General features: G+C 39.6%; 44 protein-coding genes and 5 tRNA genes (1 of these 49 running past the window's edge). 19 read left to right on the forward strand and 30 right to left on the reverse strand.

The genetic code is table 11. The annotated features are described in order from the left end of the window. On the reverse strand, positions 1-516 hold the 5' portion of the coding sequence (rpsB, locus tag H5122_RS13975; protein WP_002958321.1) for a 30S ribosomal protein S2. 213 nt of this gene lie to the left of the window's left edge; 516 of the gene's 729 nt are visible here — the first part of the coding sequence; it begins with the start codon at positions 514-516; its stop codon lies beyond the left edge, outside the window. A gap of 271 nt (positions 517-787) precedes the next feature. Here rpsB and map point away from each other — a divergent pair, with 271 nt between their 5' ends. From map to dapD, 3 genes are read left to right on the forward strand one after another with little or no spacing between them, the layout of a single operon-like run. Next, complete coding sequence (gene map / locus H5122_RS13980; RefSeq protein ID WP_002958322.1) at positions 788-1,573, forward strand: type I methionyl aminopeptidase; 786 nt, start codon at positions 788-790, stop codon at positions 1,571-1,573. 30 nt (positions 1,574-1,603) lie between these two features. Then, a complete protein-coding gene (gene glnD, locus H5122_RS13985) occupies positions 1,604-4,222 on the forward strand; it encodes a [protein-PII] uridylyltransferase (RefSeq protein WP_182682333.1) in 2,619 nt (872 codons plus the stop codon). 9 nt (positions 4,223-4,231) lie between these two features. Next, positions 4,232-5,059, forward strand: a complete 828-nt coding sequence (gene dapD / locus H5122_RS13990; RefSeq protein ID WP_002958324.1) for a 2,3,4,5-tetrahydropyridine-2,6-dicarboxylate N-succinyltransferase — start codon at positions 4,232-4,234, stop codon at positions 5,057-5,059. Between the two features lie 112 nt (positions 5,060-5,171). Here dapD and H5122_RS13995 read toward each other — a convergent pair whose 3' ends face one another. After that, positions 5,172-6,170, reverse strand: a complete 999-nt coding sequence (locus H5122_RS13995; RefSeq protein WP_182682334.1) for a DUF2971 domain-containing protein — start codon at positions 6,168-6,170, stop codon at positions 5,172-5,174. 499 nt (positions 6,171-6,669) lie between these two features. Here H5122_RS13995 and H5122_RS14000 point away from each other — a divergent pair, with 499 nt between their 5' ends. Genes H5122_RS14000 through H5122_RS14015 form a run of 4 tightly spaced genes read left to right on the forward strand, consistent with a single transcriptional unit; the run spans position 6,670 to position 11,420 of the window. Beyond that, positions 6,670-7,908 carry an efflux RND transporter periplasmic adaptor subunit gene (locus H5122_RS14000; RefSeq protein ID WP_182682335.1) on the forward strand — a complete coding sequence of 413 codons (1,239 nt, stop codon included), beginning with the start codon at positions 6,670-6,672 and terminating at the stop codon, positions 7,906-7,908. A gap of 13 nt (positions 7,909-7,921) precedes the next feature. Then, positions 7,922-8,602, forward strand: coding sequence for an ABC transporter ATP-binding protein (locus H5122_RS14005; RefSeq protein WP_182682336.1), 681 nt, complete (start codon positions 7,922-7,924; stop codon positions 8,600-8,602). Next, positions 8,602-10,962: a hypothetical protein gene (locus tag H5122_RS14010; RefSeq protein ID WP_182682337.1), complete on the forward strand. Its 2,361-nt coding sequence runs from the start codon at positions 8,602-8,604 to the stop codon at positions 10,960-10,962. Before H5122_RS14005 ends, H5122_RS14010 begins: the two co-directional genes overlap by 1 nt. A gap of 8 nt (positions 10,963-10,970) precedes the next feature. Beyond that, positions 10,971-11,420: a hypothetical protein gene (locus H5122_RS14015; protein ID WP_182682338.1), complete on the forward strand. Its 450-nt coding sequence runs from the start codon at positions 10,971-10,973 to the stop codon at positions 11,418-11,420. Positions 11,421-11,467: 47 nt separating this feature from the next. On the opposite strand, the gene H5122_RS14020 is transcribed toward H5122_RS14015, so the two are convergent. From H5122_RS14020 to pspA, 8 genes are all read right to left on the reverse strand, one after another. Further along, entirely contained in the window at positions 11,468-11,812 is a 345-nt protein-coding gene (locus tag H5122_RS14020; protein ID WP_002958326.1) for a 4a-hydroxytetrahydrobiopterin dehydratase, read from the reverse strand. 37 nt (positions 11,813-11,849) lie between these two features. Then, complete coding sequence (gene phhA, locus H5122_RS14025; protein WP_008134775.1) at positions 11,850-12,647, reverse strand: phenylalanine 4-monooxygenase; 798 nt, start codon at positions 12,645-12,647, stop codon at positions 11,850-11,852. A 237-nt stretch (positions 12,648-12,884) separates the two neighbouring features. Next, positions 12,885-14,066: a methionine gamma-lyase gene (megL, locus tag H5122_RS14030; protein WP_007580969.1), complete on the reverse strand. Its 1,182-nt coding sequence runs from the start codon at positions 14,064-14,066 to the stop codon at positions 12,885-12,887. Positions 14,067-14,481: 415 nt separating this feature from the next. Further along, complete coding sequence (locus H5122_RS14035; protein WP_008134762.1) at positions 14,482-15,507, reverse strand: TIGR01620 family protein; 1,026 nt, start codon at positions 15,505-15,507, stop codon at positions 14,482-14,484. Then, a complete protein-coding gene (locus H5122_RS14040; protein WP_182682339.1) occupies positions 15,504-16,922 on the reverse strand; it encodes a YcjX family protein in 1,419 nt (472 codons plus the stop codon). Before H5122_RS14040 ends, H5122_RS14035 begins: the two co-directional genes overlap by 4 nt. Positions 16,923-16,985: 63 nt before the next feature. Beyond that, positions 16,986-17,387 carry an envelope stress response membrane protein PspC gene (gene pspC / locus H5122_RS14045; protein WP_024596503.1) on the reverse strand — a complete coding sequence of 134 codons (402 nt, stop codon included), beginning with the start codon at positions 17,385-17,387 and terminating at the stop codon, positions 16,986-16,988. Continuing rightward, positions 17,384-17,617, reverse strand: coding sequence for an envelope stress response membrane protein PspB (pspB, locus tag H5122_RS14050; protein ID WP_024596504.1), 234 nt, complete (start codon positions 17,615-17,617; stop codon positions 17,384-17,386). The genes pspC and pspB overlap by 4 nt, the downstream gene beginning before the upstream one ends. Positions 17,618-17,691: 74 nt before the next feature. Further along, complete coding sequence (gene pspA, locus H5122_RS14055) at positions 17,692-18,351, reverse strand: phage shock protein PspA (RefSeq protein ID WP_182672008.1); 660 nt, start codon at positions 18,349-18,351, stop codon at positions 17,692-17,694. A 186-nt stretch (positions 18,352-18,537) separates the two neighbouring features. On the opposite strand from pspA, the gene pspF reads away from it, so the two are divergent. From pspF to H5122_RS14090, 7 genes are all read left to right on the forward strand, one after another. Continuing rightward, positions 18,538-19,602 (forward strand): phage shock protein operon transcriptional activator, encoded by a 1,065-nt coding sequence (gene pspF / locus H5122_RS14060; protein WP_182682340.1) that lies wholly within the window; start codon positions 18,538-18,540, stop codon positions 19,600-19,602. A 15-nt stretch (positions 19,603-19,617) separates the two neighbouring features. Then, a complete protein-coding gene (locus tag H5122_RS14065; RefSeq protein ID WP_024596506.1) occupies positions 19,618-21,225 on the forward strand; it encodes an ABC transporter substrate-binding protein in 1,608 nt (535 codons plus the stop codon). Then, a complete protein-coding gene (locus H5122_RS14070; RefSeq protein ID WP_002958336.1) occupies positions 21,225-22,259 on the forward strand; it encodes an ABC transporter permease subunit in 1,035 nt (344 codons plus the stop codon). Before H5122_RS14065 ends, H5122_RS14070 begins: the two co-directional genes overlap by 1 nt. Next, a complete protein-coding gene (locus H5122_RS14075) occupies positions 22,246-23,139 on the forward strand; it encodes an ABC transporter permease subunit (RefSeq protein ID WP_002958337.1) in 894 nt (297 codons plus the stop codon). Before H5122_RS14070 ends, H5122_RS14075 begins: the two co-directional genes overlap by 14 nt. Further along, positions 23,140-24,132 carry an oligopeptide/dipeptide ABC transporter ATP-binding protein gene (locus H5122_RS14080; protein ID WP_002958338.1) on the forward strand — a complete coding sequence of 331 codons (993 nt, stop codon included), beginning with the start codon at positions 23,140-23,142 and terminating at the stop codon, positions 24,130-24,132. Then, positions 24,132-24,893, forward strand: a complete 762-nt coding sequence (locus H5122_RS14085; RefSeq protein ID WP_002958339.1) for an ATP-binding cassette domain-containing protein — start codon at positions 24,132-24,134, stop codon at positions 24,891-24,893. Before H5122_RS14080 ends, H5122_RS14085 begins: the two co-directional genes overlap by 1 nt. A gap of 88 nt (positions 24,894-24,981) precedes the next feature. Continuing rightward, positions 24,982-25,452, forward strand: coding sequence for a VOC family protein (locus H5122_RS14090; RefSeq protein ID WP_024597287.1), 471 nt, complete (start codon positions 24,982-24,984; stop codon positions 25,450-25,452). Between the two features lie 53 nt (positions 25,453-25,505). On the opposite strand, the gene H5122_RS14095 is transcribed toward H5122_RS14090, so the two are convergent. From H5122_RS14095 to H5122_RS14145, 11 genes are all read right to left on the reverse strand, one after another. Further along, complete coding sequence (locus H5122_RS14095) at positions 25,506-27,407, reverse strand: SurA N-terminal domain-containing protein (RefSeq protein ID WP_182682341.1); 1,902 nt, start codon at positions 27,405-27,407, stop codon at positions 25,506-25,508. A gap of 171 nt (positions 27,408-27,578) precedes the next feature. Continuing rightward, positions 27,579-27,869, reverse strand: a complete 291-nt coding sequence (locus tag H5122_RS14100; protein WP_158000827.1) for an HU family DNA-binding protein — start codon at positions 27,867-27,869, stop codon at positions 27,579-27,581. Positions 27,870-28,052: 183 nt separating this feature from the next. Then, the gene (lon, locus tag H5122_RS14105; protein ID WP_149591824.1) at positions 28,053-30,422 is read right to left on the reverse strand and encodes an endopeptidase La; all 2,370 of its coding nucleotides are present in this window, start codon (positions 30,420-30,422) and stop codon (positions 28,053-28,055) included. A gap of 151 nt (positions 30,423-30,573) precedes the next feature. Continuing rightward, positions 30,574-31,857 carry an ATP-dependent protease ATP-binding subunit ClpX gene (clpX, locus tag H5122_RS14110; RefSeq protein WP_182682342.1) on the reverse strand — a complete coding sequence of 428 codons (1,284 nt, stop codon included), beginning with the start codon at positions 31,855-31,857 and terminating at the stop codon, positions 30,574-30,576. A gap of 135 nt (positions 31,858-31,992) precedes the next feature. Next, positions 31,993-32,610, reverse strand: coding sequence for an ATP-dependent Clp endopeptidase proteolytic subunit ClpP (clpP, locus tag H5122_RS14115; protein ID WP_002958346.1), 618 nt, complete (start codon positions 32,608-32,610; stop codon positions 31,993-31,995). 164 nt (positions 32,611-32,774) lie between these two features. Next, positions 32,775-34,079 (reverse strand): trigger factor, encoded by a 1,305-nt coding sequence (tig, locus tag H5122_RS14120; protein WP_002958347.1) that lies wholly within the window; start codon positions 34,077-34,079, stop codon positions 32,775-32,777. Between the two features lie 378 nt (positions 34,080-34,457). Beyond that, positions 34,458-34,534 (reverse strand) — tRNA-Pro (locus tag H5122_RS14125). Between the two features lie 70 nt (positions 34,535-34,604). Further along, positions 34,605-34,681 (reverse strand) — tRNA-Pro (locus H5122_RS14130). A 14-nt stretch (positions 34,682-34,695) separates the two neighbouring features. Further along, a tRNA-His gene (locus tag H5122_RS14135) sits at positions 34,696-34,771 on the reverse strand. 23 nt (positions 34,772-34,794) lie between these two features. Next, positions 34,795-34,871: transfer RNA gene (locus tag H5122_RS14140), tRNA-Arg, on the reverse strand. Between the two features lie 57 nt (positions 34,872-34,928). Further along, positions 34,929-35,005: transfer RNA gene (locus H5122_RS14145), tRNA-Pro, on the reverse strand. Between the two features lie 353 nt (positions 35,006-35,358). Between H5122_RS14145 and folD the strand changes: the two genes are divergently transcribed. Further along, positions 35,359-36,213 (forward strand): bifunctional methylenetetrahydrofolate dehydrogenase/methenyltetrahydrofolate cyclohydrolase FolD, encoded by an 855-nt coding sequence (gene folD, locus H5122_RS14150; RefSeq protein ID WP_002958348.1) that lies wholly within the window; start codon positions 35,359-35,361, stop codon positions 36,211-36,213. 73 nt (positions 36,214-36,286) lie between these two features. On the opposite strand, the gene cysS is transcribed toward folD, so the two are convergent. Then, positions 36,287-37,666, reverse strand: coding sequence for a cysteine--tRNA ligase (gene cysS, locus H5122_RS14155; protein WP_182682343.1), 1,380 nt, complete (start codon positions 37,664-37,666; stop codon positions 36,287-36,289). Positions 37,667-37,821: 155 nt separating this feature from the next. On the opposite strand from cysS, the gene H5122_RS14160 reads away from it, so the two are divergent. The 3 genes from H5122_RS14160 (at position 37,822) to H5122_RS14170 (ending at position 39,986) form a co-directional block, all read left to right on the forward strand. Next, on the forward strand, positions 37,822-38,313 hold the full coding sequence (locus H5122_RS14160; RefSeq protein WP_002958350.1) for a peptidylprolyl isomerase: 492 nt from the start codon (positions 37,822-37,824) through the stop codon (positions 38,311-38,313). 89 nt (positions 38,314-38,402) lie between these two features. Then, positions 38,403-39,146 (forward strand): UDP-2,3-diacylglucosamine diphosphatase, encoded by a 744-nt coding sequence (locus H5122_RS14165; RefSeq protein WP_182682344.1) that lies wholly within the window; start codon positions 38,403-38,405, stop codon positions 39,144-39,146. Positions 39,147-39,200: 54 nt separating this feature from the next. After that, positions 39,201-39,986 carry a transporter substrate-binding domain-containing protein gene (locus H5122_RS14170; protein WP_182682345.1) on the forward strand — a complete coding sequence of 262 codons (786 nt, stop codon included), beginning with the start codon at positions 39,201-39,203 and terminating at the stop codon, positions 39,984-39,986. Here H5122_RS14170 and miaE read toward each other — a convergent pair. Continuing rightward, entirely contained in the window at positions 39,983-40,750 is a 768-nt protein-coding gene (gene miaE, locus H5122_RS14175) for a tRNA isopentenyl-2-thiomethyl-A-37 hydroxylase MiaE (RefSeq protein ID WP_182682346.1), read from the reverse strand. The two genes, H5122_RS14170 and miaE, sit on opposite strands and share 4 nt — an antisense overlap. 206 nt (positions 40,751-40,956) lie before the next feature. Here miaE and H5122_RS14180 point away from each other — a divergent pair, with 206 nt between their 5' ends. Then, the gene (locus H5122_RS14180; RefSeq protein ID WP_007580923.1) at positions 40,957-41,556 is read left to right on the forward strand and encodes a Yip1 family protein; all 600 of its coding nucleotides are present in this window, start codon (positions 40,957-40,959) and stop codon (positions 41,554-41,556) included. Between the two features lie 114 nt (positions 41,557-41,670). On the opposite strand, the gene purF is transcribed toward H5122_RS14180, so the two are convergent. The 7 genes from purF to H5122_RS14215 all read right to left on the reverse strand — a co-directional run. Then, positions 41,671-43,197 (reverse strand): amidophosphoribosyltransferase, encoded by a 1,527-nt coding sequence (gene purF / locus H5122_RS14185; RefSeq protein WP_024596369.1) that lies wholly within the window; start codon positions 43,195-43,197, stop codon positions 41,671-41,673. A gap of 18 nt (positions 43,198-43,215) precedes the next feature. Next, the gene (locus tag H5122_RS14190; RefSeq protein ID WP_002958356.1) at positions 43,216-43,710 is read right to left on the reverse strand and encodes a CvpA family protein; all 495 of its coding nucleotides are present in this window, start codon (positions 43,708-43,710) and stop codon (positions 43,216-43,218) included. Positions 43,711-43,904: 194 nt separating this feature from the next. Further along, complete coding sequence (locus H5122_RS14195; protein ID WP_165742690.1) at positions 43,905-44,546, reverse strand: SPOR domain-containing protein; 642 nt, start codon at positions 44,544-44,546, stop codon at positions 43,905-43,907. Between the two features lie 11 nt (positions 44,547-44,557). Further along, positions 44,558-45,823 (reverse strand): bifunctional tetrahydrofolate synthase/dihydrofolate synthase, encoded by a 1,266-nt coding sequence (gene folC / locus H5122_RS14200; RefSeq protein WP_182682347.1) that lies wholly within the window; start codon positions 45,821-45,823, stop codon positions 44,558-44,560. A gap of 25 nt (positions 45,824-45,848) precedes the next feature. Next, positions 45,849-46,724, reverse strand: coding sequence for an acetyl-CoA carboxylase, carboxyltransferase subunit beta (gene accD / locus H5122_RS14205; RefSeq protein ID WP_007376856.1), 876 nt, complete (start codon positions 46,722-46,724; stop codon positions 45,849-45,851). Between the two features lie 155 nt (positions 46,725-46,879). After that, positions 46,880-47,674, reverse strand: coding sequence for a tRNA pseudouridine(38-40) synthase TruA (gene truA, locus H5122_RS14210; protein ID WP_002958360.1), 795 nt, complete (start codon positions 47,672-47,674; stop codon positions 46,880-46,882). Between the two features lie 277 nt (positions 47,675-47,951). Further along, a partial coding sequence (locus tag H5122_RS14215) for a FimV/HubP family polar landmark protein (RefSeq protein ID WP_310736351.1) occupies positions 47,952-49,497 on the reverse strand: 1,546 nt, incomplete at its 5' end.

The raw sequence follows: 49,497 nt of genomic DNA on the forward strand, positions 1-49,497 counted from the left end.
AGCAATGTGCTCGTGGTCAGCATCGATAACGAAAAGCGCGTCTGGAAGACCGCCCATGTTTTTGATACCACCAAGGCTCTTTTCAAGCTTTTCCATTTCGCGGTTAAGCATTAACGTTTCTTTCTTAGTTAATTTCTCGAAAGTACCGTCTTGGCTTTGTGCTTCAAGGTCTTTAAGACGCTTGATTGATTGACGTACAGTTTTCCAGTTAGTCAACATACCACCTAACCAACGGTGATTTACGAAGAACTGATCGCTTTCTAAAGCAGCTGCTTTAACTGCGTCGCTTGCTGCGCGCTTAGTACCAACGAAAAGAACTTTACCTTTGTTTGCTGCAGCACTTGATAAAAACTTAAGTGCGTCGTTGAACATTGGTACAGTTTGCTCAAGGTTGATGATATGTACACGGTTACGTGTGCCGAAGATGAAAGGCTTCATCTTAGGGTTCCAGTAACGTGCTTGGTGACCAAAGTGAACACCAGCTTGAAGCATATCGCGCATTGAAACGTTTGCCATTTTATAGATCCTCTATAGTTGTTTAGGGTTAGGCCTCCACATATCCCATAGCACCAACACCGAAGTAATTAAACTTCAAATGCACCCAAGTGTATGTGACGATACGTGTGTGTGTTAAAATAAAATTGTGTTTGCCTTAAATACAAAAAATCATTTAAGAATTTATTTGTAAAAAGACGGCGCGCTTTATACCATATTAAAATTAAATACTCAACGTCGCGTGCAAAATTTGTTCGGCGACAAATGTTAGAAACTCAACTTTGGAGCCTCAATGAGCGCTATTATCAAGACCCCTGAAGAAATAGAGAAAATGCGCGTAGCTGGGCGCTTAGCGGCCGATGTACTTGAAATGATCGGCCCTCATGTAGTGCCGGGTGTTACCACCGATGAGCTAAATACACTTTGTCATGATTATATTGTTAATGTGCAACAAGCAATCCCTGCTCCGTTAAATTATCATGGCTTTCCAAAATCAGTTTGTACGTCAGTTAATCATGTTATTTGTCACGGAATTCCAAATGACAAAGCATTAAAAGAAGGCGACAGCGTAAATATTGACGTCACTGTCATTAAAGATGGCTACCACGGCGATACTTCTAAAATGTTCCACGTTGGTACACCAAACATCCAAGCTAAGCGTCTTGCCGAAGTAACACAAGAAAGCTTATACCTTGCTATTAAAATGGTAAAACCTGGTGTGCGCTTAGGTGATATTGGCTCAGCTATTCAAAAATATGCAGAAAGTTTTAATTACTCTATTGTTCGTGAATATTGCGGCCACGGTATTGGCGCAGGATTTCATGAAGAACCACAAGTAATGCATTACGGTAAAGCGGGCACTGGCGAAACTTTAAAAGCGGGCATGTGCTTAACAATTGAGCCAATGGTTAATGCGGGTAAACGCCAATGTAAGCTACTTAAAGATGATTGGACTGTAGTAACTCGCGACCGCAGCTTGTCTGCACAGTGGGAACATACTTTATTAGTGACTGAAAATGGTGTTGAAATTTTAACGCTACGATCAGATGATACTATCGACAGGATCATAGAACACTAATAATAAATAAGAAATTAGGAGCCAGCCCACGTGGCATTACCCAACAAAGTAAAAAAGTTGCTCAGCGATGCAGAGCAACTTAGTGATTATCGCGATTGTTCTAGCTATTTTTATAAATGGTTACATAACGAATTTTCTAAACAACCGGTTGGGAATTTAATTAATGCCCGGGCTGAGTTTATTGACCGCCTACTAATTAAGCTTTTTCATGTTTACGACTTAGCGCGCGAACCTGATTTAGCATTAATAGCAGTAGGCGGATACGGACGTGGCGAGCTACATCCCTACTCCGACATCGACTTTTTATTGCTTGTAACTAAACCGCCAAGCGAAGAAATATGCGAAAAAATAGGCCAGTTTGTCACCATGCTATGGGATCTCAACTTAGAGATTGGTCACAGCGTGCGCACGATAGAACAAGCCATTGATCAAAAACGTGAAGACGTTACTTTTGCCACCAGCTTACTTGAAAGCCGCCTTATTTTTGGTAATCATATTGAGTTTGAAAAACTCAAAACGCATATTCTAGAAACACCCGTATGGCGCTCCGGTGAGTTTTTTACTGCCAAAGTTCAAGAACAAAACTTACGTCACAAAAAGTGCCACGGCACCGCGTATAATCTTGAGCCAAACATTAAAGAAAACCCCGGTGGCCTGCGCGACTTGCAAACCATTATTTGGGTTGCAAAAAAGCACTTTAGAACCGAAACTCTGCAAGAGTTAATAAGTCACGGCTACTTAACCCATGAAGAGTTTCAAGAGCTTTCAGAGTGCCTAGAAAACCTATGGAATATTCGCTTTGCACTGCATCTAGCTGCAGGTCGGGCTGAAAACCGCTTATTGTTTGATCATCAACCACAAGCCGCCGAAATTTTAGGTTTTGGTAGCGACGGTAAAGCCTCTGTTGAGCGTATGATGAAGCGCTTATTTAGAATAATGAGCCGCGTGCGCGAACTTAACCAAATGCTACTTTCATACTTTGAACAAAGTATCATGCCCGAAAGTAGTGAAAAAACAGTGATAGTACTCGACAGAAACTTTGAGCAAGTGGGCCATCAAATACGCGTAAAAGATCCATCTGTATTTTTTAGACGTGACCAACTTTTTGTATTGTTTGAGCACATAGCAGACAACCCTACAATAACGCATATTTACCCAAGCACTATTCGTACAATTCGCCAAGTACGCCGTCGTTTATTGGGGGATTTACAAGATTACGCAGCCTGTCGTGAAGCCTTTTTACGCTTAGTTAAACACCCTAATGGTATGGGCCGCGCATTTACGCTTATGCACAAGCACGGCATGCTTGCCGCCTACTTACCGCAGTGGCGTAATATATTTGGACAAATGCAGTTCGATTTGTTTCACGCCTACACCGTAGATGAGCATACTCACAAATTAATCAAAAATATTTACGAATACTTTGATAAAACAGGCATTAGCGAGTTTCCTATTTGTAGTGAAATAGTCACTCGAATGGACAAACCAGAGCTACTTTATTTAGCCGGTATATTTCACGACATTGCTAAAGGCCGAGGGGGAGATCACTCAGAACTTGGCGCTGTTGATGCTATAGCCTTTGCTAAATTACATGGTTTTTCATCCTCTGATTCGAAATTAGTCGCATGGCTTGTAAGTAACCATTTACTTATGTCGGTTACCGCGCAGCGTAAAGATATTAACGACCCTGCTGTAATAAAAGACTTTGCAACACGTATTAAAACAGAGCGCCAACTCGACTATTTATATTGTTTAACCGTTGCCGACATACGTGCAACTAATGACAACTTATGGAACGATTGGAAAAACACCCTACTGCGTGAATTGTACTTGCACACGCAGCGCGCATTACGCCTAGGGCTTGAAAACCCAATGGATCAGCGCGACCAAATTCGCGATAAAAAACACCAAGCTAAACAACGTCTACTCAACTTAGGTTACCCTGAGAATAAAATTGATTTAATTTGGAGTCGCTTTAAAGCCAACTACTTTACCGCCTTTAGCGAACAACAAATATCGTGGCAAAGTGAGCATTTATTAAGCAGCACCGATTTAAGCCAACCCAGTGTAATTGTATCTAACAAAGCAATGCATGGTGGTACACAAGTATTTGTATACAGCCCTTACTCTGGAGCACTATTTGCAAGATTAGTGAGTGTAATTGGCTCTAAAAAAGCACAAATACAGCACGCGCAAGTACTGACCACAAAAGACGGTTACGTCCTGTTTAGCTTTGTAATACTTGAAGTAAGTGGCGACCCTATAGCGAGCGGTCGAGCGCAATCAATTAAACGCGGGCTTGAGCAAGCACTTAGCGATCCACGTAAAAAAATTCGCTTTAAAAAGAGCCGCTCTCAACGCTTTAAAGATTTTAATATTAAACCTAAAATTGTGTTGCGCCCACATGCACGCAAAGACCGTAGCTTAATAGAAATTCAAGCCGTCGATATACAAGGTTTACTAACCAAAATAGCCGAAGTTTTCCAAGCGCATTTACTACACATTCACGCTGCCCGTATTACAACGGTAGGTGAACGTGCCGAGGATTTCTTTGTTGTATCTAATAACGAATACCAAGCGCTGACTGATGAAGAGCAAGCAAAAATTCATCAGGCATTACGTAAAAAATTCAACGCCGAAACAGAATAGAGGACACACATGTCAGATTTAAAAACGATGATCGAAAACGCATGGGACAACCGCGATAGCATTAGCCCAAGCACAGTATCTAGCGACGTAAAGCAAGCCATTATCGACGCACTTGATTTACTTGATAGCGGCGCAGCACGCGTTGCTGAAAAAATATCGGGTGAATGGGTTGTACACCAGTGGCTTAAAAAAGCCGTTTTACTGTCGTTTCGTATTCGCGACAACCAGCCAATGAACGACGGCGTAAACCAGTTTTATGACAAAGTACCGCTTAAATTTAGCGACTACACGCCAGAGCAATTTCAACAAGGCGGTATGCGCGTAGTACCAAACGCAGTGGCGCGTAAAGGCAGCTTTGTAGGTAAAAACGTTGTACTTATGCCATCGTACGTAAATATTGGCGCATACGTTGACGACGGCACCATGGTTGATACTTGGGCGACTGTAGGCTCGTGTGCACAAATTGGTAAGAACGTACATTTATCAGGTGGCGTTGGCATAGGCGGCGTTTTAGAGCCTCTACAAGCTAACCCAACCATCATTGAAGACAACTGCTTTATTGGCGCACGTTCTGAAATTGTTGAAGGCGTAATTGTTGAAGAAGGCGCAGTAATTTCAATGGGTGTTTACATCAGCCAAAGCACCCGTATTTATGACCGCGAAACCGGCGAAATTCACTACGGCCGCGTACCAGCAGGTGCAGTAGTTGTTCCAGGCGCACTACCGTCAAAAGATGGCACTCACAGCCTTTACGCTGCAATTATCGTGAAGAAAGTAGATAAACAAACACGTGAAAAAGTAGGCATAAACGCCCTACTACGCTCAATTGATGAGTAACACGTAGGTTAAGTTGAGTGAAACGAAACCCAACGATACGTTGAAGTAAAGTGTTTTAGCTAAACTTTAATTGTATATAGAAAAGCTCTAAGCCCTTTGGGTCTAGAGCTTTTTAAATTCTTCTAAATGAAGTTTGAGTCCTGGACACCTCTACATTAAAATTCAATGAACTCAAAAAAGACTTTAAGCCTTTAACAGCTAACTCATTATTTTCTGATGGTCCTATTATAATTTCTTCAATTGAATTTTTAGGAAAAGGTATCGCTCTATATGGGGCTATAATGCCAGACTTTAGGGTTCTGTAGCATAAAGGAAAAAACTCTTTCACTCCATTTTCAAGCTTTATAAAATCAATATTAGAGGAGTCTATAAAATCAAAATAACCCTTTTCAGTATTTTCATTTAATGAGACTAAACCAGGGTAAAAAAGAGTAAAACGATACTCTTCTTCATATTCGAACGCTTGATCTTTTATGCTAGCAATCTTAAAAATCGCTTCATTAAAAATTTCAATTGCAGCAATAGCACATTTTTCATTTAGATCATTTCCATTTAAATTTGGATCTAACACATAACTTAAAACCTCAGGCAGATAGTGTTCTTCAATTAAAGAATGAAGCATTTCCTCAGTTGGTTGGTAATCAACATCATCATAGCCACTCAAAAGTTTTCTTTGCCTAAAGTACTCATCATCAAATAGATTTTCTTTATTAAACTTTATGCAATATGAAGTTTGCTCTGACCCGTAAGTTAGCCAGTGGTTTAGGCTATCACGCTTAGTTGTAAATGAAGTGGTATAAATTTCATCAATGGTATTATTATCAATTATATTCCATAGAAAATTTAAAAAACGATTTGCGAGATGCACGTCCTTACTTCGCATTTCTTTTTCGGTAACATCTAAAGGTATATTATTGTGTTTGGCATAAATTTCTTCGAGTTTGATTTGTGAAAACTCAGACAAACTCCCTCTAAGTGATTTTATTCTATCAATACCTTGCTTTATTTCTCTAAAATCATTTAGATATTCTGCGTTAGTAGCCCATAAACTTTTGCTCTCTAAAATCCCCTTTAAACCCTCTGCAGAAGTGTAGTGATAAACGTATTCCATATTTAAAGCCTTAAATGATTAACCTTCTTCATTCTGAGTCTAACTCTTTAAGAAAAACAATAAAATTGAATATTCTAAGATGTTAAAATGCAAAAAGTTGGGTTTCGTTTCACTCAACCCTTCCTACGTCGATAAAAATTAATCCCGAGTTACTGCTCATTGTTAGCAATACCCCCTAAACCTAAGATCACTTATAAAAATAAGTGCTTTTATGTAGCAACGTAGTAATTACCTTGCCCTGCTTCATGAACAAACAAGATAATCAAACCTTTCTTCCACTAACTTCCATTAAAATAAAATTTACATCGTTAACTTGGTGGTGATATAACTGAATGTGTTTTGGGAACGCAGTTGGTGATAAATCAAACCATTAGCTGCCAGCTAAAAATATTACTCAGCTAGCTTACCCTTACACCCTTTACTTAAGGAAAATAAAAACCCTAACTAAAACAGCGTTTACCACATTTTAAAATAACAAAAGCACAAGTAGGTTGTACTAATGGAAGAGTATTTAATCGTTAAACAAAAAAGTAGATACCCTATCGCTATTGCGGCTTTATTGTTGTTATTGGCTTTGGGTTATTTAATTAAGACACTACTTTTCTCAAATGATATTCCTGAACGTTATTTAAAGCCAATATTAGTCTCTCAAGTATCATTACCCAATGTATTAAAAGGGATTGGTACAATAGAGCCTACACAAAGAGAGCTTTTGTCTGCGCCGCTAAAAGGCAATATCAACACACTTACAATTCGTGAAGGGCAAGCTATAAAAAAAGGCCAAGTATTAGCAAAGCTAACTAACTACGAATTGGAGCAAGATATACATAATGCGAGTTACGAGCAGCTTAATTTAGAATCCCAAGTAGCTATTGATAAAAGCAATTTAGCAATTAAGCTCTCGCAAATTAAAGTCGACTTATCAAAAGCTAAAATGGCATTGCAGCAGCAAGCGCTTGAATTAAATGCTAATAAAGTTTTAATGGAACAAGGTATTATTTCTGCAATTCGCTTTAAACAAAGCGAAATGCTTTATAAGCAAAGTGAACTTGAAGTTAATGCTAAAAATGATGAACTTAGCCTATTTAAAGATGCATTTGATCAGCAATTAATTGCGCTTGATAACAAAGTAAACATCGCAAAAAATAAACTTAGCTATTTACAAAGGCGTCAAGAGCAACTAACACTCACAGCAAACTTTGACGGTACCGTAAGCCAAAACTTAGCTAAATTAGGTCAAGCGGTTACTCAAGGGCAATCGCTGTTTGAGTTAATAGAGACCGACAACTTACTGGCTAAAATACAAGTCCCTCAGTATTCATCCACTCAGTTAAAAATTGGCCAAAAAGCAGACATAGTTACACCCAGTGGCACAATTGCAGCTAAGGTTGATTATATTGATACAGTAATAAGAAATGGCGCTATTAATGTATTTTTAGTATTAGACGCTTCCCCTCCATCATGGCTTAGAAGCAGCCAAGCAATAGAAGCTCATATTTATTTGGAGCAATCTTTAGTAGCTCAAAACATTAAAAAACCGAATGATTTTGATAACTACAGTCTGTGGAAAGTATATGAAATAACGCCCTCCAGCAAAGCTATTCTTACTCATATAAATTACAAAACGACTGAGCAAGACACTTTAAGCTTTGATGAGTCGCTACAAGGTAACTATGTTTTATTACTACCAGCAGCTTATGCCACTCAAAGTTACCTTGATTTGAAAGAAGTATTTTAATGAGGTGTCAGTTATGAGTTATCCGTTAATAGAGTTTAATAATATTTTTTATCAATACCCTAATACCAAAATTGATACCCTCAAAGCTGTAAGTTTTAAAATAAACAGTGGTGACTACATTGCAATAACTGGTACTTCTGGCAGTGGTAAAAGTACCCTACTTTCTATTTTAGGTTTACTAAACTTACCTAGCCAAGGGCAATACACTATTTTAGGCACTAACACAGCAGACTTAACACCCGACTCTATTGCAGCCATTAAAAACAGAGAACTTGGTTTTATATTTCAAAACTTTAATTTATTAAATCATTTAAGCGTATTTGATAACGTGGCTTTGCCACTCAGTTACAACAAATCGGTGCCTAGAAAGGATTACCAAAAAAAAGTAGAAGCTGCGCTTAATAAAGTAAATATGCTTGAATTTATTGATAGAAAGCCAAGCCAATTGTCAGGCGGGCAACAACAAAGAGTTGCTATTGCTAGAGCATTAATAAATGAGCCTTCTATTATTTTAGCCGATGAGCCAACGGGTAATTTAGATTCGAGTAATAGCGAACAAATATATCAGTTACTCAATAAGCTAAACGACGATGGCAAAACAATTTGCTTAATAACACATGATGAAAACCATGCTAAAACAGCAAAAACGCGTTTGTATATTCAAGACGGACAGCTTAGTGCGCAAGGTTTTTGATGCTGAACTTAATTACTGATCTGACCTTAAACTGGCTAAAATATGCTAAGCAAAATACTAAATTATGGCTTAGTTGTTTGTTGCTGAGTATTCCTTTATGTTTAATTTTAAATATAAGTAATATTCATAGTCAGTTTTTATCAGCCGATTACACGGCAATAAATAACATCCATAACATTAAACAAGTTTACTTAAGTGATACTCAAAATGACTTACCCGTTGATGAGTACATTTTTGATGAAATAACCGTATTGCACCAAGATTTAGTCGGTGTTTTTGAACGCTCTATTGATTTATCATTAAAGCTTTCGGTTAATCATGATAGCGAGCCTGTTAAGGTAAGCTTTATATCGGGGGGTTATAAACAATTAGGTATCATTCCTGCCTTAGGCAGCTTTGAGAAGCTAGATTTCCCAAAACAAGGCAGCGCACTAAGTGCCGCCATTAGCTATTCGTTTTGGCATACTCATTTTAAAGGTGTCACTGATATTATTGGCAAACAGCTTGTTGTTAATAATAAAAGCATAAACATTGTTGCTGTAATGCCAAAAGAGTTTAAAAGCTTTAAACGTGCCTATGAACCTAAACTCCTTATTTCTTACTCGCAACTCAAGCGCATTTTGCCTCTAGAAAGTAGCCTGACCCCAGATACATTTACGTATATTTTAGGAAACGTTAAAAATAAAACACTCTTTTTAAGCTTGCTAAATAAGCACTTACAAAACGAAATGTTTATATTTGATAACACCGAACTTAAGTTTAGTGATGGTATTGGCGTTAGCCCTACTCACTTTAATAAAATAATAAAGCGCCTAAACTTATTGCAGTTACTTTATTATATTTTACTCTCATTTAGCTTTATTGCCTTTTGTGCATTTTACTGTGCAGAGTCAATTAAAAAGCAACAAGAAGAAACTATACGCAAACTATGTGGAGCCAATAACACACACATTTTTGTGCAGCAAATTATTGATATTGCACTCACAAGCCTACTACTTATTATTGTAATGTGCGTTTTGTATCCACTGAGCGACCGCATTAGCGCAATTTTATTACCAAGCCTGAATAAGCTAAGCAGCTCTTTTTCATTATTTACGCTGGCGGTATTTTACATAGTTATTATTACTTTTTTATCGGCGCTTAGTTATTTTCAGCGAAGGTGGGTACACAGCAGTATTGGACGCGGCCAAAGTGCAACAACAAGCGAAAAAGTACAAGTGTTCTCATTGCTTTCGTTACTTACTAGCCTTGCTATTACAAGTGTTTATATTAGTAGTTTGGTTATTTACAGCCAGATTAATTTAAATAATAAAAGTATGGGATTTAATGCAGACAGTATTCTAATTGCCAGCTTTAGTTTTCCACAATCACCTAGCGAGGCCTTTAATGCAAATAACTCTGCTCAACAATTAATTCAGCAATTAAATTCACTGCCCATTATTGAAGAAGTATCACTTAGCTCTGCCCCGCCACTATCAGATCGCAGTGGGTTTAGTGCATGGTACACCGTTACCGGACAAGCTATCAGTTCGGGTAAAAGCGCCAGTACCGCAAGCCATAGAGTGAGCCCGCATTACTTTAAAACTATTGGCGCTAAGCTTATTTCTGGGCAAAGTGTGCAATGGCAGCAGTACCAAAACATTGTCGTTAACAGCGCGTTATGGGATCAATACTTTGCAGGCACAGAACTAAGCCAAGCTTATTTATTAGCCCAATTTGATACTGGAAAAGTAAAACATAAAGTAGTTGGCGTTGTTAATGATATTTATAATGAAGGAGCCGACACACCGGTTCAGCCAACTGTATATAATGTAATAAGTGCCCTGACAGGTTTTGAAACAATTATAATTAAAACTCATGCGCCCATCACACAATTTGAAAGTGAACTCCAAACGGCAGTAAGAGCATTAAGTGTTAACTTTAACGATTTATCACTTACCCCCCTTTCGTCTTTAGTAAAAAATGAGCAAGCCCCTAGAAATGCATTACTAATAATTACCGTTGTGTGTTCCTCAATTCTTCTACTCTCTGCGTTTTTATACAACTACAGCAGTATTAAACAGCTTACTACTAAATCATCTACAGAGCTTGCATTAAGACGTGCTATGGGCGCTCGCAGCTACCAAATATGCTATTTATTTTTAAAGCTATTTTTCACTGCATTTGTGATAACCCACATAGTTATTATTGCGCTATTTTTCACCCAACATGAAAAACTACAAACTTTTTTATTTCAACAATCCGTTTTTGACCTAAACACGATACTTACAGTGCATTTAGTCATTTTGTTAGCGGTCATATGTATTATTGCTATAGAGATTAAAAAAACACTTAACAACTCGTGGAATAACTTAACTTAAGGATAAGCATGTACAAATTACTACTAGCTACACTACTTATATACGGCGGAAATACATACGCTGAGCAGTACAGTTTCTCTCATTACCAAATGGTTAAATCGCCCATTAATAATACCGCACCGCAAATGTTTTTATTTAACAGCAAAGGCGAATTGATGCATTACTCTGATAAATATTTACCAAATATTTTATCCATTTTTAAAAATAAACAAAGCCATGCTGATTCTGATTTAATTAAAAGTAATTTAGAGCAGCTATTAACAATATTGCCCGATTTTACCCAGCAAAAGTATACGTTGTTTTACACCTCAATAGATGAAGATGTAGGCCCCTGTCCGCCTTGTAGGCAACAAGAAAAAACTATCGACATGCTTAAAAGTAAGTTTTCAGATAAGCAGCTAAAGGTTCATTCAATTTCTATAAATGCCAGTGACAAGGGTATAAAAAAAACCCGCTAAATAACTTTAGCGGGCTTTTTGTTGCGAAGGTTAAACCTTTAAAAAGTTTACAGCGCGTTAAATACGTCGTCTGTTTTAGCTGCGCAAATAAAGTCGTTTTTATGTAGGCCTTTAATTGAATGGCTCCACCATGTGACGGTTACTTTGCCCCACTCGGTTAATAAACCTGGGTGATGGCCTTCGTCTTCTGCCATGTCACCTACTTTGTTAGTAAATGCGATAGCTTGTTTAAAGTTTTTAAATTTATAAACACGCTCAAGCTGCATAATGCCATCGCGTACTTCTGGTACCCAGTCTGGGATTTTAGTAATTAATTGTGCTAACTCTTCGTCAGATACTTTTGGCGCATCTACATGACAGGCTTCGCATTTTTGTGCACTTAATGAAGACATTCTAAATCCTTACTTTTAGCTTTTTTAGCATTAATGTTTAACTGGCTAATTTTTCTTTTGGTGGAAATTTTGGGTCGTGCAAACCAAGCTCTTTAGCTCGCTCAACCAAAGTCATAATATCCATTTGTGATATATCAAACAGATCATGAATCGAATTTATGGTGTAGTACTGTGGTTGCATAATATCAATACGGTACGGCGTACGCAGTACATCAAGCACATTCATTGGGCTGATTTCTGGCGTATTTGAGTATACGTACTGAGTCTCCCCTGGGCTTGATAAAATACCGCCGCCGTAAATACGCAGACCGTCTTCGGTTTGCATTAAACCAAATTCAACCGTAAACCAGTATATACGCGCAAGGTATACACGGTCCTTTTTCTGCGCTGCGTAACCTAATTGCCCGTACTTATGCGTAAACTCGGCAAAGTCAGGGTTAGTTAGCATGGCGCAATGGCCAAATATTTCATGAAAAATATCAGGCTCTTGTAGGTAATCAAACTCTTCGCGGCTACGAATAAATGTAGCTACCGGAAACTGCTTGTTTGCCAGTAATCTAAAAAACTCATCAAAGTCGATAAGCGCAGGTACTGGCGCAACTTGCCAACCGGTAGTGGCTAGCAACACTTCGTTTAGCTCGCTTAACTGCGGAATACGGTCGTGCGGCAGGTTAATCTTTTTTAACCCTTGCATGTACTCACTGCAGGCTTTGCCTTCAATGCACGCAAGTTGGCGCGCTACAAGCTCAGACCAAATTTTATTTTCTTCATCACTCCAGTGTATAACACCATTTTCGTCTGGTGTTTTGGATGTGTATTTACTTGCTTTAGCCATAAGTACCTTCTTGGGTGTGAGCCCTAAATCGGTGTCAGTGTGATACTCAAACCTATTGAATATCGAATGACCCCATACTATGCAAAAGTGAAGAAAAGTTTAATAGATAGGCTAACATCAGTATTTAGCGTGATCACCTAGATCGTAAAGTTAAAATTACACCTGTGGCACATTAAAAATACAGACCTTTAAATAAAGGCCTGTAGCTTGTTTTTATGTGTATATAATTAAATACACCTAACCAATTTTAGTAAAAGCTTGGTTTAAATCACTAATAATGTCGTTAACATCTTCAAGCCCAACCGAGAGTCTGATCAGCCCATCACTTATTCCAGCGGCGGCTCGCTCCTCTGGCGTATAAGGCGAGTGAGTCATAGATGCAGGATGCTGAATTAGTGTTTCAGCGTCGCCGAGGCTTACTGCAAGTGTACAAAGTTTCATACTATCAATAAATTGTGCGCCATCTTGTAGCGTACCTTTTATTTCAAACGCAATAACACCACCAGCGGCTTTCATTTGGTTACCAATAAACTTATAACCTGGGTGCGATTTAAGCCCCGGGTAATATACGGTGCTTACTTGTGGGTGCGCTTCTAGATATTCGGCTATCGTTTGCGCGCTTTGACAATGGCGCTCTATTCTAATGGCGAGTGTTTTTAGACCTCGATTAATTAGCCATGCGTCGTGCGGGCTTATGGTTGCACCAATGTCTTTTAGTACGGTCATTTTAATGTGTGTTATGTGCTCAAGCGATCCACATACAATACCGGCAACTACGTCTCCGTGGCCGTTTAAGTACTTGGTCGCACTGTGCATTATAATGTCGATACCGTATTTTTTAGGCGATTGCAGTAGCGGTGTTAAAAAGGTGTTGTCGACCACACTAATTAAATTGTGCTCTTTAGCAACTGCGCCAATAAGTGCCAAATCAATAACCGCCATAGTGGGGTTGATTGGCGTTTCTACAAATATCATTTTTGAATTAGGTTTGATGGCAGCGCGTAGTTCGTCCTCGTTGGTCATATCAACAAAAGTGACTTCGATTCCCCAGCGCGGCAACATATGCGAGAAAAACGCAAAGGTACAACCATACAAAGCACTTGAGGCAACAAGGTGATCTCCTTGCGATAAAAAGCTCAGTACTGAGGCAGATACAGCCCCCATACCTGTTGCGGTTGCAGCTGCTGCTTCACAGCTCTCTAGTTGAGCAACTTTTTGCTCAAGCTCTGTGGTTGTGGGGTTTCCTAAACGCGTATAAATATAGCCAGGTTCGTCGCCTGCAAAACGCGCAGCACCTTGTGCGGCATTTTCAAAATGAAAGGTAGAGGTTTGATACAAAGGAGAAGTGAGTGCGCCGTGCGGGTCGTTTGCTTTTTGTGGTCCGTGAATACACTGGGTGTTTATATGATGCTTGCTCATTGTAGGCTCATTTTTTGATTATTATGTTTTTGCGATTCAACAATCAAAACGTATGCGCTTACAAACAGCAAGCATGCCGGATGCTCAGATGGCTATTTGTGTAAAAACCATGCAGCTCATGTTTGTACACAAATATTGCCACTGCTAATCTAGGGTCTGTTGAACTTTGCGGATTAAAATTTGTTCAAACTAAGGGCTATTTAATCGCGGCGCGAGGTTTGTAACCTAGTGGGCTAAGTAAAAATCGAGCAACAAAGAGTAAATAGCCCCTAGGAAGAACCCTTTGGGCAGCGCCTGTTTGGCATTAATGCTACGTTATCGCCTATTTATGGGGAATAACCACATTGCATAGGCTCTGCCTTGCCTAAATACCAAACAGACTGCTGCAAATTTAACCTTGAAAGTTCAACAGACCCTAGTGTGTTGGTTCCGCCTTTTTACGGCTCATAATTTTACCTGCGATGCTTTGCACAGTGCCTTTTAGTAAGCTGCGTTTGTTTTCAAGCCTTGGTAATGGGCGACTAAGCTCCATTGCTTTGTAACCAATACGCGCTGTAAAAATACCAGCACTAACCCCTTGCGCTGCCCGTCCCGAAAGCTTACCTAAAAGCTCAGCACTTAGTGCAGTTGCAGCAAGGTCAGATACAAGCTCTGCACTGCCTACAAACATTACTTGTTTTATCAGCATACGGTACAGTTTTATACGGCTTGCGTAACCAAAACCAATGCCGTAAATTTTACCAATTTGTTCAATTAACTTAGTACCACGCCAAAGCACAGCCATCATATCCACCAGCGCAAGTGGGCTCAGGGCAACTAGCAGTGCGGATTCAGTCGCAAAACGATTTATAAGCTTTTTAGCTTTGGTGTCTTGGGTTATTAATAAACTGTTGGCGTACAGCGTCATTATTTCTTTGTCGCTGTGATGCATCGCTACTTGGTTTTTAAAGGTTTCAAAGTTATCAAGCTCCTGGTGTTTATTGAGCTTTTCGAGCCAAGGTAATGCACCGCCTACTTGCTCGCTGTTTAAAAGCCTGTCGGCTTCAACTCGGTGCAGTTGGTTACGCTTTAAACTGCGCAGCATTCGGTACTCTCGCCACAATAAGCGCCCTATTAGCAACACGCCACTTACAACTGCGGTTAAATAAACACTGCCTAAAATAATTGACTGCTCGAAAGCAAATACTAACGAGTACGCAAACTCTAAAAGCACCAGCACTATAAAACTAATAGCAAAAACACCTTTAAGTGTTTGCCACTTCGACTTTTTATATACAGGCTCTAGATCTATTTCTGGCTCTAGTGCTTCATCTTCAAGTTCTTCGTAATCACTTTGCCCGTGCTGAATAATTTTTGCAGGTGCTAAAACGGGTTCGTTTTGCTCAATGCTTTGCGTATCTATACGACGCCCTGCTTGAAATGGTTGGTTTGACTCACTCATGTTAATTTGTCTCCTAGCAGGTACTGCATGACATGATCTAATCTAATATGTTTTAGTTGTTTATCGGGGCTCGGCATTGGAGAGAACGATAAAAACTCAAATCCCTGTGCTGGCCACTCATTTTTATTAAGCATCCGCGAGGGAGGTTGCGGCGGTAAATACGTAAGCCAATCAGGCTCGTGTAATGGTTTACCGTAAATGCAGTCAAGCGTTTGGCCTTTGTCGGTAATTTGGCGCGGCTGCGTTGCTGTAATTGACGACATAGCCATGGTTTCTATTTTTACACCATCAAACTTTAAGTGATTACTTTGCTCATGCACGAGCGAATCAAGTAGCAGTGCTAAATCTTTATGGTGCTTAGCACTTATATGATCTGACTTATTAGCTGCAAATAATATTTTGTCTATGTTGGGCTTAAATAAACGTTTAAAAAAGCCCGATTCACCATAGTTAAAGTGTGCGAGTAATTGGTTTATTACACTGCTTTGCTCTTGGAGTGTTTCGTGCCCTTCGTTTAACGCACTAAGCACATCTACAAGTACGATTTGGCGATCGAAGTGTCTAAAATGCTCATTATAAAATGGTTTTACAACTTCTTTTATATAGGCGTTAAAGCGCTTAATTAAATGCGCTAAATTAGAACCCGCAACGACATCGTCACTATTTACTTTACCCGATACCGGAAAAAACAATAACAATGGCGCGCCTTGTAAGTCGCCAGGCATTAGCATGCGCCCAGGTTGTAACATGGCAAGTTTGGTGTCTTTTTTAAGCCCGACTAACATGCTTTGATAAAGCTGAGCAATATGGGCAAGTGCGTTTTCATCAACGGGAGCGTTTAAGTCAAGTTGCTCAACGGCCATTAAAAAATCACTTGATGTGTTTACGCGCGAAGGCTGAGTTAATAACGGATATTGCTGCTCGCACCACTGAGCATAGCTTTGCTCAAGCATAGGTAGATCGAGGAGCCACTCACCCGGGTAGTCAATAATATCTAAATAAAGCGTTGATTGCGGTGAAAAATGGCCGCGCAGCCCTGCATTACTTTGATACTTTATTGCTAAGCGTAGCGTATTAATACGCTCGGTAGATGCAGGCCATGTAGGCACCCCATCGCTTGGTAATAATGAATTTAGCGCGCGGGTATAATTAAACGTAGGGACTTTTAACGCCTCTTGCGGCACAACTTTAGTGGCCACATGGCGGTGCTCGCGCATTACATCAAAAAAAGGTAAGTTTTTATCGTCCGCTTGGGTTGTTAAGTGTTTAACAAGCGCGGTAATAAAGGCAGTTTTACCACTACCACTTAGGCCAGTTACGGCAAGCTTTACGTGTTGGTCTAAACTGCGATGAAGGGCTTTTTGTGCTTTGCCTTTAATGCTTTTAAAGGTCTTTTTTGCAAATGATTGGCTCATAAAGTGTCTTGCACCTAATTTGCCGTAATTTATCACGCTGCAAATAAGGTGCTATTAAATCCTTTAAAGTTTGTTAATTTCACGGCTCACCGTAAACTCGCTTGAAGTTACATGGCGCTCCATATCTTGAAGGCGAGTATCTACACGCGTTAAACGCTCTTTTAAGTCTTGCAATGCGCGGCGCGGCGGCTCGCCTTTTTGCCATACTTTAAATTTCACTTCTAGCGGATCGTCAGTTTTAGTTGAGCTTTTTGTTTGCGCTGTTGCGGGCTCTTTTTTATCTAAAATGAACCAGGCTGCAATATACGCTACCACAAATAATGGGCCACCCGTTAGCAGTACCGCACTAACAAATATAATGCGAACTAACCATAACTCCATATTAAAGTAGTCACTTAATCCCGCACATACTCCGGCTATTTTACCGCGTTGTGGGTCTCTTAATAATTCGCGTTTGGCACTCATACTTTGCGTCTCCATTGTGGTGACTCTTGATCAAGCAATGCTTCAAGTGTTTCTAATCGATCAGCCATTTTTTCAGCTTTGTGTGCAAGCTCAAGTAATTGGCGATGTTCGTGCTCACTTAAACCTTGGCTTACTTGTTTCTTGCTACGGTAGTGCAAAATTAGCCACAGCGGAGCAACAAAAATCATAAACAAGATAAATGGTGCAACTAATATCTCTGGATCAAACATAATCCTCTCCTGACAATCCGTTTTGATGTTTTTAAGCAATGGGGCACATGGGCCCCATATATTTTTATATGTAATTATTTATCAGCTAACTTCTTTTTAAGTTCGGCTAGCTCATCATCTATCTTTTCATTTTTTTGTAGGTTAGCAATTTCATCCGCTAACGTCTTTTTACCTAAATCGTACGACTCAATTTGAGATTCTAGTCCATCAATTTTGGTTTCGTAACGTTCAAAGCGGTTAAGTGCTTCTTCTACTTTTGAGCTATCAAGTGTCTTTTTCACTTCAAGGCGCGACTCAGCCGAACGTTGGCGAAGTATAATCGCTTTTTGACGAGATTTAGCATCTGCTAGCTTTTCTTGTAGCGTCGTTACTTCTTGCTGTAATTTCTCAATATGAGACTCTACATGTTCAAGTTCACTAGTTACTGAAGCAACTGCATCTGCCGACTTTTGCTTTTCAAGTAAGGCTGAACGCGCTAAATCGTCGCGGTCTTTACTTAAAGCCAGTTCGGCTTTATCTTGCCAATCACTTACCTGCGCTTTAAGTGTATCTAAGCGGCGTACAATTTCTTTTTTCTCAGCCAATGTTTTAGCTGATGTAGAACGTACTTCAACAAGCGTATCTTCCATTTCTTGAATAATCAGACGAACCATTTTTTCTGGGTCTTCTGCTTTATCTAAAATGGCGTTGATATTAGAATTAACAATATCTGCAAAACGTGAAAAAATTCCCATAACATTTACCTCTGTAATTAAAACTTAGTTAGTCTGCTATAACTAGTATCAATATGCTTGCCAACTTTTTAAAAGTTAAAATACACTTTATTTTCATGACGTTAAACTAAATATACAAATTTCTTTAGTTATCCTTAATTATGAAATACACTAACTGTTAGTAAAAATGACCAAGAGTTAGGAAATATGAGCCAATATCGCCAACAGGATAATTTACTCGGCCAATCAGATAGCTTTCTGTCTGTATTAGATCAGGTATCGCAACTGGCTAATTTAGATAAACCGGTACTTATTATTGGTGAACGCGGCACAGGTAAAGAGCTAATAGCAGCACGCTTACACTTTTTATCAAAACGCTGGGATCAAAACTATGTAAAGCTTAACTGTGCAGCGCTTAACGAAAACCTACTCGAAAGTGAGTTATTTGGCCACGAAAGCGGCGCTTTTACGGGGGCAAGTAAACGTCACGAAGGTCGTTTTGAACGCGCTAACAGCGGCACACTGTTTTTAGATGAATTAGCTAATACTTCAGCTATGGTACAAGAAAAACTGCTGCGCGTTATAGAATACGGTGAGTTTGAACGTGTTGGCGGCAAACAAACTGTAAAAGTAGATACCCGCTTAGTGTGTGCGACAAACGAAGATCTTCCTTATTTGGCCGAGCAAGGTGAATTTAGAAGTGATTTACTCGATCGCCTTGCCTTTGATGTAATTACCCTGCCACCACTGCGCGAACGCCAAGACGATATTATGCTTCTTGCTGAGCAGTTTGCGATGAATATGGCGCGCGATTTAGAGTGGGAACTGTTTAGCGGTTTTACCCGAAGCGCAACAGAAACACTGCTTAGTTATGATTGGCCTGGTAATATTCGTGAACTTAAAAATGTGGTTGAACGCAGTTTGTATCGCCACGGTAGTGAACATATTCCCGTTCACCAGATTATTTTAGACCCATTCGATAGCCCATTTAGACCAAAAGTGCGCATTAAAGCACCTATAGCAGCTCAAACGGTTAATGCCGAGCCTATTGTTGTTGCACCACCGATTGCTCAAGCAAGCAGTAATGTAGCCGTCGATATTCAATTTCCGTGCAGCTTAAAAGAGCGTTCAAACGACTTTGAAATAAACATGATTAATAAAGCACTCGAACATAGCCAATTTAATCAAAAGAAAACTGCAGAAGTACTTGGTTTAACGTATCATCAATTACGTGGTTATCTTAAAAAATACAATTTGTTGGATCAACAATAGTCAGAGGTTATGCGGGTGCATAAATTATTACTTGTTTTGCTTACCACCACTTTAGTTGGTTGCCTTGATAGCAAAGAAGAAATCATAGAAGAAAAAAACCAAGGCTTAGTTTATTGCGCTGAAGCTAACCCTGTGTCGTTTAATCCGCAAGTCACGACCACCGGTTCAACTATTGATATAATTGCTAACCAATTATACGACCGCTTAATTAGCATTGACCCTGTTACGGCAGAGTTTCAAAGTGAGCTGGCGACCGATTGGAAAATTAGCAAAGATGGTAAATCGGTTACCTTTACCCTGCGTAAAGATGTAAAGTTTCATACAACTTCTTATTTTACCCCATCGCGGGACTTTAACGCCGACGACGTTATATTCACCTTTAGCCGATTATTCGATGTATATAATCCATATCACTTTGTGGGCGATGCCGATTACCCGTATTTTCAAAGTGTAGGAATTGATCAACTTATTCGCAAAATTGTGCGCGTGTCTGACTACCAAGTCCGTTTTGAATTGTTTAATCCTGAAAGTAGTTTTTTAGCTAATATGGCTACCGACTTTGCCGTGGTACTTTCAGAAGAATACGCCATGAAACTGAAGAAAAATAATCAAAAAAACTTATTTGATCAGTACCCTATTGGCACCGGCCCGTATATTTATAAAGAATACCGCCGAGATCATCTTGTGCGCTTTTACCGTAACCCACTTTATTGGAAGCATGACGTTGCACTTGAGCAATTGGTTTACGATATAACCCCTAATGGCACTACGCGCATAGCAAAAATGCTGACTAAAGAGTGCGATGTAACGGCTCATCCAAGTAGTGCACAATTGAGCATTTTAGCGCAACGTGATGATATAAACGTCGAAAAAGAAACAAACTTAAACATAGGTTATTGGGCATTTAATACAGAGCGTGCCCCGTTTGACGACTTACGCGTACGCCAAGCGCTTGCGCACGCAATAGATGTAGATAAAATAATGCAGGCGGTTTATTACGGTAACGGTACTCGCGCACAATCTATTTTGCCGCCAACCTCTTGGGCATTTGAGCCACAAGAAGATATACCTACGTTTGATCCAGAACTTGCTAAAAAATTACTTATTGAAGCTGGGTTGCCTAATGGCTTTGATATGACGATATGGGCTATGCCTGTGAGTCGTATTTATAATCCCAACGCACGTAAAATGGCTGAGCTTATGCAAAGTGATTTACGCAAAGTAGGCGTTAACGTCAGTATTGTAGAATATGAGTGGAATACGTTTATTCAACGTATTGGCGAGCATAGGCACGACAGTGTATTACTTGGTTGGGCCGCAGATACACCCGACCCTGATAACTTTTTTAGCCCGCTGCTGAGTTGCACCGCTACTTTTAGTGGCAAAAACCCTGCAAACTGGTGTAATCCCCAATTTGATTTATTGCTTACTAAAGCACTAGACACCACTGATTTAAACAAACGTAAAAAATACTACGAAGATGCACAAAGCTTAATTATTAAAGAGTTGCCGTTATTACCTATTGCTCATGGCTTGCGCTTTCAAGCAAGTAGCGCTGATGTGGAAGGCATAACACTTGGCCCGTTTGGTGCTATTTCGCTTGCTAATGCGAGGAAGAAATAATGATCTTAGATTATATTTTACGTCGCCTTGGTTTGTTCTTTTTTATGATACTAATGCTAAGCGTATTTACGTTTTCACTGGCGTATTTATTTCCCGGTGATCCGCTAAGTAATTTAAGTGGCATACCAAGTGGTAACTTTGCACAGCATAGTGAGCTTGAAGATAAATATTTATACAACAGCAATTACTTTATGCAATACATTGCCTTTTTAGGGAGAATATTTCAAGGCGATTGGGGGCTTTCATTTGCCTCTGGGAACAGCGTGTTTAGCCATATTATTGATTTACTACCGGCTACTTTAGAGCTAAGCGTATATGCATTAATTGTATCGGTTGTTATTGGTGTACCTACTGGCATTTTAGGCTCTGGCTATCATAAACGCTGGCCCGACAAACTTATAAACTCTGTCACTATGGTAGGTTATTCAATGCCTGTATTTTGGCTCGCATTGTTGTTAATAATGGTTTTTTCATTAAAGCTTGGCTGGTTTCCTATGTCGGGCAGAATGGGCCTCCTTTACGAAATACCCGCCAGTACAGGGTTTATATTAATTGATATTGCTCTAGCTGGATTTCCATATAAAGGAATGGCCTTTGTTGATGCGCTGCGCCATTTAACACTCCCTACTATTGTACTGGCCATGTATCCAACCACGGTATTAGTGCGCTTTACTCGCGAGTCTATGCTTAAGGTAATGGATCAAAACTTTATTAAAACAGCTAGGGCAAAAGGCCTTAACCGCCGTCAACTTATCATGCACCATGCACTGCGTAATGCACTACTACCGGTAATTAAGCAAATTGGTTTGCAATTTAGCACCTTGATAACACTTGCGATGATTACTGAAGTTATTTTTTCTTGGCCGGGTATTGGCCGATGGTTAATCGATAGTATTTATCAGCGTGACTTTCCAGCTATTCAAGGTGGATTAATGGCGGTGTCTTTATTTGTTATTTTAGCCTCAATTACTGCTGAGCTTACTTACACTTTATTCGATCCACTCTCGCGGAATCAGGCCCATGGCAAAGTTTAATTTATTTTCTGAAGAGTCGAATAAATCGCCACTTGCGCGATTTTGGCGCAAATTTAAAAACAATCACCCAGCTTTGGTTGGTTTATGGATATTTATGGCGTTTGCATTATTGGCCGCCACCGCTCCTTTTTTAGCGCCCTATGGTGTAAACCAACAGCATAGTGATGCACTACTCATACCGCCCTCATGGCGAGAAATGGGCGATGTACGCTTTATTTTAGGCACCGATGATTTAGGCCGTGATGTACTTTCGCGCTTAATGAATGGTGCAACATATACATTTGGACTTTCTGTTGTAGCTGCCCTAATCACGACCCTGTTTGGTGTATTAGTGGGGACTTTTGCAGGGATCAGTAAAGGGTTGCGTTCAAGCTTTTTAAATCATTTACTTGATATAACACTTTCTATTCCTTCTTTGTTATTGGCCATAATAATAATCGCCATACTCGGTCCTGGTTTAATGAATACCGTATGGGCAATTATTTTAGCGTTACTACCGCAGTTTATTCACTCGGTGCGCAACCTAATTGTTGATGAATTAAGTAAAGATTACATTACTGCGTTTAGACTCGATGGCGCATCTAATTGGCATATAATATCGCGCGGTATTTTCCCTAATATTTATGAGCATATTGTGGTTATATTCACGATGGCGCTTTCTACCGCGATATTAGATATTTCAGCACTGGGATTTTTAAAATTAGGGGCTCAACCACCAACGACCGAATGGGGCGCAATATTAGCCGAAAATCTGGGCCTTATTTATTTAGCGCCGTGGACTGTAGCGCTACCTGGTGTACTGTTATTTTTAGCCGTGTTATCTACTAATTTAGTAGGCGATGGCCTGCGACAAGTGCTAAAAGCACGTAAGGCTGATTAAATGCAATTACTCGATGTTCGTAACTTAACAATTGAACTACGTACCTCTGAAACTGTAATTAGAGCCGTAGACAGAGTGAGCTTTAGCTTAAAAGAAGGCGAAGTACATGCGCTTGTAGGCGAATCTGGCTCTGGTAAAAGCCTAATAGCAAAAGCGATTATTGGTGTATTGAACGAACGCTGGGATATTACTGCCGACCGTATTCATTGGCGCGGCGTAGACTTAATGCGTTTAAGCCCAGAGAAACGCCGTAAAATAGTAAGCCAAGATATAGCGATGATCTATCAAGATCCAAGTCGCTGCCTTGACCCAACCGCTAAAATATTTGACCAAATTGCCGAAACACTCCCAGAGGTCGCAACTAAAGGTTTCTTTTTAAAGCGCAACCGCGAGAGAAAAGACAGAGTAAAAGCGCTTATTCATAAAGTGGGCATTAAAAACCACGAAGCAGTACTGAGTAGTTACCCTCATGAGCTCTCAGAAGGCGTATGTCAAAAAGTAATGATTGCAATGGCCATTGCCCGAACTCCAAAGCTATTAATCGCTGATGAGCCAACTACAGCGCTTGAGAGCACAACTCGCGCACAGGTATTTAGGTTACTAAAAAGCTTAAACCAGCTAAAAAATATGTCTATTTTGATGATCTCTCATGAACTGGAAGAGATTGCACATTGGTCGCATGGCATTCATGTTTTATATTGCGGGCAAATGGTTGAAGCAGGCCCAACCCATGAAATATTTAAACAGCCTCGCCATCCATACACGCAAGCATTACTTAAAAGCTTGCCAGACTACGAGCAAGGCTTAGCACATAAAGAACCTTTTTATGCGCTTAAAGGGACTATCCCTACTTTGCAACATTTGCCTATTGGCTGTCGCCTTGGGCCGCGTTGCCCACAAGCGCAAAAAGCCTGTGTGGTTACACCAGCCCTGACTAAACATCATGGGCATAGTTATGCGTGTCACTTCCCGTTAATTAAGGACATGAAGTAATGCAGCCACTGTTAAAAGTACAAGCACTTTGTAAAACCTTTAATGTGCGAGCTGGGCTTTTTTCACGTAAAAAGTTTGAAGTCCTTAAAAACATTTCATTTTGCGTAGGTAAAGGTGAAAGCATTGCCATAATTGGCGAAACAGGCGCAGGTAAAAGTACGTTGGCAAAACTACTTTCAGGAGCTGATAGCGCTGATAGCGGGCAAATTTTGCTCGAGAATAATATTATCGAAGATAATGGCGTACGCGATAATCAATGTCGCCATATTCGTATGATTTTTCAAGATTCAGCTGCATCGCTCAACCCGGGCTTAACCATTGGCGAAATGCTTGATGATTGCCTGCAATATAATACTGAGCTTGATGCTAGTGAACGCACTGAAAAGATTGATGCAACGCTTTCTAAGGTAGGTTTGTTAATCGATCATAAACACTACTACCCGCATATGTTTAGCGTGGGGCAGTTACAGCGTGTAGCGTTTTCTCGTGCATTAATTTTAGATCCTAAGGTGATTGTACTTGATGAAGCTGTTTCGTCTTTAGATCCCTCTATACGGGCGCAGATAGTAAATTTGTTACTTAAGCTGCAGCGCGATACAGGCCTTACGTATGTGATGATCACTCATCATTTAAGTTTAGTACGTCACATTAGTGATTTTGTAGTTGTACTTGATAAAGGCGAAGTGGTTGAATACGGTCCTACTGAAGATGTTTTTCAAAACCCTCAATCAAAAGTAACGCAGCGTTTATTAAGCTGCTAAAGCAGATTATAAATACCTAACTTTTTTGTAAGGTAACCGTATTTAACTAGGTCTTCTTGTTAATTGTATTTAATTAACAAGAGATCTCATGCTTAAACAAAAGTTACTACTTAGCCTTTCCCCATTACTCCTTCTATCAGCCTCAGCTATTGCTGATACAAATTGGGTTGGTGGCGTTGATCATTTAGGTTTAACTGTATCAAACTTAGATGCATCCAAAGCATTTTTTACTGATGTACTTGGCTTTAAAACGCTAGGGAATGACCCAGTCTATCCTGCTTATTTTTTATCAAACAATAAAATAACCATTACATTATGGCGCGTGAAAAACGATGCAAAACGTGTGGAGTTTAATCGAGCAGAAAATGTGGGCTTACACCATTTAGCACTCAGTGTTGAAAGTATCAAAAAGTTAAGCGAGCTACATGAACACTTAAAAATGCAAAATAATATTATTATAGAGTTTGCACCCGAAAACTTAGGTAGCGGCCCAACCCAACATATGATGATAAGAGAGCCTAGCGGCAACCGGATTGAGTTTATTGCCAGAGGTAATTAAAAGACAATAAAAAAGGCGCTTTAAAAGCGCCTTTCTTTATGAGCTAAAATTAATTACTCAACAGTTTGTGTAGCCGTTGGTAAGTTAAGCTCAGCATTGGCTTTAAGCGCTTCAATAAATACCATGTAGTTTTTATTAGCTTGCGCCATAGTAATGCTTTGTTTTGCTTGAGGGTCAATATTAGCTGCAACTTGTGCATCTGTTACCGACTTAAGCGCAACAATTGCTGCATCACCATTATTTAAATTAACGAGATCGACTACCGCAGAATCCGCTGGGTGAGCCATTTTAAAAGCTTGAGTCACAATAGCAGGTGAAACAGTGTAGCTTTGACGTGTTAACTGCGCTTCTTGGCGAAGTGTTAAGCTTTGCTCGTTAGCAACATCGTTTAAGCTCTTACCTGCTTGTACTTCTGCAAATAAGCTACGTGCCTTTTCTTTAGCAAGCTCAGATGATTTTTCATTAACTAAACGCGCTTTAATTTCCTCGTTTACTTCATCTAACGGCTTAGTAGCAGCAGCTTTATGCTCGTTAATACGAACAATGATTGCATGCTCATCGCCAAGCTCAATAACTTCAGAATTTACTTTATCTTCAAGTAAATCAACTGATGTTAATGCTGTGACAACTGCAGGGCTGTTTAACGGCTCTGGTAGAGCATTAAGTGCTAAAAGAGGTGTAGATTTAACTTCAACTTCAGCAACTTCTGCAGCATCATCTAAGCGGTCTGAAATTTCAAATGCAAGTGCACCCATTTCAGTTTGCTTTTCGTAAAATGCATCTATTTTTTCAGCTTGTTCTAATTCAGCACGTAAGTCAGCTTTAACATCGTCATACGCTTTAACTTGTTGTGGTTGAATATCAGTAAGTTTAATTATGTGATAACCAAACTCAGAAGTAACAACGTCAGAAATATCACCTTTATTTTCAAGCGCGAAAGCCGCGTCTTCAAATGCAGGGTCCATTACGTCACGCTCAATCCACTCAAGATCGCCGCCCATTTCACCACTAACGATATCGTCAGACGATGACTCAGCAAGCTCTGCAAAATCTGCACCTTGCTCAAGTTGAGCGTGTAGCGCGTTAGCTTTTTCTTTAGCTGCATCATCGTCTTCACTGTTATCAATTAAGATATGCGATACGCGACGCTTTTCTGGCTCAACATATTGTGCTTTGTTTTGCTCATAATACGCTTTAACGTCATCCTCGGTTACCGATTCAACATTGATATCTGCAGCTTTAAGCTCAATGTAACTTACTGAGATAAGCTCTGGAGATAAAAATTGGGATGCGTTTAGGTCGTAGTAATCAGATACTTCTTGATCTGATACTTCAACATTCGCCGCAAGTGCCTCTTTGTTTACAACTACGTAATCAATACTACGAGTTTGCTGCTGAAGAGCAATTGCGCTTTTCAGCTCGCTCTCTAGAGCAAAGTCTGTACCTGCAACAGCAGATACTACCTGGCTGCGTGTCATATCTTTACGTAAATATTCACGAAAAGCATCTGGTTGAAAATTCATTTGACGAATTACTTGTAGGTAACGGTCGTTATTAAACTTTTCACCAATTTGAAAGTACGGTAATTCTAAAATTGTTTTACGTACACTTTCGTCGCTTACGCGAAGGCCTAAATCAGCCGCTAGCTGTGATTGCAATTCTTGTTGTACTAAGCGGTCAACTACACCTTGACGAATTTGTGCCATGTAATTTGGATCAGCTGCAATTTGTGTAAAGTATTCACCAAATTGCTGCTCTAAACGGCTACGTTCATTTTGGTAAGCACGGTTAAAATCGGTTTGACTAATTTTAATTCCATTTACTTCAGCAACGGGTTGTTCTGTGGTTTGACCTAAGTAACTACCGATCCCTGCTAAGGCAAAAGATAAAATCACCGCGCCTAAAATTATTTTGGCTACAGGCCCTTGCGAACCTTCTCTGATTTTCTCAAGCATTTGTTTATCTCTTTTTGATCAAGGTATTTTACCTTGTCACATGTAAAAAAAGCGTATCTTACCAGATACGCTTTTTCACTTGAAGTAACTGGCGGAAAAGTTACTTAACTCATCTGTTGTGGTGAATCAGTAACTTTACACTCGCCATAACTAATGTGTTTAAAACAGTGATTAGTTTACTGCGTCTTTAAGCGCTTTACCGGCTTTGAAAGCTGGAATAGTTGCAGCAGCAATTTGGATAGTTTCACCAGTTTGCGGGTTACGGCCTGAACGTGCAGCACGTTCACGTACTGAGAAAGTACCAAAACCTACAAGTGCAACTGAGTCGCCATCTTTTAGCGCGCCAGATACAGATTCGATGAATGAATCTAGTGCACGACCTGCAGCCGCTTTAGAAATGTCAGCATCAGCTGCGATTTGATCGATTAATTGAGATTTATTCACAATATCATCCTCTTTCATTGTTATTATCAAGAGCGATGGTTTTTTAAACTAACATCACTTTTTTGAAAATTTTAGAGCAAACTTTTAATGCCCACATGATTATATTTTTCTTAAGCCTAGGCCCCGTAAGGGCTAGGCTTGAAAACCAGTGCTTAACTTATCATACCGTTTAGATTTGAAAAGCCCTAAAAAGCACTTTTTTTATGTTTTTTCTTGGTTTTTAGGTGTTTCGACCGAAAAACTCTCAACAGGATGCACTAAAGCAAGCTTTAACACCTCGTCAATCCAAGTAACTGGGTGAATATCAAGACCTGCCAGCACGTTGTCTGGTATCTCTTTTAAGTCACGTTCGTTAATTTTTGGAATGATCACTGTTTTAATTCCACCACGATGCGCCGCTAATAACTTCTCTTTTAAGCCACCAATCGGAAGTACTTCACCGCGTAGCGTAATTTCACCAGTCATAGCAACATCTGCTCGTACAGGATTACCCGTTAAGCTAGATACAAGACCCGTTACCATTGCTGCGCCCGCACTAGGACCATCTTTTGGTGTTGCGCCCTCAGGTACGTGTACGTGAATATCACGTTTTTCGTAAAAGTCGCTGTTAATACGAAAAGTATCTGCTCGATTACGCACAACCGTCATTGCCGCTTGAATCGACTCTTGCATTACATCGCCAAGAGAACCGGTGTAACTTAACTTGCCTTTACCTGGCACTGCCGCACATTCAATTGTTAGCAAATCACCGCCAACTTCTGTCCATGCTAAGCCTGTAACTTGACCAATACGGTCGCCATCTTCAGCTTTGCCATAGTCAAAGCGCTGCACACCTAAAAAGTCTTCTAGGTTATCTTGATTGATGGTCACTATTTTAGTGTCTTTTTCAAGTAAGATATTTTTAACTGCTTTACGGCATAGTTTCGAAATTTCGCGCTCTAGGTTACGTACACCCGCTTCACGTGTGTAATAACGAATAATGCCAATAATTGCGCTGTCTTCGATAACTATTTCAGACTCTTTTAAGCCGTTACGTTTAACTTGTTTAGTAATTAAGTGCTCTTTTGCAATGTTTAGCTTTTCATCTTCGGTGTAACCCGACAAGCGAATAACTTCCATACGGTCCAACAATGGACCAGGAATGTTAAAGCTGTTTGATGTTGCTACAAACATAACGTCAGATAAATCATAATCTACTTCAAGATAGTGATCGGCAAAATGACTGTTTTGCTCGGGATCAAGCACCTCTAACAATGCTGATGCTGGGTCACCGCGCATGTCAGATGACATCTTATCGATTTCGTCTAACAAGAATAATGGGTTTTTAACGCCCACTTTAGACATGTTTTGAATTAGCTTGCCTGGCATAGAACCAATGTAGGTACGACGATGGCCGCGAATCTCAGCTTCATCGCGAACGCCGCCAAGTGCCATACGCACATATTTACGACCAGTAGAACGCGCTATAGATTGCCCAAGTGATGTTTTACCAACACCAGGTGGTCCAACTAAACATAAAATTGGCCCTTTGAGCTTATTAGTACGCTGTTGCACCGCGAGGTACTCAATAATGCGTTCTTTTACTTTATCTAAGCCGTGGTGATCGCTATCAAGAATTTTTTGTGCGCCTGCTAAGTCTTTTTTCACTTTAGAGCGTTTTTTCCATGGCACATTAATTAATGTATCTATGTATGAACGCACTACAGTTGCTTCTGCAGACATTGGCGACATCATTTTAAGCTTATTGAGCTCTGTAGTTGCCTTTTCTTTAGCTTCATCAGGCATGCCAGAATCTTCAATACGCTTTTTAAGCGCTTCAAATTCGTCAGGCACATCATCAAGCTCACCAAGTTCTTTTTGAATGGCTTTCATTTGCTCATTGAGGTAATACTCGCGCTGAGATTTTTCCATCTGCTTTTTAACGCGGGTACGAATTTTCTTCTCAACTTGCAATAAGTCTATTTCGCCTTCCATTAGTGCCATTAAATATTCAAGACGTTCTGTAACACTTGAAATTTCGAGCACTTTTTGTTTTTCAGGTACTTTAAGCGGCATATGCGCTGCCATTGTGTCGGCAAGGCGTGCTGGCTCATCAATACCTGAAACCGAAGTTAGTACTTCAGGTGGAATTTTTTTATTTAGCTTTACATAGCCTTCAAACTGGCTAATTGCGCTTCGGATAAAAATATCTTGCTCTTGTTCATCTACAGAATCAGATTCAATAAATTGAGCATTAGCGACAAAAAAATCATCGTTATCAACAAACTCTTCAATTTGTGCGCGCTGTGTACCTTCGACTAAAACTTTAACTGTACCGTCTGGTAATTTTAATAACTGAAGTACAGTGGCAATAGTACCGATACGATAAATATCATCTTGCTCTGGTTCATCTACAGTTGCATCTTTTTGTGCAACCAAGAAAATTTGTTTGTCTTTGTCCATTGCCGCTTCTAGGCATTTTATTGATTTTTCACGGCCAACAAAAAGCGGGATCACCATGTGCGGATATACCACAACATCGCGCAGTGCAAGGACTGGGATTTCGACTCGGTCGGTTCTCTCAAGCGTCATTATAGTTTCTCTTCGCACTTCATTTATTTTAAAGATTACTCAAGTATATGGGGATAACCTAATTAAAGTTCAACAATTTTCCCTAACTCGATTAAATTAATTATAAAAAAAGGAGCCTAAGGCTCCTTTTTCCATTCAAATAGCTTAAAAACTATTCTGATGAAGCTTTATCTTGCTTATTATTTTCATAAATCAAGATTGGATCTGACTCACCTTTAATAACGGTTTCATCAATAACCACTTTGCTTACATCATCCATTGAAGGAAGTTCGTACATAGTATCAAGTAACACGCCTTCAACAATTGAACGAAGACCACGTGCACCTGTTTTACGCTCCATTGCTTTGTGAGCAATAGCAGCTAAGGCATCATCGCGAAACTCAAGTTCAACATCTTCCATACCAAACAATACTGAAAACTGTTTAGTAATCGCGTTTTTAGGTTCACTCAATATTTGCACAAGAGCTGCTTCATCAAGCTCAGTTAATGTAGCCACTACCGGCAAACGGCCTATAAACTCAGGAATTAAGCCATATTTAACTAAATCTTCTGGTTCTACGTCTTTAAATGCTTCACTTAAAGAACGACTCGCCGCAGACTCTTTTACGCTAACGCCAAAACCGATACCGGTGTTTTTATGGCTACGTTGCTCAATTACTTTATCTAGGCCTGAAAATGCACCACCACAAATAAACAAGATTTTAGATGTATCTACTTGTAAAAACTCTTGCTGTGGATGTTTACGACCACCTTGCGGTGGAACAGAAGCAACGGTGCCTTCAATCAGTTTAAGTAGCGCCTGTTGAACGCCCTCGCCTGATACATCACGCGTAATTGAAGGATTATCAGATTTACGAGAAATCTTGTCAATTTCATCGATGTAGACAATACCGCGCTGTGCTTTTTCAACATCGTAATCGCACTTTTGTAAAAGCTTTTGAATGATGTTTTCAACATCTTCACCTACATAACCTGCTTCGGTTAATGTAGTGGCATCGGCCATAGTAAACGGCACGTCAAGTAGGCGCGCTAATGTTTCTGCAAGTAATGTTTTACCACTACCTGTTGGGCCGATAAGCAAAATATTACTTTTACTTAATTCAATGTCTTGCTTAGTCGATTGGTTACGTAGGCGTTTATAATGGTTATAAACGGCAACAGACAATACTTTTTTAGCATGATCTTGACCAATAACATAATCGTCTAAGTGTTTACGAATTTCTTTTGGTACAGGTAGTTTGTCAGACGTATCATGCTTAGGAGCAATGTCTTTGATCTCTTCCCTGATAATATCGTTACACAACTCTACACATTCATCACAAACGTATACTGAAGGGCCTGCAATTAATTTACGCACTTCATGTTGGCTTTTGCCACAAAAAGAGCAGTATAACAATTTATTACTTTTGTCGCCGTCTGTAGGAGTGTCAGACATTCAGCTACCTCATTTTATTACGTTGGCCACCAAAACTATTGGCGGCTATTTCAATACGCTTTAACTATACCAAAATTTATTGGTTTTCGCATAGTAACTCAAAGTGGCAAACAGGCAGTCCTGCTTACCAAGCGCTTACTTTTTGTCGCGATTTGTAAATACAGAGTCTACCAAGCCGTAATCTACAGCTTGCGAAGCACTCATGAAGTTATCACGATCTGTGTCTTTAGAGATAATATCCAATGGTTGGCCTGTATGCTCAGCCATTAAGCGGTTAAGCTTATCTTTAATAGACAGAATTTCTTTAGCGTGTATTTCAAAGTCAGATGCTTGACCTTGGAAACCACCTAATGGTTGGTGAATCATCACACGTGAGTTTGGTAGGCAAAAACGCTTACCTTTAGCACCAGCAGTAAGTAAAAAAGCACCCATGCTTGCAGCTTGACCTACACATATTGTACTTACATCTGGTTTGATGAAGTTCATTGTGTCGTAAATAGCCATACCCGCAGTTACTGAACCACCTGGTGAGTTGATATATAAAAAGATATCTTTATCAGGGTTCTCTGATTCTAAAAATAGCATTTGCGCTAAGATCAGATTTGCCATGTTGTCTTCAACTTGACCTGTTAAAAAGATAATACGCTCTTTTAATAATCTCGAATAAATATCATACGAGCGCTCGCCTTTTGGTGTTTGTTCAACAACCATTGGGACCAATGCATTTAGGGGATCTGTAATACCAGTATTCATACTTATTTAATTCCTTATGCGCTTATACTTATCCTTATTATAAGGAAGCATAGTTATCGTTTTTCGCAAATTTAGAGCCAAAAACTAAAATGGCCCGAGCACGCTGTATAAACAGAGTAACACGAGCCATTTAATCGTTAGCGAGAGCTTAAGTCAATGACTTATTAAGCACCTTGCTGTGGATTCATGATGTCATCAAATGCTTTTTCAACATCAGTAACAACTGCTTTAGCTAAAATAGCTTCAACAGCTTGCTCTTCCATTGCTACATTACGCATTTGCTGCATAAGTTGATCATTACCTTTGTAGTATTCTACTACTTCAGTTGGATCTTCGTATGCAGAAGCTACTGTTGCGATTAATGCTTCAACTTTAGCATCATCAACTTTGATGTCGTTAGCTTTAATCACTTCACCTAATAAAAGGCCAGTTTTTACACGTGTTACAGCTTGCTCGTGGAACAATTCAGCTGGAAGCTCTGGCATGTTTTGAGCGTCGCCGCCAAAACGTTGAGCTGCTTGCTGACGTAGAGCATCAACTTCTTGATCAACAAGTGCTTTAGGCACTTCGATTTCGTTGTTAGCTAAAAGACCTTTGATTGCTTGGTCTTTAACGCTTGCTTTAACCGCTTGGTCTAGCTCACGTGTCATGTTCTTTTTAACTTCTTCTTTAAGCGCGTCTACGCCGCCTTCGGTAACACCGAATTTAGTTGCAAACTCTTCGCTTAATTCTGGTAATTCTTGCGCTTCAACTTTTTTCACTGTGATAGTGAATTGAGCCGCTTTACCTTTTAAGTTTTCAGCGTGGTAATCATCAGGGAAAGTTACATCAGCTACTACTTCTTCGCCTGCTTTTTTACCTACGATGTTATCTTCAAAACCTGGGATCATACGACCTTGGCCAAGTTCTAATGGGAAGTCTTCAGCTTTGCCGCCTTCAAATACTTCACCGTCGATAGTACCTACGAAATCAACTGTTACACGGTCGTTTTCGCCAGCTGCTGCATCAACATCAGCCCACGCTGCGTGTTGCTTACGAAGTGTTTCTAGCATGTTAGCTAAATCTTCGTCAGTTACTGTTACTGCTGGTTTTTCAACAGTAATTTTATCTAAACCTTGAACTTCAACTTCAGGGTAAACTTCAAACGTTGCTGAGAATTCTAAATCTTTACCTGCTTCAAGTGATTTAGGAGCGAATGTAGGCGCGCCAGCTGGGTTGATTTTTTCAGAAACGATTGCTTCAATGTAATTACGTTGCATTACTTCGCCAGCAACTTCTTGACGAACTGCAGGACCAAAACGCTTGTTAATTACAGATACTGGAACTTTACCAGCACGGAAACCATCTATACGCTGTGTTTTTGACAGTTGTTGTAGGCGTTTTTTTACTTCGGTCTCAACGTTCTCTGAAGGAACGGTGATAGTTATACGGCGCTCAAGGCCTTGGGTCGTCTCAACAGAAACTTGCATGATTTACCTCAATATTCAATTTTGGCGACTGTTCGCCTTCCTTTACAAACAAAGTGTTCTGCATGAGTCTTGATAAAGTTTAAGCGGTTTTTCACACTTAAAAGCATCCGTCGCTACCATGAGACACCATTGCTGCTTTGCCCTTCGGGCACTATGTTAAACAATAGACGCGGCATTATAACCTAATATTTATGATAGTCGAGTATAGGGGGCAATTATTTGGACTAGATAAGGGACTATAAAGACTAACTGAATAAAAAACAGGCTAACTACGGACTAAATAGAATAAAATAGAAATTATTTAATAGAATTATAGGCTAACAGATTTAGATTTATAACTTAGAGGAATTTACTTATTGTTCTTATTAGATAAGAAAATGGTCGGCGATGCAGGATTTGAACCTGCGACCCCTTGGACCCAAACCAAGTGCGCTACCAAACTGCGCTAATCGCCGACATTGAAGAGTTAACTTCTTTTTTCATACTGAACACTTAAACTGAGAGTTTAAGACCATTTTAAGAAAATGGTCGGCGATGCAGGATTTGAACCTGCGACCCCTTGGACCCAAACCAAGTGCGCTACCAAACTGCGCTAATCGCCGATATTCGTTGTAAATGGGGTGACTGATGGGGCTCGAACCCACGACAACCGGAATCACAATCCGGGGCTCTACCAACTGAGCTACAATCACCGCTATATTTACATGTTTTCAAATGGTGCACCCAGAAGGATTCGAACCTTCGACCGACGCCTTAGAAGGGCGTTGCTCTATCCAGCTGAGCTATGGGCGCATCGAAAACTTCATAGTTTACCAATAAGCTATTCGATTATAAAAAATTATAAAAAAATGGTCGGCGATGCAGGATTTGAACCTGCGACCCCTTGGACCCAAACCAAGTGCGCTACCAAACTGCGCTAATCGCCGAAACTTATTATTGCTAGCGAGTGACCTCGTTGACAACGGGGTGCATAATAGTGATTTGACGGGGTTAGGTCAAACGTTTTTTTAAGAAAACCAATCAAGTGCTCATTTTTAGTGCACAATGGTTAAATATTACAATAGTCGGCTGAATTTTAAACTATTTAACAGCTCAAACGTTATATACCTTAAAAGCAACTTGGCGCTGCTATGCTTTTCTGCGAAAATAGTAGGCACATTATAAAACGAGTTAAATAAAGAGCGTATTTTTCTTTATTAGCATTTTTACCCCTATTTTATTATGCATTCGTTTTTAGAGTATCGGTATCTAGTTAATTAACCCCAATTAAAGGTCACCCATGACGGCAAACATCATTGATGGTAAGGCAATCGCAAAACAAGTACGTAGCGCTGTAGCAGAACGCGTAAGTGAACGTGTAGCAAATGGTTTACGTGCACCAGGACTTGCAGTAGTACTTGTAGGACTTGATCCAGCAAGCCAAGTTTATGTTGGTTCAAAACGTAAAGCCTGTGAAGAAGTCGGTTTTATCTCTAAATCATTTGATTTACCAGCAGACACACAAGAGCAAACTCTTTTAGATTTAATTGACGAGCTAAATAATGATGCCGAAGTTGATGGAATTTTAGTGCAGTTACCACTGCCAAAAGGTCTTGATGCTGAAAAGATTTTAGAACGTATTACCCCACATAAAGATGTTGATGGATTTCATCCATATAACATTGGTCGATTAGCACAGCGTATGCCTGCCCTTCGCCCATGTACGCCTAAAGGTATTATTACATTACTTGATTCAACGGGTGTACGTTATAAAGGGATGCATGCAGTTGTCGTTGGCGCGTCAAATATTGTTGGTCGTCCAATGTCGTTAGAGCTTTTATTAGCAGGTTGTACTACCACTGTGTGTCATAAGTTTACTCAAGACTTAGAAACACATGTTCGCCGCGCTGATTTATTAGTTGTGGCTGTCGGTAAACCTGAATTTATACCGGGAGATTGGATAAAAGAAGGCGCTATTGTTATCGATGTGGGCATTAACCGCTTAGATACGGGTAAATTAGTCGGTGATGTTCAATACAGTGTGGCCGAACAAAAAGCGCATTTTATTACACCTGTACCAGGTGGCGTTGGCCCGATGACTGTCGCAAGCTTAATTGAAAACACACTTGAAGCGTGTGAGAAATATCACAGCTAAGCTGTTTAAAAAATCAAAAAAGGGTTGCCATTTGGCAACCCTTTTTTAGTTTGACCTGAATTACTTTAAACGCTTACGCTTTACGCCACGTTGTTTTACCAGCTGAATCTTCAAGTATTACACCTAATGCATTAAGTGCATCGCGAGCTTCATCAGCAGCAGCCCAATTTTTATTGGCACGGGCATCGTTACGTTTTACAATTAACGCTTCAATTGTTGCAACCTCATTGTCGTCTTGTCCACCTTGTAAAAACGCTTCTGGCGCTTGTTGAGCAACGCCTAGCACTTCGCCTAGGCTACGCAGTATAAACGCTAACTTGCCAGCTTGACCTGCGTCACTTTCTTTTACGCGGTTTAATTCTTTAGCAAGTTCGAACAACACAGGTAGTGCTTCTGGTGTATTAAAGTCGTCATTCATTGCTTTTCTAAACTTAGCAACAAACTCATTGCCTTCTAAGTCGCACTCTACCGGTACGACATCACGAAGCGCTGTATAAATGCGTTCAAGTGATGAACGCGCTTGGTCTAAATTTTCTTGTGAGTAATTTAATTGGCTGCGGTAATGCCCTGAAATTAAAAAGTAACGAACAGATTCGGCATCGTATGCTTTTAAAACTTCACGCACAGTAAAAAAGTTATCTAACGACTTAGACATTTTTTCTTTATTTACTTGCACCATGCCAGTATGTATCCATGTATTTACATACTTGCCGTTGTTTGCACAGCACGACTGGGCAATTTCGTTTTCATGATGTGGAAACTGTAAATCAGACCCCCCACCGTGAATATCAAAATGCTCACCTAAGTGTTTTGAGCTCATTGCCGAACATTCAATATGCCAACCAGGACGCCCTTCACCCCACGGTGATGACCATGATGGCTCACCTGCTTTGGCTTTTTTCCATAACACAAAATCAAGTGGATCGTCTTTATCTTGAGCTACTTCAACGCGAGAGCCCGATTGCAGCATAGTTAAATCTTGCTGAGAAAGCGCACCGTATTGCTCAAACGTTGATACATCAAACAATACATCGCCATCAGCTGCAACATAGGCATGGCCCTTTTCAATCAAGCGCTTAACCATAACGATAATTTCATCCATATGGCTTGTAACTGTTGGTTCAATATCTGGGCGTAGCATATTTAGGCTATCAAAATCTTCATGCATCGCTTTAGTCATGCGCACAGTTAGGTTGTTTATTGACTCACCATTTTCATTTGCGCGTTTAATTATTTTATCGTCGATATCTGTAATGTTACGTACATATTTTAAATCGTAACCAATATGACGTAAATAGCGCACAATAACGTCAAAACCAACAAAAGTACGAGCGTGTCCAATATGGCAGTAATCATAAATGGTGATACCACACACATACATGTCGATTTTGCCTTCGACCATAGGTTTAAATTGCTCTTTTTGTCGCGTGAGTGTGTTGTATATATTTACCATTTACTTTGAGTCCTTGACTATTTACTTGAACAGTTATGTTACCACTTGAAAAGCCCCTGCTCTAGCGCTTTATAACAAACCAAACATCTACTTTGTTAATCTTAGCCAACTACGATAAAATAGCGCCAATATTTAAACCAGATATAGGAAAACACATGGTTGTTCTACACACCAATTTTGGTGACATCACCATTAAAATGTTTGAGCAAGAAGCTCCAAACACAGTTAAAAACTTTTTAGAGTATGCAAATGCTGATTTTTTCAACGGCACTATCTTTCATCGTGTAATCGATGGTTTTATGGTTCAAGGCGGTGGTTTTGTACCAGGTATGGAACAAAAAGAAGTTAACGACCCAATTAAAAATGAAGCTAATAATGGCCTATCTAACAAGATAGGTACTTTAGCAATGGCACGTACACCTGATCCTCATTCAGCTACAGCGCAGTTTTTCATTAACGTGAATAACAACGACTTTTTAAACCACAGCAGCGAAACATCGCAAGGCTGGGGTTACTGTGTTTTTGCTGAAGTAGTAGAAGGTATGGACGTAGTAAATAAAATAAAAGGCGTAGCAACAGGTAGTACTGGTTTTCACCAAGACGTGCCTCTTGAAGATGTGATCATCGAAAGCGTTACTGTTAGCTAATAGTAAGTTTACCCACGTAATGTGGAGTATCAGCGGGCATTTACGCAATGTGTATACGCCCGCTTTATTTATATCAAAAAGACTGACCTATGACTCGCCAAACTTACTTTATTGCAGATTTACACCTAAGCGAAAACCGCCCCGACATTAGCGCTGCATTTTTTGACTTTTTAAATACGCATATACTAAATAAAGATGTAGATGTAGATGCACTTTATATTTTGGGTGATTTTTTTGAAGTATGGGTTGGAGATGACTACATTACAGCGCTGAGTGCCGATGTAGCAAAGCATTTAAGCGCCGTTAATGATGGTGGGACACCTGTTTATTTTATACATGGCAACCGTGATTTCATCATGCGCAAGCAATATGCAGACATGGCCGCAATGACTTTACTCGATGAACAAACAGTCATTGATTTATATGGTACGCCTACCGTTATTTTACATGGCGACGAAATGTGTACTCAAGATACTGAGTATCAAAAATTTCGTAAAAAAAGCCGTGGTTGGTGGTGGCCAAAATTAATGCTTGCAATGCCACTTTGGTATCGTAAAAAAATAGCGCGTAATGCCCGTGAAAAAAGTAAGTTGAGCCAAGCTGATAAACCTATCGAAATTTTAGACGTTGTAGATGAAGCCGTGCTTGCCACCTTTGCCAAACATAACGTTACTAATATGATTCATGGTCATACTCACCGCCCTAATGTTCATACCTATAAAGTTAATGAACAAACGCTTACTCGTACAGTGCTAGGTGACTGGTATACCCAAGGCTCTTATTTAGTCGTTACCCCTCAATCACAAGAATTAATTAGCACGCCTTTCGCATAATTTAAAATCCTGACTATTATTTAACTATATATTTGAATAATAGTGAGAGGTTTAATGATTAAGCTGTTAATTTTCATCGTAGTAATTGCCATTCCTACCAAAGTATTTAGCGAGCAAACATGGCAAGTTGTTACTGAAAACTACCCTCCCTATTTTAGCGAAAACCTTCCTGATAACGGTTGGTTATATGAAATCACTCAATCAGCCCTTAAAACTCAAGGCATTAATAGCGAAGCCGAGTTTACGACATGGGACCGCGCCCTAAAGCTATTAGAAAAAAAGAGAAAAACAGCTATTTTAGGCGCTTTTTATTCATTAAAAAGAAATGAAGTTTTTTACTACTCTCGCCCACTTGCAGTTGCTCATTCAGGAATTTTTAAACGCAAAGAGAGTGCTATTAACTTCGATGGTACAGTTCAGTCATTAACATCTTATAGTATTGGTACAGAAGACAATGCCTTTGTAAGCCAAGAGTTTGCTAGAAATACTGAGCTGGCAATAACATCTACTAAAAGCCTTCCTACAAGTTTATACCTGCTACAACAAGGACGTATTGATTTGGTCGCAGGCACTAAAGAAGTAGGGAAGTATTGGCTTGAGCACAATAACGAAGTTGATTTAGATAAGAATAAAATTGAGTACTTATTGCCAGATCTTGCTTCTCATAAACTATATTTAGTTGTCTCTAAATCAAATTACAGGGCAAAAGAGTACTTACAAAAGTTTAATAGAGGGATTGATATAATAATTGAAAACGGAAGCATTGCTGAAATCATGAAGAAACACAATTTCAGCAATCATAAAACAGCTGAATACATTAATTTTTTAAAAGAAAATTAGCTTTCTGCTATTGGCAAGCCACTATGAAACTTAAAATCTTCATCCTGTGATGAAATTAATTCGGCTTCAATCTCGCCAAATTCTTTAACTCGTTCGGTAATATCAAAATCAGCAATTTCTTGCGCTAAAGTTAGATAATCTTGGTAATGACGGGCTTCAGAGCGCAGCAGCGAAATATAAAAATCACCTAAACGATTGTCAACATGCGGCGCAAGCTTTGCGAAACGCTCACATGAACGCGCCTCAATGTAAGCGCCTACAATTAATTTATCAACAAGGGCATTTGGCTCAAACGTTTTAACATGACGAAGCATGCCTTTTGCATAACGACATGGTGTAATGCTTTGGTACTCTACACCGTACTCGTCCATAATTTCGAGCACTTGGTAAAAATGATGCAACTCTTCTTTTATCAACAATACCATTTTATCAATTAAATCTTGTCCATATGGCGAATTAGATTTAGGAATTATTGATTTAGTTAGCTTATTTTTAGCAGCGAGATCACGCCAATTCCCTTCACGCTTATAAATAAGCGTTTCAAATGGCTTTAGCCACTCGAGTAAGGCATCACTGCCCTCTTTATCAACAGCGTATTTACGTATTAAAAACATCGCACTTTGAGCCGCTTTTAACTCACAAATTAAGTGATCGATTAAGATGACTGATAAGTTCTCTTTTTTAATTGCCTGCTCCACCCACTGCTGCGGGGTTGTACACACTAAAAAGTTATTGATCGGCTCTAAAAGTTGGCTATGTGGCACGTTGACTGCTCATTACTAAATAAATTTGATATGCCATTATTTTAACACGAAATTTTGTTTGGGATAAATCAAAGCCCTAACCTGTGCAAAAATGTTAATATTGAGTTAACTTGACTTTGCAAAATAAGTGAACCATAACTGTACATAGACTGTATAAAAATAAACCAACCAAAACAGTAATACGTTCCTTTTATGGAGTAAGCACTATGATATTAAATCACCTCTGGGGCATTTATGCTCACCCACTTGAAGAATGGCAAACAATAGATAATCGCCATGAAAGTTTAACCTATAGTTTGTCGCATATTTTACTGATTGCTTTGTTTCCTTCAATAATGGGTTATTACTCATCTGTTTATTTAGGATGGAGTATAGGCGCAGGCAATCCTGTATTTTTAACGCACGATAGTGCGCTATTAATTGCAGGTGCAATGTATTTTGCTTTAATAGCGGGCGTTTTTGCATTGGCGTATTTGGCTCATTGGATGGCCGTTACATTTGGCTCTAAGCCTACATTTACACAAACACTTGAACTTGCAGCTTATACTGCAACACCTGTGTTTATGTCGGCGCTTGCCGCCTTTTGGCCTGTACTTTGGTTTGTAGTGTGTATTGGAATTATTGCACTAGCTTACTCGGTCTACTTACTTTATACCGGCGTACCAATACTTATGCATATTCCAGAAGAGCGTGGCTTTATTTATGCCAGCTCGGTTGTAACGTGTGGATTAATATTACTAGTTATTATTTTAGCTGTAACAGCTATGCTTTGGACAAATGGGATTGTTAGTCCAATGTTTACTTAATAAAGTTTAGCTAATAAAGAGTCGTGTTTGATAGAAATGTTCCCTTTCTTTCCTTCGCAAAAAAGGAGCTAATTAGCTCCTTTTTTTATGTAACGACTTTTTATTAACTAATTATTAATCAGCTTCGTTTTCGTCTTGGTTGTGAATCTCTAAACTTGAAGACATCGCACTTTCGCGGGTGCTTTTTGCTGAATCGTTACGTAGCTCATCAATACGGTTTAAATAGTTTTGATCAATGTCGCCTGTAATATATTGCCCATCAAATACTGAGGTTTCGAACTTAGTAATTTCAGGATTTTCTTGGCTAACCGCAGCTATTAAATCTTTTAACGATTGAAAGATTAAACCGTCAGAACCAATACTTGCATTAATATCTTCAACTTCACGGCCGTGAGCAATAAGCTCAGCTGCTGAAGGCATATCAATACCGTACACATTAGGGAAGCGTATTTCAGGCGCTGCGGATGCAAAGTAAACATTTTTAGCACCAGACTCTCGAGCCATTTCAACAATTTGTGCTGATGTTGTACCACGAACAATTGAGTCATCAACCAATAATACGTTTTTACCTTTAAACTCGCGATCAATTGCGTTTAGCTTTTGACGCACTGATTTTTTACGCATCTCTTGGCCAGGCATGATAAATGTACGACCAATATAACGGTTTTTAACAAAACCTTGACGATACGGTAAATCAAGTACACGTGCAATTTCCAGTGCTACATCGCATGAAGTTTCTGGGATTGGGATAACTACATCAATGTCTTTATCAGCCCATTCGCGTGCAATTTTTTCACCTAGTTTTGTGCCCATGTTTACGCGTGTTGCGTACACAGACATCCGGTCTATTGTTGAATCAGGTCGAGCAAAATAAACAAATTCAAAAATACACGGCGAGTAAGATGCTTTATCTGCACAACTAAGTGAATGAAATTCACCTTCTTCTGTAACATATATAGCTTCACCAGGGGCAACATCACGTACAAACTCAAAGCCGTCCGGTTTTAACGCAACGCTTTCTGAGGCGAACATGTACTCAGTGCCTTTTGCAGTCTCACGTTTACCAAATACAAGTGGACGGATACCATTAGGGTCGCGAAAAGCAACAATACCGTGACCAATAATCATAGCAATTGTTGCATAACCACCGCTTACTTTATTATTTACCTCGGTTACCGCAGTAAATATATCTTCAGGGTCTAAATGCAACTTATCAGATTTACTTAGTTCATGTGCCATGATGTTGAGTAAGATTTCTGAATCAGATGTTGTATTTACATGACGACGTGCTTCTGAGAATAACTGCTCTTTTAAAGCTTCTGCATTAGTAAGGTTACCATTATGGGCAAGCGCTATACCAAACGGTGAGTTAACATAAAAAGGCTGTGCTTCAGATGAGCTTGAAGACCCTGCTGTAGGATAGCGCACATGGCCAAGACCTATCGTACCTTGTAGTCGTTTCATATGACGAGTGTGAAAGGCATCTTTCACTAAGCCATTTGCTTTGCGTAAGCTGAACGTATTATTCTCAATGGTAATGATACCCGCGGCATCTTGACCACGGTGCTGCAAAACAGTTAAGCCATCATAAATCGCCTGATTGACAGGGGATGTTCCGACTATTCCAACGATACCACACATGTAATTTATCCTCGCCGATTAACGGTTTACTGAATTTAAAAAGCTCGAGTTGTTTTCTAGGTATGAAAAGAACCATTCAACAACAAAGCCAAATTCTGGAATCAAAATAGAATTGCCCCACCAGTGCGTATTGGGTGCACCAGTAAAAGCATCAAGAAAGAAGAGTAACGCGCTCACGACCAACACGCCTCGTAGAGCACCAAACACTATGCCAAAGACACGGTCGGTACCCGATAAACCAGTACGATGTACGAGCTCACCTAAAATGTAGTTTAGTAAACCGCCTAACAGTAGCGTCGCAAAGAATAATATGGCTATGGCCGCCGCATTTCTTAAAAGGGGTTCAGAAATGGTTGTTAGGAAGGAAGCTAAATATTGGTAAAATAAGCTAGAGATGATAAAGGCGCCAGCCCATACCGCTAATGACATTGCTTCTTTTACAAAGCCACGTATTAAACCGATGATGGTAGACAATACAATGATGCCAATAATGGCGTAATCAACCCAGATCATAAGAACCAATTAGTCGCTAATTTGGGGCGCATTCTATACCCAAACATCGTTAGTATGCAAGTTTAAACGGGAGATTACTGGGTTGTGGTTAATACAAAAAATTAACATTCTAGTCTAGGTATTGTGAGATAAAGATAATGATAAAAAAAATATAAATAAATAAATAAAGGCTTGTTATACAAGCCTTTATTTATTTATTTTGTTACTTCGTACTGCGTAACTTTACCATTTAATTTAGTAAGCTCTTTGAGCTGGGGGAGCTGCTTTTGTAATTCACTTTTATCAAGCGAAGGACCAACAAATACTTTGGTTAATGCCCCATTTGGGGTTTTAATCGGTTTAGTAAACGTTTTAAACCCTTCAGCCTTTAATTTAGCCTGTAATGCTTTAACGTTTGCAACATGTGAAAAACTACCTAATTGAATAACATAGGCCATACTCGTTAGGTTTTCATCACTTTTACGTGGTGCAATTGGCTCTGGCTTAGCTTGAACAGGCGCTTTTGTAATTGGTGTAGCTTTGGGTTCTATAGTTGCTTCAACAACTTTATCTTCCACAGCGTAATCACTCTCATCCTTCGCGCTTTGCTGCTCAAAAGCTTCATCGTCAGCTTGAATGTCTTCAATTTCATCTTGCTTTAGTGGCTCAGCATTAGCCATATTTTCATCAATTGACTCTTGAAGATCGATTGTTTTGAACTCAGGGCGGTCTGGGATCGCTTTAAAGCCTTCTTTATAATGCACTTTTTCGCCATCGAGTATATTAGGGATAAACACAATTGCTGCGATCACCACTATACTTGTTCCGACTAAGCGATTAATAAAACTTGAGTTCACCGACATCCTCTCTATTTTTTAAAGTAATTAATAGCGCCAGCAACTGTAAAAAATGAACCAAATATAATCAACATAGTATCACTTTGTTGTTCTGGTAAAATTACATTCAGTGCCTGTGCCACACTATCATAGCTATTAATAGTATTATGATGAGACAATTCCTGCAGTGCATTTTGTAAATTACTTGCAGTGTCGCCTCGCGGGCCACTTAAGCTCGCTAATGACCACTCATCGACCAAGTGACTTACTTCTTTAAGTACACCCGTTTTATCTTTATCAGCAAGCATAGCGGCTAATGCATGAATTTTAAAGCCTTTATCTTTATAGCTTGATAACTTATTGGCTAAATAACGCGCCGACTCAGGGTTGTGTGCTACATCGGTAAAGACTAAAGGCTCAATACTTAATTGTTGAAATCGCCCTTCGACAACTAAATTAGCTAAACAACTTCGTATAACTTGCTCACTTGGTAATAAGTTTAAAACACTGAGCGTGGTTAATGCGGTTGCTGCATTTTGACACGGTATTGCTGGCTTATCTATTTCAAGATTATGTTCTTTATATTGCCAATTAAAGCTCTCAGCATTTTCTTTAAAAATAAAGTCACTGCCCGACAGCGTCATGTTGGCATTAATTTCTTTACCATAATCAGTCATTGTGTGAGGAATATTTAAATCCCCTATAATAGCGGGAGTATTTTCACGAAAAATACCGGCTTTATCATAAGCCACTAACTCACGGGTATCACCTAAGTACTCTTTATGGTCTAAGTCTATAGTCGTGATCACGCTTGCAAAGGGAGTGACTATATTTGTGGCGTCAAAGCGCCCACCTAAACCAACCTCTAGCAATACATAATCGACGTTACAGCGTTTAAAAATTGCCAACGCACCCAAAGTACCATATTCAAAATAAGTCAGTGGAGTGTCTTTACGGCCTTGCTCAAGCTGGTGAAAAGCATCTATATGAAATTGGTCTGCCAACTCTTCCCCATTAACTCGTACACGCTCGTTATAACGAATTAAATGTGGAGATGCGTAAGTACCCACATTGAAACCTTGCGCTAGCAATAGCGACTCTAAGCAGCGTGCTGTGGTGCCCTTACCGTTTGTACCGGCAATAAGAATAATTTTACTTGGAGTGTTTAACAGGCCAATATTGTTAGCAACATTAGCAACTCGTTCTAAGCCCATAGCAATGTTAGCTGGGTGAACACTTTCTAAATAAAAAAGCCAATCATCAAGGCTTGATGATTGGCTAGGAGTTTTTTTTGTCATAGCGTGTAATCAGTAAAGCTGAAATTTACGCTACTCTATGCTCTTGTTCCGTAGAAGGCAAGTTCATAAATTTAGCTAAAATGCGTGCAAGGGTATCGCGCATTTCACGGCGGTCAATAATCATGTCAATTGCACCGTGTTCAAGCAAAAATTCACTACGCTGAAAGCCTTCAGGTAATGTTTCGCGAACAGTTTGCTCAATAACGCGAGGACCCGCAAAACCAATTAATGCTTTAGGTTCCGCAACGTTAATATCGCCCAGCATAGCAAGTGATGCAGATACACCACCCATAGTTGGGTCAGTCATGACTGAAATAAACGGAAGACCTTTTTCAGTCATTTTTGCAAGTGCAGCACTTGTTTTAGCCATTTGCATAAGCGACATAAGCGCTTCTTGCATGCGTGCACCGCCTGATGCAGAAAAACAAATAAGCGGCATGTTATGCTCTAAACATTGATCAACAGCATCAACAAAGCGAGCGCCAACAACAGAAGCCATTGAACCACCCATAAACGAGAACTCAAATGCTACTGCTGCAACTGGAATACCTTTTAATCGGCCTTTCATAGCTACAAGTGCATCTTTTTCACCACTTGCTTTTTGGGCTGCACTGATACGATCAGAGTATTTTTTAGAATCTTTAAACTTAAGAATGTCTTTAGGCTCATGTTGTGTGCCAAGCTCTTGACGGTCACCTTCATCTAAAAAGTGCTCCAGGCGCTTACGGCCACTAACACGCATGTGGTGGTCACACTTAGGACATACGTTTAATGACTTTTCTAATTCAGCTTTATATAAAATTGAATCACACGATGTGCACTTAGCCCAAACACCTTCTGGGATTTCTTTACGACCTGATGATTTTGTCGTTTTAGGTAAGATTTTTTCTAGCCAACTCATTTGCAACTCTCTTAATGCTGTTCTGTGTCGCGAGCCTGCCAATAGCAATTAGCAGACAAATTTTTTCAATTAAAACATGAATTACACTAACGCGGTATAAAAAACTGGTCTTAGTAGTTAAAAGTGTTCATAAAAAGCACTAACGACAACCATAACTAAATTTCAGCGTCAGGTAAAAACAATGGACCTAAAGGCATTTTAGGAATATTAAACTCTTCAGGATAATCGACATCAACCAAGTATAAACCTGCAGCTTTAGCTGTAGCACTTGCTTTAGCACGCTCTTTACAATCAAGTAATTCTTTCAACCAAATAGGCTGTTGCTTATGTATGCCAATATCCATCAAGCTCCCCGTTATATTACGTACCATGTGATGTAAGAACGCATTCGCCTTAATATCAATAATAACGTAACACCCTTGGCGCTGTACCGATAAATGATGAATAGTACGAGTCGGTGTATTCGCTTGACAATGGATCGCTCGAAAAGATGTAAAATCGTGTGTCCCGATCAAATACTGACAGGCTTCCTGCATTTTAACTTCATCTAATGGGTGATGAAAATGCGTAACCCCTTCGCTTAACACTGCTCCTCGAAAAGGAGAGTTATAAATAATATAGCGGTATCGGCGAGCGGTTGCACTAAAACGAGCATGAAAATCGACAGCAACTGGTTGTGCAAAGCGAATAGCAATATCTTTAGGCAATAAGGTATTCATACCCATTGTAAATGCGACCATGTCACGCGAAGCTTCAGTTTCAAAATGTATTATTTGACCTGTACCGTGCACACCCGCATCAGTTCGCCCCGCACATACTACTTCAACTGGGTGATTACAAATACGCGACAATGCCTTTTCTACTTCTTGTTGTACGCTATTTACATGTGATTGACGTTGCCACCCACTATAGCGTACGCCGTTGTATTCAACTCCAAGTGCTACTCGCATAATTACTGCTTTACCTACTGTGCTAATGAACACGGCATTTTATGCTATCTCTCGACGCAATAAAAGGAGGTGTGCGGTAATACCCTTTTTATTAAAAACATGATCATTTTAATGAATCAAATAACTTAATAATTACGATGTAAATTATTCTTTTATAACAATTACATACTATAAAATTCGCTTCATTAATGCGTTGCTTTTCCTTGTTATAATTAAACTAACATCCATAAAAAACCCTTAATTAGAATAACCAATTAAGGGTTTTTTTAACAATTTGTTATTTTAGTTTCGCTTTTAAACTAAGTGCCTCTTCTTGAACTTCTTCTGGGCCTTTGTTGATGACATCCTCAATGACCTTGAGCGCAGAATCAAAATCATCAATTTCAATATAAGCACGCGCTAAATCTAGTTTAGCTGAGTAGCCACCACTTTCAGCATCAACATCGGTTGGGTTATCACCAGCAAGTAATGCATCAAACTCACTTAAACCGACATCCATATTAACGTCGGTGTAAGGTTCGTGTTCAAGTTCAGCCTCTTCACTTTCTTCTAATAATGAATCTATATCTACAAATTCATCATTATCAAGTTGCTCAATATCACTACTTTCAACAAGTGGCTCTTTTGTAGTTAATGGGTCATCTTCCTCTAAGTCTTCTTTTAGCAAGCTGTCAAAGTCGACATCAAATTCACTGCTATCCTCAGCGCTTAATTCTTCAGGCTCAGCTAACTCACTAAGTAATGAATCAAAATCAGTTTGCGTCAAATTTGACATAAACTCTTCATCAAGTTCATCGTCAGAGCTAATATCAGTGCTACCTGCTTCATCTGAGTTTGTTAACTGTGCTTCGCGCTCTGCATTTGTTTGCTCTTGCTGCTCGTCTGATAACTCATCAGTTAGCGCTTGCTCTAAAGTATCTTCGTCAAACTCAACATCTAAGTCAGAAAAATCGTCTTCAATTAAAATTTCATCATCAAAATCGTCTTCTAAACTATCTAAATCAGTATTTTCAGAAAGCGCAATTGATAAGTCCTGCTCAGCTTGGCTGGAAGCGACTCCCTGCGCCTCACCGTCTAAATCATCACCTTGTAATTCTTCGGGAGTAAATGGCAACTCACTTTCTAGTGTTTCTTGAACTTCATCAAGGTTAAGAGGTTTGGTATACTCTTCTATACTAATTGGTTCAACAGAATCAATTCCGTCATTAATTTCTTGCAGTAAATCATCATCAAAATCATCTTCTAAGCTATCTAAGTTAGCATTTTCAGAAAGCGCATTTGCGAGATCTTTCTCTGTTTGACTAAGTGCTACTGCATTTTCTTCACTCGGTGCATTTTCTTTAGGTTCTTGCGGCTCAAACGAAGGTTCATTCTCCAATAATGAATGATCATCATCTAATTCAAGTTCAGGATATTCATCTAACTCTTCACTTGGCGTTATAAGATCGCTATCAAGCTGCTCTTCAATTTTTGTAAGATCTGAGTCATCGTCGCCCGCTAACGGATCGTCACCAAGATCTACTTCTATTTCTTCAAGATCGTCGTCAAGCTCATCTAAAGACCAATCTGGTGTTTCTATATAGTCATCATCCGTCTCTTGTTGTAGCTCATTTAAAAGCTCATCAACGCTCTTTAAAGTATCATCTGTATATTCTTCAAGCGCATCTTCAGGATCAAGAAGCGACTCTGATGTATCTGAAAAATCATCAACCGTTACATCTATAAGTTCAGATTCTTCTTTAAGCTCAGGTTCTTCTGCAAGTTCAGGCTCATCGTCAAGCTCAGGCTCATCGTCAAGCGCAGGCTCTTCTCCAAGTTCAGGC

Source organism: Pseudoalteromonas sp. SG43-8 (assembly GCF_014164245.1).
GTDB lineage: Bacteria > Pseudomonadota > Gammaproteobacteria > Enterobacterales > Alteromonadaceae > Pseudoalteromonas > Pseudoalteromonas distincta.

Bases quoted from the DNA above. Each gene is read 5' to 3' on its own strand.
- truA (WP_002958360.1), bottom strand. From the start codon at position 47,674: ATGCGAGTAGCACTTGGAGTTGAATACAACGGCGTACGCTATAGTGGG.
- H5122_RS14070 (WP_002958336.1), top strand. From the start codon at position 21,225: ATGATCTTAGATTATATTTTACGTCGCCTTGGTTTGTTCTTTTTTATG.
- folC (WP_182682347.1), bottom strand. From the start codon at position 45,823: ATGACAAAAAAAACTCCTAGCCAATCATCAAGCCTTGATGATTGGCTT.
- H5122_RS14170 (WP_182682345.1), top strand. From the start codon at position 39,201: ATGATTAAGCTGTTAATTTTCATCGTAGTAATTGCCATTCCTACCAAA.
- H5122_RS14085 (WP_002958339.1), top strand. From the start codon at position 24,132: ATGCAGCCACTGTTAAAAGTACAAGCACTTTGTAAAACCTTTAATGTG.
- phhA (WP_008134775.1), bottom strand. From the start codon at position 12,647: ATGGCTAAAGCAAGTAAATACACATCCAAAACACCAGACGAAAATGGT.
- H5122_RS14015 (WP_182682338.1), top strand. From the start codon at position 10,971: ATGTACAAATTACTACTAGCTACACTACTTATATACGGCGGAAATACA.
- H5122_RS14160 (WP_002958350.1), top strand. From the start codon at position 37,822: ATGGTTGTTCTACACACCAATTTTGGTGACATCACCATTAAAATGTTT.
- H5122_RS14100 (WP_158000827.1), bottom strand. From the start codon at position 27,869: ATGAAAGAGGATGATATTGTGAATAAATCTCAATTAATCGATCAAATC.
- H5122_RS14190 (WP_002958356.1), bottom strand. From the start codon at position 43,710: ATGATCTGGGTTGATTACGCCATTATTGGCATCATTGTATTGTCTACC.
- H5122_RS14180 (WP_007580923.1), top strand. From the start codon at position 40,957: ATGATATTAAATCACCTCTGGGGCATTTATGCTCACCCACTTGAAGAA.
- H5122_RS14165 (WP_182682344.1), top strand. From the start codon at position 38,403: ATGACTCGCCAAACTTACTTTATTGCAGATTTACACCTAAGCGAAAAC.
- H5122_RS14040 (WP_182682339.1), bottom strand. From the start codon at position 16,922: ATGAGCCAATCATTTGCAAAAAAGACCTTTAAAAGCATTAAAGGCAAA.
- H5122_RS14090 (WP_024597287.1), top strand. From the start codon at position 24,982: ATGCTTAAACAAAAGTTACTACTTAGCCTTTCCCCATTACTCCTTCTA.
- clpX (WP_182682342.1), bottom strand. From the start codon at position 31,857: ATGTCTGACACTCCTACAGACGGCGACAAAAGTAATAAATTGTTATAC.
- H5122_RS14005 (WP_182682336.1), top strand. From the start codon at position 7,922: ATGAGTTATCCGTTAATAGAGTTTAATAATATTTTTTATCAATACCCT.
- purF (WP_024596369.1), bottom strand. From the start codon at position 43,197: ATGTGTGGTATCGTTGGAATAGTCGGAACATCCCCTGTCAATCAGGCG.
- H5122_RS14080 (WP_002958338.1), top strand. From the start codon at position 23,140: ATGCAATTACTCGATGTTCGTAACTTAACAATTGAACTACGTACCTCT.
- pspF (WP_182682340.1), top strand. From the start codon at position 18,538: ATGAGCCAATATCGCCAACAGGATAATTTACTCGGCCAATCAGATAGC.
- pspC (WP_024596503.1), bottom strand. From the start codon at position 17,387: ATGAGTGCCAAACGCGAATTATTAAGAGACCCACAACGCGGTAAAATA.
- H5122_RS14020 (WP_002958326.1), bottom strand. From the start codon at position 11,812: ATGTCTTCATTAAGTGCACAAAAATGCGAAGCCTGTCATGTAGATGCG.
- cysS (WP_182682343.1), bottom strand. From the start codon at position 37,666: ATGGTAAATATATACAACACACTCACGCGACAAAAAGAGCAATTTAAA.
- clpP (WP_002958346.1), bottom strand. From the start codon at position 32,610: ATGAATACTGGTATTACAGATCCCCTAAATGCATTGGTCCCAATGGTT.
- pspA (WP_182672008.1), bottom strand. From the start codon at position 18,351: ATGGGAATTTTTTCACGTTTTGCAGATATTGTTAATTCTAATATCAAC.
- H5122_RS14095 (WP_182682341.1), bottom strand. From the start codon at position 27,407: ATGCTTGAGAAAATCAGAGAAGGTTCGCAAGGGCCTGTAGCCAAAATA.
- H5122_RS14010 (WP_182682337.1), top strand. From the start codon at position 8,602: ATGCTGAACTTAATTACTGATCTGACCTTAAACTGGCTAAAATATGCT.
- tig (WP_002958347.1), bottom strand. From the start codon at position 34,079: ATGCAAGTTTCTGTTGAGACGACCCAAGGCCTTGAGCGCCGTATAACT.
- megL (WP_007580969.1), bottom strand. From the start codon at position 14,066: ATGAGCAAGCATCATATAAACACCCAGTGTATTCACGGACCACAAAAA.
- map (WP_002958322.1), top strand. From the start codon at position 788: ATGAGCGCTATTATCAAGACCCCTGAAGAAATAGAGAAAATGCGCGTA.
- lon (WP_149591824.1), bottom strand. From the start codon at position 30,422: ATGACGCTTGAGAGAACCGACCGAGTCGAAATCCCAGTCCTTGCACTG.
- dapD (WP_002958324.1), top strand. From the start codon at position 4,232: ATGTCAGATTTAAAAACGATGATCGAAAACGCATGGGACAACCGCGAT.
- H5122_RS13995 (WP_182682334.1), bottom strand. From the start codon at position 6,170: ATGGAATACGTTTATCACTACACTTCTGCAGAGGGTTTAAAGGGGATT.
- accD (WP_007376856.1), bottom strand. From the start codon at position 46,724: ATGAGTTGGCTAGAAAAAATCTTACCTAAAACGACAAAATCATCAGGT.
- H5122_RS14035 (WP_008134762.1), bottom strand. From the start codon at position 15,507: ATGAGTGAGTCAAACCAACCATTTCAAGCAGGGCGTCGTATAGATACG.
- folD (WP_002958348.1), top strand. From the start codon at position 35,359: ATGACGGCAAACATCATTGATGGTAAGGCAATCGCAAAACAAGTACGT.
- H5122_RS14075 (WP_002958337.1), top strand. From the start codon at position 22,246: ATGGCAAAGTTTAATTTATTTTCTGAAGAGTCGAATAAATCGCCACTT.
- H5122_RS14000 (WP_182682335.1), top strand. From the start codon at position 6,670: ATGGAAGAGTATTTAATCGTTAAACAAAAAAGTAGATACCCTATCGCT.
- pspB (WP_024596504.1), bottom strand. From the start codon at position 17,617: ATGTTTGATCCAGAGATATTAGTTGCACCATTTATCTTGTTTATGATT.